Origin of the sequence: Enterococcus ureasiticus (assembly GCF_001730285.1) — a bacterium.
GTDB lineage: Bacteria > Bacillota > Bacilli > Lactobacillales > Enterococcaceae > Enterococcus_L > Enterococcus_L ureasiticus.
On sequence record NZ_MIJZ01000001.1, the window covers coordinates 807,403 to 865,073 of the forward strand.

Annotated in this window: 55 protein-coding genes (2 of these 55 only partly in view); 16 read left to right on the top strand and 39 right to left on the bottom strand. The window is 35.5% G+C overall.

Annotated elements, in window-relative coordinates:
* The 5 genes from nadE to BCR21_RS03845 all read right to left on the bottom strand — a co-directional run.
* Positions 1-482, bottom strand: partial view of an ammonia-dependent NAD(+) synthetase gene (gene nadE, locus BCR21_RS03825; protein WP_069645177.1) — the 5' portion only. Its footprint begins 346 nt before the window's first position; the window shows 482 of its 828 coding nt (coding positions 1-482); the start codon lies at positions 480-482; its stop codon lies off the left edge, out of view.
* Between the two features lie 129 nt (positions 483-611).
* A complete protein-coding gene (locus BCR21_RS03830; RefSeq protein ID WP_069645178.1) occupies positions 612-2,084 on the bottom strand; it encodes a nicotinate phosphoribosyltransferase in 1,473 nt (490 codons plus the stop codon).
* 80 nt (positions 2,085-2,164) lie between these two features.
* On the bottom strand, positions 2,165-2,575 hold the full coding sequence (locus tag BCR21_RS03835; RefSeq protein ID WP_084013235.1) for a GtrA family protein: 411 nt from the start codon (positions 2,573-2,575) through the stop codon (positions 2,165-2,167).
* A gap of 114 nt (positions 2,576-2,689) precedes the next feature.
* A complete protein-coding gene (locus tag BCR21_RS03840; RefSeq protein WP_205684820.1) occupies positions 2,690-3,322 on the bottom strand; it encodes a response regulator in 633 nt (210 codons plus the stop codon).
* On the bottom strand, positions 3,319-4,428 hold the full coding sequence (locus tag BCR21_RS03845) for a sensor histidine kinase (protein ID WP_069645180.1): 1,110 nt from the start codon (positions 4,426-4,428) through the stop codon (positions 3,319-3,321). The genes BCR21_RS03840 and BCR21_RS03845 overlap by 4 nt, the downstream gene beginning before the upstream one ends.
* 121 nt (positions 4,429-4,549) lie before the next feature.
* On the opposite strand from BCR21_RS03845, the gene BCR21_RS03850 reads away from it, so the two are divergent.
* From BCR21_RS03850 to BCR21_RS03860, 3 genes are read left to right on the top strand one after another with little or no spacing between them, the layout of a single operon-like run.
* A complete protein-coding gene (locus BCR21_RS03850) occupies positions 4,550-5,482 on the top strand; it encodes an ABC transporter ATP-binding protein (RefSeq protein WP_069645181.1) in 933 nt (310 codons plus the stop codon).
* 14 nt (positions 5,483-5,496) lie between these two features.
* Entirely contained in the window at positions 5,497-6,645 is a 1,149-nt protein-coding gene (locus BCR21_RS03855) for an ABC transporter permease (RefSeq protein WP_069645182.1), read from the top strand.
* The gene (locus BCR21_RS03860) at positions 6,632-7,819 is read left to right on the top strand and encodes an ABC transporter permease (RefSeq protein WP_069645183.1); all 1,188 of its coding nucleotides are present in this window, start codon (positions 6,632-6,634) and stop codon (positions 7,817-7,819) included. The genes BCR21_RS03855 and BCR21_RS03860 overlap by 14 nt, the downstream gene beginning before the upstream one ends.
* 54 nt (positions 7,820-7,873) lie before the next feature.
* Here the strand turns inward: BCR21_RS03860 and BCR21_RS03865 are convergent, their stop codons facing one another.
* Positions 7,874-8,230, bottom strand: a complete 357-nt coding sequence (locus BCR21_RS03865; protein ID WP_069645184.1) for a DUF1827 family protein — start codon at positions 8,228-8,230, stop codon at positions 7,874-7,876.
* Positions 8,231-8,414: 184 nt separating this feature from the next.
* Here BCR21_RS03865 and BCR21_RS03870 point away from each other — a divergent pair, with 184 nt between their 5' ends.
* Complete coding sequence (locus BCR21_RS03870; protein WP_069645185.1) at positions 8,415-9,173, top strand: MerR family transcriptional regulator; 759 nt, start codon at positions 8,415-8,417, stop codon at positions 9,171-9,173.
* Positions 9,174-9,295: 122 nt separating this feature from the next.
* Here BCR21_RS03870 and BCR21_RS03875 read toward each other — a convergent pair whose 3' ends face one another.
* The 16 genes from BCR21_RS03875 to BCR21_RS03950 all read right to left on the bottom strand — a co-directional run bounded on the left by BCR21_RS03875 (position 9,296) and on the right by BCR21_RS03950 (position 27,209).
* On the bottom strand, positions 9,296-9,931 hold the full coding sequence (locus tag BCR21_RS03875) for a hypothetical protein (protein ID WP_205684821.1): 636 nt from the start codon (positions 9,929-9,931) through the stop codon (positions 9,296-9,298).
* 114 nt (positions 9,932-10,045) lie between these two features.
* Positions 10,046-10,900, bottom strand: coding sequence for an HAD-IIB family hydrolase (locus BCR21_RS03880; RefSeq protein WP_069645186.1), 855 nt, complete (start codon positions 10,898-10,900; stop codon positions 10,046-10,048).
* A 390-nt stretch (positions 10,901-11,290) separates the two neighbouring features.
* On the bottom strand, positions 11,291-12,031 hold the full coding sequence (locus BCR21_RS03885; RefSeq protein WP_069645187.1) for a hypothetical protein: 741 nt from the start codon (positions 12,029-12,031) through the stop codon (positions 11,291-11,293).
* Complete coding sequence (locus tag BCR21_RS03890) at positions 12,031-12,999, bottom strand: DUF5067 domain-containing protein (RefSeq protein WP_069645188.1); 969 nt, start codon at positions 12,997-12,999, stop codon at positions 12,031-12,033. Before BCR21_RS03890 ends, BCR21_RS03885 begins: the two co-directional genes overlap by 1 nt.
* On the bottom strand, positions 12,999-15,563 hold the full coding sequence (locus tag BCR21_RS03895; protein ID WP_069645189.1) for a YfhO family protein: 2,565 nt from the start codon (positions 15,561-15,563) through the stop codon (positions 12,999-13,001). The genes BCR21_RS03890 and BCR21_RS03895 overlap by 1 nt, the downstream gene beginning before the upstream one ends.
* A gap of 36 nt (positions 15,564-15,599) precedes the next feature.
* Entirely contained in the window at positions 15,600-16,271 is a 672-nt protein-coding gene (gene lepB / locus BCR21_RS03900) for a signal peptidase I (RefSeq protein WP_240488059.1), read from the bottom strand.
* A 27-nt stretch (positions 16,272-16,298) separates the two neighbouring features.
* Entirely contained in the window at positions 16,299-17,033 is a 735-nt protein-coding gene (lepB, locus tag BCR21_RS03905; protein WP_069645190.1) for a signal peptidase I, read from the bottom strand.
* A gap of 10 nt (positions 17,034-17,043) precedes the next feature.
* Positions 17,044-17,712: a hypothetical protein gene (locus BCR21_RS03910; protein WP_069645191.1), complete on the bottom strand. Its 669-nt coding sequence runs from the start codon at positions 17,710-17,712 to the stop codon at positions 17,044-17,046.
* Between the two features lie 17 nt (positions 17,713-17,729).
* Positions 17,730-18,779, bottom strand: coding sequence for a WxLIP family cell surface protein (locus BCR21_RS03915; RefSeq protein WP_069645558.1), 1,050 nt, complete (start codon positions 18,777-18,779; stop codon positions 17,730-17,732).
* Positions 18,780-18,896: 117 nt separating this feature from the next.
* On the bottom strand, positions 18,897-19,694 hold the full coding sequence (locus tag BCR21_RS03920) for a WxL domain-containing protein (RefSeq protein ID WP_069645192.1): 798 nt from the start codon (positions 19,692-19,694) through the stop codon (positions 18,897-18,899).
* Positions 19,695-19,724: 30 nt separating this feature from the next.
* Positions 19,725-20,522: a WxL domain-containing protein gene (locus BCR21_RS03925; RefSeq protein ID WP_069645193.1), complete on the bottom strand. Its 798-nt coding sequence runs from the start codon at positions 20,520-20,522 to the stop codon at positions 19,725-19,727.
* Positions 20,519-20,869, bottom strand: coding sequence for an LPXTG cell wall anchor domain-containing protein (locus tag BCR21_RS03930; RefSeq protein ID WP_069645194.1), 351 nt, complete (start codon positions 20,867-20,869; stop codon positions 20,519-20,521). Before BCR21_RS03930 ends, BCR21_RS03925 begins: the two co-directional genes overlap by 4 nt.
* Positions 20,870-20,890: 21 nt before the next feature.
* The gene (locus tag BCR21_RS03935; protein ID WP_069645195.1) at positions 20,891-23,347 is read right to left on the bottom strand and encodes a hypothetical protein; all 2,457 of its coding nucleotides are present in this window, start codon (positions 23,345-23,347) and stop codon (positions 20,891-20,893) included.
* Between the two features lie 47 nt (positions 23,348-23,394).
* The gene (locus BCR21_RS03940) at positions 23,395-24,738 is read right to left on the bottom strand and encodes a pectate lyase-like adhesive domain-containing protein (RefSeq protein WP_069645196.1); all 1,344 of its coding nucleotides are present in this window, start codon (positions 24,736-24,738) and stop codon (positions 23,395-23,397) included.
* 263 nt (positions 24,739-25,001) lie between these two features.
* The gene (locus BCR21_RS03945) at positions 25,002-25,724 is read right to left on the bottom strand and encodes a winged helix-turn-helix domain-containing protein (RefSeq protein WP_069645197.1); all 723 of its coding nucleotides are present in this window, start codon (positions 25,722-25,724) and stop codon (positions 25,002-25,004) included.
* A gap of 360 nt (positions 25,725-26,084) precedes the next feature.
* Positions 26,085-27,209, bottom strand: a complete 1,125-nt coding sequence (locus BCR21_RS03950) for a tyrosine-type recombinase/integrase (protein ID WP_069645559.1) — start codon at positions 27,207-27,209, stop codon at positions 26,085-26,087.
* A gap of 632 nt (positions 27,210-27,841) precedes the next feature.
* On the opposite strand from BCR21_RS03950, the gene BCR21_RS03955 reads away from it, so the two are divergent.
* On the top strand, positions 27,842-28,585 hold the full coding sequence (locus tag BCR21_RS03955; RefSeq protein ID WP_069645198.1) for a TraX family protein: 744 nt from the start codon (positions 27,842-27,844) through the stop codon (positions 28,583-28,585).
* A 68-nt stretch (positions 28,586-28,653) separates the two neighbouring features.
* On the opposite strand, the gene groL is transcribed toward BCR21_RS03955, so the two are convergent.
* A complete protein-coding gene (gene groL, locus BCR21_RS03960) occupies positions 28,654-30,282 on the bottom strand; it encodes a chaperonin GroEL (RefSeq protein ID WP_069645199.1) in 1,629 nt (542 codons plus the stop codon).
* A gap of 63 nt (positions 30,283-30,345) precedes the next feature.
* On the bottom strand, positions 30,346-30,630 hold the full coding sequence (gene groES / locus BCR21_RS03965; protein ID WP_010763256.1) for a co-chaperone GroES: 285 nt from the start codon (positions 30,628-30,630) through the stop codon (positions 30,346-30,348).
* 223 nt (positions 30,631-30,853) lie between these two features.
* Between groES and BCR21_RS03970 the strand changes: the two genes are divergently transcribed.
* On the top strand, positions 30,854-31,036 hold the full coding sequence (locus BCR21_RS03970; protein WP_010765555.1) for a hypothetical protein: 183 nt from the start codon (positions 30,854-30,856) through the stop codon (positions 31,034-31,036).
* An 87-nt stretch (positions 31,037-31,123) separates the two neighbouring features.
* Positions 31,124-31,792 (top strand): CPBP family intramembrane glutamic endopeptidase, encoded by a 669-nt coding sequence (locus BCR21_RS03975; RefSeq protein ID WP_069645560.1) that lies wholly within the window; start codon positions 31,124-31,126, stop codon positions 31,790-31,792.
* A gap of 63 nt (positions 31,793-31,855) precedes the next feature.
* Here BCR21_RS03975 and BCR21_RS03980 read toward each other — a convergent pair whose 3' ends face one another.
* Positions 31,856-32,521 carry a redox-sensing transcriptional repressor Rex gene (locus BCR21_RS03980; protein ID WP_069645200.1) on the bottom strand — a complete coding sequence of 222 codons (666 nt, stop codon included), beginning with the start codon at positions 32,519-32,521 and terminating at the stop codon, positions 31,856-31,858.
* A gap of 215 nt (positions 32,522-32,736) precedes the next feature.
* Here BCR21_RS03980 and BCR21_RS03985 point away from each other — a divergent pair, with 215 nt between their 5' ends.
* From BCR21_RS03985 to BCR21_RS04000, 4 genes are all read left to right on the top strand, one after another.
* Positions 32,737-34,680, top strand: coding sequence for an ABC-F family ATP-binding cassette domain-containing protein (locus BCR21_RS03985; protein ID WP_069645201.1), 1,944 nt, complete (start codon positions 32,737-32,739; stop codon positions 34,678-34,680).
* 17 nt (positions 34,681-34,697) lie between these two features.
* Positions 34,698-35,333, top strand: coding sequence for a GntR family transcriptional regulator (locus BCR21_RS03990; protein ID WP_069645561.1), 636 nt, complete (start codon positions 34,698-34,700; stop codon positions 35,331-35,333).
* Positions 35,334-35,651: 318 nt separating this feature from the next.
* Complete coding sequence (locus BCR21_RS03995; RefSeq protein ID WP_069645202.1) at positions 35,652-36,842, top strand: quaternary amine ABC transporter ATP-binding protein; 1,191 nt, start codon at positions 35,652-35,654, stop codon at positions 36,840-36,842.
* The gene (locus tag BCR21_RS04000; protein WP_069645203.1) at positions 36,835-38,550 is read left to right on the top strand and encodes an ABC transporter permease/substrate binding protein; all 1,716 of its coding nucleotides are present in this window, start codon (positions 36,835-36,837) and stop codon (positions 38,548-38,550) included. Before BCR21_RS03995 ends, BCR21_RS04000 begins: the two co-directional genes overlap by 8 nt.
* 39 nt (positions 38,551-38,589) lie before the next feature.
* On the opposite strand, the gene BCR21_RS04005 is transcribed toward BCR21_RS04000, so the two are convergent.
* From BCR21_RS04005 to BCR21_RS04045, 9 genes are all read right to left on the bottom strand, one after another.
* Entirely contained in the window at positions 38,590-39,222 is a 633-nt protein-coding gene (locus BCR21_RS04005; RefSeq protein ID WP_069645204.1) for a DUF421 domain-containing protein, read from the bottom strand.
* Positions 39,222-39,683 (bottom strand): DUF3290 family protein, encoded by a 462-nt coding sequence (locus BCR21_RS04010; protein WP_069645205.1) that lies wholly within the window; start codon positions 39,681-39,683, stop codon positions 39,222-39,224. The genes BCR21_RS04005 and BCR21_RS04010 overlap by 1 nt, the downstream gene beginning before the upstream one ends.
* A 351-nt stretch (positions 39,684-40,034) precedes the next feature.
* Positions 40,035-41,327, bottom strand: coding sequence for a glucosaminidase domain-containing protein (locus tag BCR21_RS04015; RefSeq protein WP_084013216.1), 1,293 nt, complete (start codon positions 41,325-41,327; stop codon positions 40,035-40,037).
* 448 nt (positions 41,328-41,775) lie between these two features.
* A complete protein-coding gene (locus BCR21_RS04020; RefSeq protein WP_069645206.1) occupies positions 41,776-42,849 on the bottom strand; it encodes an ABC transporter substrate-binding protein in 1,074 nt (357 codons plus the stop codon).
* A complete protein-coding gene (locus BCR21_RS04025; protein WP_069645207.1) occupies positions 42,846-43,682 on the bottom strand; it encodes an ABC transporter permease in 837 nt (278 codons plus the stop codon). The genes BCR21_RS04020 and BCR21_RS04025 overlap by 4 nt, the downstream gene beginning before the upstream one ends.
* Positions 43,679-44,488 carry an ABC transporter permease gene (locus BCR21_RS04030; protein ID WP_069645208.1) on the bottom strand — a complete coding sequence of 270 codons (810 nt, stop codon included), beginning with the start codon at positions 44,486-44,488 and terminating at the stop codon, positions 43,679-43,681. Before BCR21_RS04030 ends, BCR21_RS04025 begins: the two co-directional genes overlap by 4 nt.
* 11 nt (positions 44,489-44,499) lie before the next feature.
* On the bottom strand, positions 44,500-45,585 hold the full coding sequence (locus tag BCR21_RS04035) for an ABC transporter ATP-binding protein (RefSeq protein WP_069645209.1): 1,086 nt from the start codon (positions 45,583-45,585) through the stop codon (positions 44,500-44,502).
* A 278-nt stretch (positions 45,586-45,863) separates the two neighbouring features.
* Entirely contained in the window at positions 45,864-46,406 is a 543-nt protein-coding gene (locus BCR21_RS04040) for a helix-turn-helix domain-containing protein (protein ID WP_069645210.1), read from the bottom strand.
* A 200-nt stretch (positions 46,407-46,606) separates the two neighbouring features.
* A complete protein-coding gene (locus BCR21_RS04045; protein ID WP_084013217.1) occupies positions 46,607-47,125 on the bottom strand; it encodes an FUSC family protein in 519 nt (172 codons plus the stop codon).
* Positions 47,126-47,442: 317 nt separating this feature from the next.
* On the opposite strand from BCR21_RS04045, the gene BCR21_RS04050 reads away from it, so the two are divergent.
* Genes BCR21_RS04050 through BCR21_RS04065 form a run of 4 tightly spaced genes read left to right on the top strand, consistent with a single transcriptional unit; the run spans position 47,443 to position 50,424 of the window.
* Positions 47,443-48,435: an oxidoreductase gene (locus BCR21_RS04050; RefSeq protein ID WP_069645211.1), complete on the top strand. Its 993-nt coding sequence runs from the start codon at positions 47,443-47,445 to the stop codon at positions 48,433-48,435.
* Positions 48,436-48,450: 15 nt separating this feature from the next.
* Positions 48,451-49,221: a phosphopantothenate--cysteine ligase gene (coaB, locus tag BCR21_RS04055; protein ID WP_069645212.1), complete on the top strand. Its 771-nt coding sequence runs from the start codon at positions 48,451-48,453 to the stop codon at positions 49,219-49,221.
* Positions 49,221-49,763 (top strand): phosphopantothenoylcysteine decarboxylase, encoded by a 543-nt coding sequence (gene coaC, locus BCR21_RS04060; RefSeq protein WP_069645213.1) that lies wholly within the window; start codon positions 49,221-49,223, stop codon positions 49,761-49,763. Before coaB ends, coaC begins: the two co-directional genes overlap by 1 nt.
* Before the next feature lie 16 nt (positions 49,764-49,779).
* Positions 49,780-50,424 (top strand): ECF transporter S component, encoded by a 645-nt coding sequence (locus BCR21_RS04065; RefSeq protein WP_069645214.1) that lies wholly within the window; start codon positions 49,780-49,782, stop codon positions 50,422-50,424.
* Between the two features lie 114 nt (positions 50,425-50,538).
* On the opposite strand, the gene BCR21_RS04070 is transcribed toward BCR21_RS04065, so the two are convergent.
* The gene (locus BCR21_RS04070) at positions 50,539-51,744 is read right to left on the bottom strand and encodes an aminoacyltransferase (protein WP_069645215.1); all 1,206 of its coding nucleotides are present in this window, start codon (positions 51,742-51,744) and stop codon (positions 50,539-50,541) included.
* 173 nt (positions 51,745-51,917) lie between these two features.
* The gene (locus BCR21_RS04075) at positions 51,918-52,424 is read right to left on the bottom strand and encodes a QueT transporter family protein (protein WP_069645216.1); all 507 of its coding nucleotides are present in this window, start codon (positions 52,422-52,424) and stop codon (positions 51,918-51,920) included.
* A gap of 227 nt (positions 52,425-52,651) precedes the next feature.
* Between BCR21_RS04075 and BCR21_RS04080 the strand changes: the two genes are divergently transcribed.
* A complete protein-coding gene (locus BCR21_RS04080) occupies positions 52,652-53,611 on the top strand; it encodes a diacylglycerol/lipid kinase family protein (RefSeq protein ID WP_069645217.1) in 960 nt (319 codons plus the stop codon).
* A 51-nt stretch (positions 53,612-53,662) separates the two neighbouring features.
* Here the strand turns inward: BCR21_RS04080 and BCR21_RS04085 are convergent, their stop codons facing one another.
* From BCR21_RS04085 to BCR21_RS04095, 3 genes are all read right to left on the bottom strand, one after another.
* Entirely contained in the window at positions 53,663-54,778 is a 1,116-nt protein-coding gene (locus BCR21_RS04085) for a PLP-dependent transferase (protein ID WP_069645218.1), read from the bottom strand.
* Positions 54,779-54,922: 144 nt separating this feature from the next.
* The gene (recD2, locus tag BCR21_RS04090) at positions 54,923-57,511 is read right to left on the bottom strand and encodes an SF1B family DNA helicase RecD2 (protein WP_069645219.1); all 2,589 of its coding nucleotides are present in this window, start codon (positions 57,509-57,511) and stop codon (positions 54,923-54,925) included.
* A gap of 31 nt (positions 57,512-57,542) precedes the next feature.
* On the bottom strand, positions 57,543-57,671 hold the final stretch of the coding sequence (locus tag BCR21_RS04095) for a histidine phosphatase family protein (RefSeq protein ID WP_069645220.1). Its footprint extends 501 nt past the window's final position; the window shows 129 of its 630 coding nt (coding positions 502-630); its start codon lies beyond the right edge, outside the window — the gene reads right to left on this strand; its stop codon occupies positions 57,543-57,545.

The window sequence follows — 57,671 nt, forward strand, 5'->3', positions numbered from 1 at the left end:
GTACCGATAACAGCGCCTGATTTTTCTCCAGCGATCGCATATTGAACGATCATCCGTTGACGGGCTTTCATATTTCCTTTATTAAAATCATTGATAGAAACCTCAGATTCCTCAAGAGAAATGACACATGCATCAATTGCTGGTTTGATGTTGACACGTAAAGAAACATCCGGTTGAATAAAGTCCAAGGCTTTTTTAGCATCCTCTTCATCAGCCTGTTCACCATAAGGCAAACGGACTGCAACAAACTGATACGCTTCATCTTTCGTTTCTTTACGCATTTCTTCCATTGTTAACTGAGCAAGACGACCAGCTAATGTAGAATCTTGCCCCCCACTGATGCCTAGCACGAAGGTTTTTAGAAAAGGATATTTATATAAATAACTTTTCATAAATTCGATACTTTTTCGGATTTCTTCTTGCGGATCTATTTGTGGTTTTACACCTAGTTCTTCGATAATTGCTTTTTGCAGTGACTCCATAGAAAACCCCTCCTAGATTAAAAGTAGAATAAACCTGTCAATTCTTTAGAAAATCAGCTCTAAAAACTTCTTTGTTTCATTGCCGATTTATCGATTTTCAAAAGCTTGATTTGTATAGCTAGATATTATTTATTTGCCTTCCCTTAATGCTTTTACATCCACACGAACTTTTTCAAGTAAACGCATTTTATGATTCCAGCACTCAGTTGATAAATCGACTGGGTATTTTTGTGGATTAAGATCACGTTTATATTCTTCCCAAAGTGAATCAAGATTTTCTTTTGCGTAGCTTTTGATTTCTTCTAATGTAGGCATTTCATATACTCGTTTTCCTTCAACAAAAATATCTTGTAACACAGCTCTCGCTTCAAAATCTCTGACTGTTTTATTGATAAATGTATGCACCGGATGGAACATATAAATTTCCTCTTGTTTACGAGGATCCTCATCCCATAGTGTCACATAGTCACCCTCAGATTTTTTATCTGATTTACGTGTGATTCGCCATACTTGTTTTTTTCCAGGTGTTGTAACTTTTTCGGCATTGCTGGAAAGTTTGATAGTATCTTTCATCTGACCGTCTTTATCTTCGATCGAAACTAATTTAAACACAGCGCCTAAAGCTGGTTGATCATATGCCGTGATCAATTTTGTCCCAACACCCCAAACGTCAATTTTTGCTTTTTGCATTTTTAAACTTAAAATAGTATTTTCGTCTAAATCATTTGAAGCATAGATTTTAGCGTCTGTGTAACCTGCTTCATCTAATTGCTCACGTACTCGTTTTGAAATGTAGGCCATATCTCCACTATCAAGACGAACACCTAGGAAATTGATTTTATCCCCCATTTCCTTCGCTACACGGATTGCACTTGGCACTCCAGATTTTAAGGTATCATAGGTATCAACCAAAAAGACACAATCTTTATGCGTTTGCGCGTAGGCTGTAAAGGCATCATAATCATTTCCATAGGACTGTACTAATGAATGAGCATGTGTTCCACTGACTGGAATACCGAAAATTTTACCAGCACGAACATTACTTGTCGCATCCGCTCCGCCAATGAAAGCCGCACGTGTACCCCAAACAGCCGCATCCAATTCTTGGGCACGGCGAGTCCCGAATTCCATCAAAGGATCTTCTCCGATCACAGATTTGATACGTGCCGCTTTTGTTGCAATTAGGGTTTGGAAATTGACCATATTCAAAAGAGCAGTTTCGATCAATTGACATTGTGCTAAAGGCCCCTCTACCTGAATCAATGGTTCATTATTAAAAACCAAATCTCCTTCTAGTGCAGAACGAACGGTACACTTAAATTCAAATTCTTTTAGGTAAGTCAAAAAGTCCTCTGGATAATCCTCTACTTCTCTAAGATAAGCAATATCTGTATCTGTAAACGTCAAATTCTCTAAATAATCGACCAATCTTTCCAAGCCTGCAAAAATAGCATAGCCATGATTAAAAGGCATCTCCCGGAAATAACATTCAAAAACTGAATGCAAGTCCGCTCTACCTAATTTCCAATACGTTTGCATCATGTTAATTTGATATAAATCAGTATGTAACGTTAAGCTATCATCATCATAAACTTTCTTCATCTCACTATACCACCCTTTATTTTTCTGAAATTTAATTTCTATTATATCAAAAAACTGTCTTTTTAACTAAAAACTGATTTTTAAGATGCTTTTTTCTTGAAAATAAAAAACTTGCTGAAAAAATAATTCAATACGACCACCGCAACTTGAGTCAGCATTTTCGCCCAAAAATCTGAAATATGCATCCATTCGATCATTAAAATCATCAATGCCATATCAACGACAAATGATAAGATACGATACCAGTAAAACAGTAGCATTTCTCGAATAAAAGAACTGATATCCTCATGGTTACTAACAAAAACAAAATATTTATTTGTAAAAAATGCGAACAACACAGATAAAAACCAGCCGATTGCATTACTTATTTTATAGTCGATTCCTAAGATATCTTTACAGATGAAGAAAATCACTAAATTGACAATCGTTGTTGCCACACCAAAAACTAAATATGAAATCACTTCTTTATATTTATGAAATAACTCTTTCAACATTCACGCTTCCTTTCGTTCCTTTTCCTATTTTATCAAATAAAAGATAGAAATCCTACTGATTTTCTAGTTTCTATTACTTGATCATTTGTTTTAAAATAAGCATTTTTGATTCTATTTCACATAGATATTTTTATAATAGAAAACTGCTAATTGCGTCCGATCCCTTAGTTCTAGTTTTTCTAATAAATTACTGATATAATTTCTGATCGTTCCTTCACTTAAATAGAGTTGATCAGCGATTTCTTTATTATTCAATCCTTCTGCTATCAAAGAAAGAATAGACAGATCTTTTTCATTTACTTTGTGTTCCTCCGAACAGGTTATTTTTTCTGTTTGTAACAAATGAGGTAATCGCTCCATGATGGTATGTCCAAAAACTGATTGGCCATTCTTAACAGCTTTGATAGATGGGACGATTGCTTCTATGTCTTGCTTTAATAAATAACCTTTAACACCAATCCTGAGCGCTTCCATAATATAATCATCATCTGAAAAGGTTGTTAAAAGTAAAATAACAGCTTGCTCATTTTTTGCTAAAATATTGGTAGCTGCTTCAATCCCAGTTGATTCTTTCATCCGAATATCCATCAATAAGATATCCGGCTGTAGTTCTTCATATAATTCCACGGCTTGAATTGCACTATCGCCTATTCCTACTACGCTAATTTCACCACTTGCTTCAATAATCGTTTTAAGTGAAGTAGTCACTAATACATCATCATCCACAATCAATACTCGAATCACTTTTTAACCTCCCTAGATTTTGGCAAAATAGCCAAAACCGAAAAACCAACTTCTTTTCGGTTATAACTCAGTCTACCACCTAATTTTTCTATTCTTTCCTGCATACCTATCAACCCGATTCCGATTTCATTTGGGGCTTTTTCTTTATTCTGAGTTCCGTTGTCTTCTATTGTCAGTTTGTGAAATCCTGGGTGATCCTGAAAATGAATCGTCACTTTATCTGCATTGCTGTGTTTCATTACATTTGCTAGTGATTCTTTAATTAGCATGATACAAGCGAGTTTATATTCTTTACTGATATATTCAGAGAATGCACCTTTTAATTCTACCTCACAAAATGCAAAATTTTTTAAAATATTTTCACACGCCAAAGATAAACTCAGTGACTCATCATGCAAATCATGTACGCTATCTCGGATGCTGTTCATCCCTTGTGTAATGGTTTCTTGTAGTTGATCTAGTGGGATCAGCATTTTTTCATCTTGATTAATTGCTTTAAGTGCTCCAGTTTGGAGCAAAGCACTAGAAAGTAAATGTCCGACATTATCATGAATATCTCGAGCAATTCTATTTCGTTCATTTGAAAGTTCCAAATTAATTTTGATCTCTTGTTTTTTGATCAACTCAGAGTTTTGTGATTCAAAAGTAAAACTATTCTCATACTTTTCTTCATTCAGTACTAAATAGTCATTGTGCAATGCGTCATCTTTTAAAGAAAGAAAAGCTAAATAAGCCGATAGTCCGCACAATAATAGAATGGAAAGTTTTAAGTTATTCGAATAATTACTACTATGTAAAAGAAATATTAAAATCAGACAGCTATTGATAATTGTCATGTTTTTTCCTTCATCCATCCTCCCGTCATAAAAAAGGATTGGGACAAAATAAGCATATTCTGGCCACTTTGTCGCGGCAAGCAATAAAATCAAAATACCTAAAATGGAAAGTTTTGGTTTCTTGATCACCCAAAGAACGATGCTCAAGACAATTGTCACTAAGACAAAAATAACCATTTCACTTTGGTAGGTTTGATTTAAAAGAAGTAGCAAGCACAATCCTAACAAAAAAGCTTTATCAAACAAGTTTCGTATTAAAAATTTATTCATCATCTTCTCCAAATTCTCCACTTATATGACAAATGTCACATCGATATAGGAAAATATTCACTTATATCTAATTATCTTTTGAGCTATAGTTCTATTATAAAGAAAAAAAGGAGAATTTCATATGATAATCGAAATAAATGACTTAGTAAAACGCTACGGAAAGTTAACAGCATTGAATCACTTTAATCTACAAGTAAAAAAAGGCGAAATCTTAGGACTACTTGGTCCTAACGGCTGCGGAAAATCAACCGCGATCAATTGCATGCTTTCACTGTTATCGTATGACAAAGGCGAAATAAAACTCTTTGGCGAAAAAATGTCTCCAACTCGCTATGATATAAAAAAACGAATTGGTGTCGTTCCACAAGAAGTCGCTGTTTTTGATGAATTGACAGTTATTGAGAATATCGATTACTACTGTGGCTTATATATCAACGATAAAGCAACTAGAAAAAAGTATGTTGCAGAAGTCATCGTATTGGTAGGTCTGGAAGATTTTACTAGTTTCCCACCAAAAAAACTTAGCGGTGGACTAAAGCGACGACTTAATATCGCATGTGGCATCGTCCATAAGCCTGAACTTATCTTTTTAGATGAACCTACAGTTGCAGTGGATCCCCAAAGTCGTAATAAGATTTTAGATAGTATTAAAGAACTAAATCGTCAAGGAGCAACGATTGTCTATACGACCCACTATATGGAGGAAGTAGAACAATTATGTAACCATATCGTGATTGTTGAAAAAGGCCAAGTCATAGCAGAAGGTACCAAAGAACAACTAAAAGGCATGATCAAAGTCAATGAAAAAATCGTAATCGAAATACCAGATTTCCCGTCATCTGTTAAAGAAGAACTATTACAACTTCCTGGAATTATCGATATCACATATGACAATGTTTTTGTAACCTTGAATACTGAAAAAAACAAAGCTGTCTTTACCAAAGTTCTGCATATCTTGGAAGAAAATCACGTTTCATTTGGTAATTTTTACACTCAACAACCCACACTTAATGATGTCTTTTTAGAAATAACAGGCAGAGAATTAAGAGATTAGAGAGGAGCCATCGTATGTTTTGGCATTTATATTATTATCGCTTAAAAATTCAATTGAAAGACAAAGTTTTACTATTTTGGTCCTTGGTTTTCCCGTTACTTTTAGGTTTATTTTTTACAGCTGCTTTTAGCAATCTCGATACGATTGATTTGGCTAAGAAGATTCCAGTTGGTATCGTTACGAATGAACAAATTCCAGCACAAGATACTGACTTATTCATGAATACTCTGAACGAAATCAAAAATAATGATCAAAAAATGTTTAGGCCAGTCATACTTTCAAAAGAAAAAGCTGAAAAACAATTACTAAATGAATCAATTGCTGGTTATTATACTCTAACTGAGGATGATATATCACTGACAATCAGTAAACAAACGATCCAACAAAATATTTTGGATACATTTATGAATCAATTTCTTCAAAGTAAAATGACCTTGACTACCTTAGAAAGAGAAAATCCTGCTCTTTTAGCCTCATCTATCACAGAAAAAATAGGTAAAACAACTAATTATATTTCTGTTAATCAAGCTACAGCTTCAAAAGGAAGTCAGAAAAGCTTTTATTTCTTTACTTTAATCGGAATGAGCTGCATGTTCGGTATGTTCTGGGGGATCACTAATGCGAATGATGAGCAAGCGAACCAATCAGCTAATGGCATCCGCCTAAGTATGACACCAAAAAACAAACTATTTATTGTCCTAACAAACTTATCTTCTTCATTTACAATCTTTATTGCGGAAATATTTTTTATCTTAGGTTTCTTCCATTTTATTTACAATGTAGATTTTGGAACTCGCTGGTTACTTATTTTATTAACTTGTGCGTTAACTGCTCTCACAGCACTTTCATTAGGTGTATTATTTGGCAACATCTTAAAAGTACCGTTAAATCAGAAAATTTCACTAGCCGTGACTTTTCAAATGACTTGTAGTTTTCTAGCAGGAATGATGTCTCCTGATATCAAGCTTTTAGTAAATCAACATCTTCCTTGGTTAAACGCAATAAATCCAGTGAACCTTGTCAGTGAGGCTTTATATAAGCTGTATTATTATCAAAATATCGACAGTTTTTACAATAACCTGATTAGTCTAGGGATACTGACAACAATCTTTATCACCGCCAGTGTTATTTATGAAAGGAGAGTGCAGTATGTCAGTCTTTAAAGCTACTTTAGGCATTCTGAAAAAGAATCTAGGAACTCTGATTCTTGCATTGGCAATTAGTCTAGGTATTTCTTTCGCTTATTCTGGTTCTAATTCGACTAAATCCAATGCGACAGAGCTTGAGAAAATGAACGTCGTTATTTTCAATAAGGATCACGGAAACACGGGAAAACAACTAGAGACTTATTTAAAACAAACGATGAATGTTGTCTCATTAAAAGATACGCAAGAAAAGATCGATGACGCTTTATTTTTTGGAAAAGTTGATTATGTACTAACTATTCCTGACTCTTTCTCTCAAACTATCAAACAAAATCAACGACCTAAATTAACAATTCAAGTCAAACCTGATAGCTTTAACCAAGTATATATTGATTCAATTATCAATAATTATTTATCTACGTATCAATTCTACCAAGAAGCATTTCCAGGTAAAACAGAAGCTGAGATCGTTAATTTAACAACTACTAATCTGGCCAAGGTAGGACAGATCAACTTTGATTCATCTTATAATCAATCAAAGAAAAATAAGGCAACTGGCAAAGTTTTTGGTGTATTAGCATACACTATGTTTATGACTATTTTCAGTGCAATCACTTTAGTCAGTTTGGCGTTCAATCGTAAAGAAATCAAACTTAGAAATGGTTGTTCTCCTCTTTCTAAGCGATCGTTTTCACGCCAACAGTTTATTGTACAACTTGGATTTTGTTTAGCACTTTGGGCAGTTTTTGTATGCCTTATTCTTCTGATTACGAAAAGCAATATTGATCGATACAGTGCCTATTTTATTTTGAACACGCTACTTCTATTTATCGTTGCGGTATCTTTTAGTAATCTAATCGGGGGTATCATCAGTAATCCAGATATGGTTTCTGGAATTAATAATGTGTTTATTTTAGGTAGTGCCTTTGTTAGCGGAGTTTTTGTGCCCGTAGAAATTTTACCTGACATCGTAACGAAAGTGGCTTCTTTTACACCAACTTATTGGTATATGAGAAATTGCACGTTGATTGGAAATACGGTTCACTTTAACAATGATTTTTCTACTAAATTTCAATTCAATTCACTTATTTTATTGATTTTTGCTTTCATCTTTTTCTTATTAGCAATGCTAACAAGAACAGAACATGGCGGTTTGAAATTTTCCTTTAGCAAAATAGCTATCAACAAGTAACAAACCCTCTCAAGAGAAAGCCGCAATTCAGCTTTTTCTTGGAGGGTTTTATTTCTATGCTGGATCAACATTCTTTTGAATCACAATAATATCTTTTCTAGGTGCACTAAAAGAATACCCTTTTTGCTGCATGTCATTTTTCACACCGATATGCACTGTTACTTCTTCTCTAGTCGTATTTAACAGTTTTTTGATCACATAATCAACTTCTTTTTTGGCAATCTTCTTTTTAGTATTGATCATAATGATGTCGATTTTATCAAATGCATCAGCGTATACAATTTGGGTACGGTCCAGTGCATATAATTTAAAAAATTTAATCGCTTTTGTCCCAAAAACGAACTTAGTGATATTTGGATAAAAATATTCTAAGTCTAAATTCCTATTGATTGGTGTTTCGATTAATTTCATTCTCTCAGCTCCTTACTTATTTAACATTTATCTTGATAACTTTACATAAAAAATTTTACTCTTTCAGCGACTTTTTGTAAATCAAAAAAATGATTTTTCATCGAAAAATATGTTATTCTAAAAAAAAGACTTGACCTTACCGTTAAGTAAAGGTTTATGCTAGTTACATACAGGAGGGAAACAGATGGAATACACAATCAAAAAAATTGCTGAATTATCCGGAATCAGCACTCGAACATTGCGTTATTATGACGAAATCGATCTTTTAAAACCTGCGCGTATCAATTCTTCTGGTTACCGCATATACGGAACGAAAGAAATCGATAAACTGCAGCAGATTCTTTTTTACCGTTCATTGGATTTGAAACTAGAGGCCATCCAAAAACTACTGAACACACCAGACTATGATCCCAAGCACGCGTTACAGGATCATTATCGACAGTTACTAGAAAAACGTCAGCAGATCGATCATCTAATCCTTACTGTAGAAAAAACATTACGCTATCAAAAAGGAGAAATCACTATGACTGATAAAGAAAAATTTGTAGGATTCAAACAAGAAAAATTACGAGAAAATGAACAAAAATACGGCAAAGAAATACGCGAGAAATATGGAGAAGAAACAGTGGAGGCATCAAACCAACAGTGGCTTAATCTAAGTAAAGAAGATTTTAGTGGAATGGAAACGGCTGAAAAAGAACTGTTTGAAGCATTAAAAATTGTGATGGCCACCAAAGAATATCAATCAAAAGAAGCTGAAACGGTCTTTTTAAAGCATAAAGAATGGCTACAATATACTTCGCCTGTCTATTCAGCCGAAATGCATAGAGGTTTGGGGCAAATGTACATTGGTGATGAACGATTTACCGCTTATTATGATGAACGAGCTGGAAAATCTGCCGCTCAAACACTAAATCAAATTATTCAACATTATGCAAAATAGAAAAACAATTATAAGTTGAGAACGTTTAAGGGTCTGAGAAGTAACTACCAAAGTTACCTCTCAGACCCTTAAAATCTAAATAGTACTAAGAAATCAGCTCTTTTTATTACTTGTTTTGGTTCCTATAAAGTCCCAAAAAAGGCAAGACCAAATAAAATCAGTAAAAAAATCGTTAAAGCTGCCGATTTAAGTCTTCGTTTTCTCTGTCTAGCAATAAAATTAGCATTTTTTAAACGCTCTTGCTTGTAACTAGCAGAGTGCTTGATTTGCGTGATATCATAATAAAAAAACTGCAGTGGCTGTTCCAGTATATTCTCATCTAATCCATCTGTATCACCAACTAATAATGTATACTGTCTGATTTTTGATGGAAAATTTCTACTATTCTTCTTTTTTAACTTCACAAATAACTCTTGATCGCCTATGAAATAATAAGATTGATCATCTTCCTGAATTTCGATCGACTCCATTTTCTGAAATTCATCCGGCAATTGCGTTTTGATCTGTTGGAAATAGGCGTCGAAAACTTCTGCTCGTAAATAACGAAGTAAATAGACAATTAAACCTGCCTCGCCCAAAAACAATAATACTAACAACACTCGAACAAATGATCCAGATAAACCGACACCAACAGCCGTTACCAACATAATAGCAAGCAGAAATAATAAATATCTTTGATAATGCTTCATATACAGCTGCCTGATTCCCGATTGATAATATTCTAAATCATGTTCAACTTTGTCTTTTATTTCGTTCATTGTTACTCTCCTAACTCAAAAAATTTATTGCTTAATTACACCTTTTTATCTTGTTTCAAAAATATTCACTACTTTTAGTCGATCCTAGACAGTTCTTACTAACAATCTAAGTTTTTATTCTTTGATGATTTCTTCAAAAATAAAAGTTCCAACACCACCGTCTAAGCAATCACCGATAATCAGCTGACACTGTTCTTTCACAATTTCTTTAGCATTTCCTACTGCAACTGGAATATCGACAACTTCTAACATCGCTAAATCATTTTCACCATCACCAATACCATAACTACGTGCATCTGGAAATTTTTTCATGAATTCTTTGATAGCATTACCTTTGCTGCTCTTTGGATCAACAATTTCTAAGCATTGCGTAAATGAAGAAAAGACATCCGCCGACTCGCTACTCAATAAGTCACGCAACGTTTCATGTTCTTCATCGCTTGCTTCCATCAATTCTATTTTCATTACTTTTAACTCTGGATGTTCAGTCAAATAAGTAAATGGATCTTCCACATGCTGGCATTGTTCTTTGAAGAAGTCTACTTTGAAATCCATGATCTGTTTGCCTGTTTCGCCCATTGGTTCTAACTTTTTCCTTAAAGCTAAAATATTTGTGTCATAATTTTCAACTGCCTTTAAAATAATTCCTTCATTTGTATGAATATGATAAAAAATATGTCGTGCTTCTAAAATAGCGATGACTCTTTCACATTCAGCCATTGATATACAATGATTATACTGAATGGGCTCACCAACCAATTTATGTCCGCCGCCATTACTAAAAATAACATCGCACTCACTATCTAATTCATCCATCAATTCTGTCAATTGCGCATAACCACGTCCACTGATAAACACAAAATGATCCCCTTGCTTTTGTAAAGCGTAAATCGCATCATAGTTGACTTTTGGCACTTCACCGGCTAGATCTTGAAACGTTCCATCTATATCACAAAACACAATATTCATTTATTAAACTCCCATTCCTTATTGGCTCATTCTCCCTTTGTCTACACGACTACATAAGGATATGCCTTTTTATTTTGACACATTGAGTATAGCATAAATTATCTAGGATATTTTAAAAAGTTGTTCATTATTAGCTCTGATTGGTTCCCTGATAGTTTACATACAAAACAAAGGCCTGTATACATTAGCTGAGAATCAAATCGGCTATTTATACAGGCTCACTCCGTTATTTTCGAATAAAAAAGATCAGTTCTACTCAACATACTTGTTTTTCAGGCATACAGCAATAGCATCAAATAAAAATAGCCGCGTCAATAAACTCAGAATTTCTCTACTAATGTTCGTTGTAACAACAAGCGTTTAATTATTTTTGTTTATATCTACGTAAACTTAATCCGTATAATCAACAATTGACGCATAAATTTCTTTTAATTCCTGCTTGCTGTCAAAGCCTCCCAATAATGATTGTGAAACCTTCTTTTTCTCAACAGCTTCTTGATCATTACTATACACAATAGCTTTTGAGGACGCTGGCCGCTTATCTATTTCCTTGTACTCTTCCTTAAAATGTTGAATCGATTGATCAGTCAGTTTCTTTGGAAGGTCGATGATTTCTGCACTTTTCGCCAATAATTCGTCAAAATTGTCTTTTGGATAAGTTATCTTTTGACCATAAGTCGTCATTGAAAGACTTTGAGATGTCAAACGGACTTCTTTTTTCTCTTTGTTATATGAATATTTTAAATCCACTAGCGCAAAAACTCTTAACTCATCACGATCATTTATAGGATAATACGCTCGCGCTTTTAGTTCATCTCCAGAAGCGTACATTGTAAATTCAGGATCACCTTCTTGCATTCCTTTCGATTTGACGTCCGCTTTAAGCATCTCTTTAACTTCTTTAACAAAGTTTGGAACGTGTACGTTGAATTTATTCTTTAGTAAATCAAATGCTTCTTTTTCAGTAATTTCAGGATAATCAAAAGTCCCAAAAGGTTTTTCTCGTTTTTCATGCCATGTTAGTTGTTGGTGTTCAACTGTGCTTGTCTGTTTTTTTGAAGAACAAGCACTGACGCATAATAGTACACACACGATTATAGCCACAAATGGAAGATAGGATTTTTTTTTCATTATTTCTCTTCCTCTTTCTCTGCTTCATTTAATACAACAATCGGAACGTCCGTTGCGTTTTTAAAGATGTCTTTATCTGGAATCAATAAGATATCACTATCATCCTTTAATTCATACAAACTGACTCCTTCAATAGAACTTCCCCCATCAACTGCTTTGCTTTTTTGCTCGATCAATTTTGGAATATCCAAAATTGAATTATCTTTTGCCAGCTCCCCTTGTACTAGTATTTTTCCGTTTTGAGTTACTTGGATCAGTGTATCCCATTTATCAGCTGTTATTGATTGATTTTTCTTTTTATTTGTTACCGTATATCTCAGTGCTAAGAGCTTCTTATCAGCTGCACCTGTTACATTCATAACACCTGTCAAAGTCAATGAAAGATCATCATTTTGAAAAACAACGTTCTCTTCTTCATCAGCGTCGGTTCCTTTGTCTTTTACTTCTTTAACAGAACGAGCTGACTCGTCGATGATTTCCGCACGTTTTTTATACTCTCCATCTTTTGCTGAATAATAATTTAATTGAACCATGCCGTTAGCTGTTTCAATATAATACAAATGCAGCCAGGATTCTCTTTTATCGAAAGTTGTGTCTAATGTATACTTGTAACCTTTGTATTTTCCAACTTTAAATTCTTTCATAAAAATATCTGATTCCTTTTTGTAATTGTATTGTTTCTTCAATTCGTTACGAATTTTTTTGCCAAAATCAGCTAACTCGATCGATTCTTTTCTTTCAGACATCACAATTAATGTTGAATTACTTTTAGTATCTTTTGCTCCAAATATTGCCTCGTTACTATACGTTACTTTATAGTCCAATGTTTTCTCCCATGTGCTTGGCAATTGAATGGTATACTCGATTCCTTTTCCATCAAATACTTCTTTTTTGTCTGACAGTTTAGCTGAACAACCACTGATAAAAATTAGTAGCAACACAACCAAACCAATATTTTTTTTATGCATCATATTCTCCTTTTTCCTATCCACCAATTGTAAAAAACAAAAGTAATCGTACAACTGATGAACAAACTTAGGCCAATTTTAAACCCTTCAGGCAAAAACACAAATTTGATTTTATGTTTTCCTTCGGGCACAGGTAATGCTAAAAAAGCATCTTTAAACGTTGGTATTTCCACTTTTTTCCCATCTATATAGGCACTCCATCCCTTATCATACGGAATTGTAGTCAATACCACTTGTTCTTTTTCTAACGCCACATCTGCTTGGGCTATTCTACCTTTCGTTTCAAAGGAAACGCCTTGCTTTTGGATCGATTGTACTGATTTTTCAAATACGTCAACATTCATAAACATCGCCGTTGGCTTCACTAAATGAACCACGCCTTCTCCAGTAAAACTCACTTCTACTTGAATTTTTTCAGCTTTTTCGTAGTACCCAAGATTGTAGTATTGCCCATTTTCTTCAAGACCGGAGCGCTGTTCGATTCCATTGACTTTAGTGATTGCTTCAACTTCCATTCCTCTTCCATACAAACTTAAATACGCTTGTGAACGTGCTGGAACATCGATTGAATAGGTTATTTTACGCAATTTATTTGGAACGGTTTTCGAATAGAAAAGAACAGAACCTTTGTCTTCTATTTGAACATTTTCCTCTTTGATCATTTCTGCTTCTGAAAAATAAAAGAGAGGTTCTTTTTGATTGGATAGATACTGAATCAGCTCAGCTTGATTTTTCACTGCATTTTTCTTATAGATTCCTTGATCCGTTAAAATTCCTAGAGGCAAAGCGAGGCGATTTTCATATAATTTGTGTTTGCCTGCGGTTTCTTTAAGAGTGAAACCATATTTCTTAGGATCATTTTCTGAAATGTTGTATTTAATTCCTAACAATGCATCCATCACTAAGGTGTTATTTGCATATTGAATCGTCAAATTGGTGCCATTAGAGCGAAAACCTAATTCATCTAAATACATAGAAGAATGACGATTTCGAATCGATGAAAACATTGATACGCCACTATAACCATAAATAAAACTTTCATTTCTCGAAACACTATTTAAATTTGCTAGACGATACAATGTATCATTATCTTGTCGAGTCGATTCTACTAATTTATGCACATCTTGATAATTTCGATCATAGGCCACACGTTCAGGATACCGCCATTCTCCATTGATTCCAGTAATCATCTGCTGTGTATTCATCATCATTTCACCAAGGAAAACAATGAATAATAACACCCACAAAACCATCTTTTTTTTGTACCATTTAACACTAATAATCCAAATCGTAAGATAAACCAACAGCAAAACTACAGTCATTGCAATAGCTGTTTTATCTAAATAATCATACCGTTTTCGATTGGCTAAAAAAATGATCGCAATATAAAGAAGGATCATCCCCATAACAATATTGACCAATCGATTCGTGTCTTCTTTCGTTACGTTTTCCAATCCGAATCCTGCCAGTAATAAACCTAAAAATGAAAAAAGAAAACTAAAGCGAAATAAAAACATGTTCGGCGAGTGGAATCCATGCCAAAATAAATTAAGTGGTTCGATGTAGACACTTGCGATCAACAATAGAAATAAACTGCCATAGAGTAACTTATTTTTTAGTGGAAATTTTGGACTGACAAAGTAAAAGAGACAAAAAATCAGACCTATTAAGCCAAAATAAAGAAAAGGTGAACTGCCAAACTTGCTTGTGTCATAAACACCAACCATTGTTTTAACAGGAATATCCCAAATATCTGTTCCTGAGGTAAAAAAATGCTTCAACTCTGTTAAACTCTCTCCGTTATTCTTTAAATCCAATAACGTAGGTAAAATGGTAATCATTGACGCACCTCCTGCTAAAAGTGAGGTAATAAAATAGGGCAACAAACTTTTCTTATATTTTGCTGGCTCAGTCAAAAAACGGCAAAAAACATAAAGAAACGAAAAGACTCCGATCATAAAAGCCATATAAAAATTGGATAAAAATAATAAAAGATAACTACTAAATAAAACTGCTGGTTTACTTTTGTCCATCAAACGGTGAATTCCTAAAATTACTAAGGGTAAATAAATCAAGCCATCCAACCACATTTGTTGTGGAGAGTATGCCACTGCAAAACCACTTAAAGCGTAGCTAATACTCAACATCACATTGATCCACTGAGGAACCTTAAATGTTTGATCGCTCATAATCCAAAATGTGCCGCCGATTGTGCCAAATTTAAGCAAAATAATCATGTAAAGCGCATCCGGTACTTGGCTATTATCAAAAAAATAAATCAATGGACTAAAAATCCCATTTAAATAATACGCCATAAAAGACCAATAATTTAGCCCTAAAGATCCATACCAAGTGTAAAAAAAACTTTGTTTTCCATGTAATACATTGTTTAAACTTGCAAAGAAATTAGACGTTTGTGATAAGGCATCACTCGCTAGAATTGTTTTTTCACTACCTGGATAAATACCTAGAAGAAAATAGACGAAACACATTACTCCCATTGGTAAAAGAATACTTAAACAAAAGGCCCAGCCTTTCTGTTTTATCCAATCAATTCTTCTCATATGGTAATTCCTCCTATAATCTTAACGTTTAATTTACTACTTCACTTGCCCAATTTTATTCAATGGAAAGTAACGATATGTCACAACCCCTTCGATTTGTTCTTCGCTGATCAACCCCATTGTTCGGCTATCTTTTGAAGCACTTCGATTGTCGCCCAAAACAAAATAACTTTTTTCTGGTATCTTGTGTATGTCTCGTAACGCTTGAAAAACTTCTTCATTGACCATAACTTTTAACGTACTATCTGGTAAGTCTTCCGATGGAATTGGATTTGCCGTGTTTAATGTCCACTTGCCAGCTTTTTGTGGTCTAAGATACACAGCTTTTGAATCTGTCCATAATTGATCTCCTGGAAGTCCAATGACTCTCTTCACATAACTTGATTCATTAGAAATTTCTGGGTCAAATGTGATCAATTCATACCGTTCGGGTAAGCGGCCTTTTCTCACGATGATACGATCATTATTCTCCAATGTCGGTACCATCGATGATCCAGCTACTCGATGTGTCTTATTTTGCACTAAAAAAACAAAACATAATCCGATGAGCAATAAGAAAAAAATATCCTGTGGTTTTATTATCCTTTTCGTTTTACGTTGGCGCATTTTTTCTAATTGTTCTTTTTTTTCTTTTGAATAATAGCGACGCTTCTTTTTAGTTGAATGTCCTTTTTTTGTTGCTTGTGGATGCGTTTTGTATATAGTCACTAATTGCCCTCCCACTATGTAATTCTTTTAAAATTGAGACATGTGATGAAACGGTATTATTCTTGCTTTCACAATACCTAAAATATCTTTCTGCTCAATCCAGCCAAAGTCACGACTGTCAGCCGCATAATGGCGATTATCTCCTAATACAAAATAACTTTCTTTGGGTAAAGTTATTGAGCCTGTTAATTCTGCTAATGTAAAATCTTCTGTTAATAAACGTTGTTCTTTCTCGGCTTCATTAAGTTCATTTTTTAAAAAACGTTCTACCACTGGTCTTTTATTAATCAACAACTGGTCTTTTTCATACGCAATCTCTTCTCCTGGCAAAGCAATCACTCGTCTGACCATTGGTTGTTTCTTATCTGGTTGTTTAAGATAGACCATATCAAATCGCTTGATTTTGCTGTATTTGCTAACAAACAGACGATCGCCATCATTTAACGTTGTCGTCATTCCATATCCATTGACTTTGGGCAAGCTAAAAAATAACCATTGGAATACAAAAAAAAGCGTCAACAGTAGAAAAAAGCTGACACCGATTTCCTTATAGAATTGGTGTCGTTGCTTTTTTCGTTTTTTCAATGTTCTTTTAATTGTATTTTTTTTATACCTGGCTATTTTTGCATCAGTACGTTTATCTTTCTTTGACTGAACGTTTCTGTTTTTGATTGCTGTATTTGTTGTTGCGTTTTGATTACTTTTTTTTCTCTGTTTTTTTATAGACGCTACTTTCTTAGAAGTTTTATTCGCTTGTTTCATCTTGAGTCTCCTAATTTTTCTGTTTCAGTGCCGACTCGTTGACTTTAAAGTACTTGAAAACTGCTTTTTGCCGTTCATTTATTTTTTTGATATCTTTTAAATAACCATCGATCGTTTCTTGTTTTGTCAGTTGTTCTTGGCTTAAAGTCGACAAGTTCAATCCAACGTTTTTCATTGATACATAATAACGAGTCAATAATTTCGCACCTTCCGATGACAATCCACCTGAAACAGGCCGATTGCCATAGGAGACTAATAAAGAGCTAACTTCTTGAAATTGCGGATAGACTTTTTCTACACTACCGCCTTCTTTGATCGTTACCATTTTCCCCTCTAAATCTTCTGTCAGTAAATACCCTTGAACAACGACTTTTGCATCTTCTGATGTTAAATTAGTCAGCTGATAATAGCGCGCATAAAATGCACTTCCTGCTGAGATAAACATAACAATCAGTAACAGTAAAAAATGGAAGCCGTAGCGTTTTTGTCGTTTTTCTAGCGATTTTCGTGCGTATAGCCATTTTTTTCTTTTTCGTTTATTTTTAGGACGCTTACGCCACTGTTTCTTTTTTAGCTCCTTTTTGATTGAAAAAAAGTAAAAAAGACAAAAAAGCAACAGGAGAAAACAGAGAATCGCAAATGAAAGCAAACCAATAAAAAACCAATCTAATAAACCCACTATTTTGATCTCCTTTCTTACTTACGCTTTTTCTTTCCTCTCTTTTTCGTTTTCTTTTTCTTATTGAGAGTACGAACGATAAAGAAAATAGCTAAGAAAGCAATAAAGACTCCTCCAGCAATCATGGCGATCAATTTCCAATCGATTCCTCTTTCCTGAATCAAGGTAACATCTTGTGCATTGTATTTATCCGCCTCTTCATTTGTGATTTTAAATTCTTTATTCCATGTCCATTCTTGTCCTTCGCTAGTGACAAGAATATGCGCTTTGTAGTCACCAGCCTCCATTTGATCTCCGTTCATTTCTAAAGGAAAATCAATCATTGAATTTGGTGCCATCCGCATATCTGCTCGTTTTATATCATATAAAACAGCTTCTGATCCTTTTTTTGTTACTTCGATTTCAACGGTCATTTTATTGACAAAATCTGCACTTGTATTTGAAAAATTAGTAAAAATACTATTGCGATAATTGGATAAACCAGCGTAAACACTATTCAACTGCAATTCTGGTTTGATTACGGTGTCACTTTCGGACAACACCATGCCGATAACAAAGGCATATTCATTAATAACCCCAGTCGCTTTTTTATTTTCTTCCTCTTCTTTTTTGGTTGGTTTAGATTTTAGATGGATACCTCCGACAATTTTTCCATCATAACTTGCCTCTGGCATACTTATATCTAACTTTAATGGACGTGTTTCTTTCGGTCCTAAAGTTATTTCTTTTGGTCCTTTCACAAGATCTTTAAAATCATACTTTAACGATGCGTCATTTTTTATCGCACTTGGTCCATATTCCAATACTCCATTAGAGTTGGTTTTTGCGCCATTCAAACCGACTTCGATTGTTTGTTCTTCGTCTGCACGATTTGACAACATGACTTGTACTGTTTGTTTTTGGCCAGGTTGCATAAGTAAATTAAAGTATTCAAAATCGCCTTGTTGATTCTCTGGTTTTATCGTTTCATATGTAAACTGTAAGTTCGCATATGCTGGTGTAGAAAAACCAAGAAGTACTGCTATGTATAGACTAAAAAATAGTCCTATGCTGATTCGTTTCTTCATCTGATTATTTTGTCCTTTCATGCTCCATCACTAAACAGTTCACCAGTTTTGCAACTGGCGAACTTGCTTAAAACGTTTTTTGTTTAACCAAGAAAAAGTCATTGACTTGTCATTTGATTATTTTGGTGTTGCATCTAGCGTCCAAGTAATTTTAGCTACATATTTACCATTCATAATTTCTTCAGCTTGGTTTGCTGGAAGTTCTAATTTAACAGACTCTTCTGGTTTTTGAGTAGCATCTTCAGCATCACCAAAGTAAACGGCATAACGTCCGCGTCCTTTTGTTTCTTCTGCGTTTTTGAAAACTAATTCTGAACCTGTTTCGTTGACTGTTGTTGCTCTGTTAAGTCCAGTAGAAGAAGGTTTCAATGATTCATTATCTTTATCTGCTACTAAGTTTGCGTTACCATATGTGATTTGAGCGCCGTTGATATTTCTAACTTTTCCTTTTGCTGTATCATTAAATTGGAAATTTTGAGAAATGACCGCTTTCAATTCATATCCATGATCCTCTACTTGACGATCATCTTTAAATTGTACCCAGTTGGCACGTCCGTCTACTTTATCGGTTGCGCCAACGGTATTCGCATTTGCTGTAGTTGGTTTAGCCCATGATGTTACAGCTCCAGTTGTTGCAGATTGTGAATTAAACACTAATTTAGACATCCCTTGAACCAAAAATGGTCCATCTAACAAAGCAGTACTATCAGTATCGACAGTTGATTGGCTTGTATAGTTTGGTGGTACAACACCTGAAGAGTCATAGGTGCCATATGTTTTACTTGTGAATTCAATTTCTCCTTCTCCAACGCCTGGTGCTGCTGGATCTGCGGCTTTTGTTACTCCTGGAGCGGTTGCTGCTACTGCGATTGCTGCTAGTAACGCTGTACCAGCTAATTTGTGTGTTAATTTCATTTGTATTTCCTCCTAGTTTTTGTGTTTTATCTATGGTAACTCGGCTAATATCCAAGTTAGCACCGTTGAATAGGCACCAGCTTCTTTTTCTGTCTCTTTCGGAACAGAAAGCGTAATCGCTTGATTACTAAAGACTGGTTTTTTAAAGATTGGATCTTCTATTGCTTTACCAGAAGAATCCACTCTTTGTTCTAATGTATTTGGGCGTCCATTCTTATTTTCTTTTGATGCACCAAATATAATGCTCCAAGTTCCAGAACCTTTTTCCGGCTGCGCCTGTGCCAAATTATAGGTGTCTCCAATATTACTCATATGAATAACTTCTTTGGAAACACTGGGTGACAACTTTGCATCTTTTATCGAATTGGTCCATGTTTGATCTAAAGAAATCACAGCACCTTTTAGTTCAGTTCCCGTTTTTGTTGCATGCTTAAATTGTTGCTCTTGTCTAACTTGTAAGGTCCAGCCAGTCGAGTCATCACGGTAATCTGAAACTTGTATAAAATTCCCTCTCACACCAGTATCTCCATGAAACAATTGAGCATTCACTGGAAATACAGCTGCTTTATCGGGAATCATAACTGTACTAAAATTCAATTTAGGTACAAAATCAATTCGTAAATCGCCTTTTGTTTGTGGTGTTTCCCCCGGGTCGACCTGTACTTCTGGATGTTCTGGGTCACGAATCACAGACTCTTCTTCTTTAAACCGTTTGAGATCTATTTCAGCTCCGCCTGTACGTGACTCAACCGCTTGAACTTGATCAATCTGTCCACTAAGAAATAGAACAGCACCAACACATGTAAGTAGAAATGTTGTTTTTTTCATTGGCTTTGTCCGTCCTTTTTGTCAACAGATTTTTTTCTTTTAAATAGATAAACACCAAACACAAGCATGATTATAGCAATCCCACTTACTGATAAACTTTTTAGTATCAATTCTCCAGTTGAAGGAAATTTACCACCAGGCTTTTTTATCGGTTCTTCACTAGAATCACTCGATGGCTCACTCGTTGTTGACGTTGGCTGTGTGCTTTCTTGCGTAAAAACAATTTCTCCATCCGTCTGAACAGCTGCTTCCATCCCATAAACTGAAATAGAGGGTACAGTGAGAATACTGCCTACAAAAACAAGGAAAACCAGAGCAACACTAACTTGTATTTTTTTCTTGATCAATTGATTGTCTCTCCTTTGCTTTTAAGGCGTTGCATTTACTGTAAATTCAATTTTGGCTTGATATTTTCCTAACGTTTTGACAGCGTCTCCCGGAACATCTAGCTTGAAGCCTTTGCCTTTTGAATCCCAGGTTTTACTGACATCATATTCATTGCTCGTTGTATGTTCATCTACCAATAGGTCACGGTTTTCTGTAAGTTTAAATTTTTTTTCTTCATCAGTACCATCGTTATACCGTAAAATATCTGGAATTACTTTTTTAGTACCGTCAGTTTCTGTCAATGTAAAATCTTGCGTTAGCTTTGCCGTAAGTGTCCATTTCTGTTTAACTGCTCTTGTGTCTTTAATGATCAAAGCCTTATCAAGTTTCGCTTCATTTACACGGATGGCTTTATAACTCGCTTCTTCAATACCAAAATCAAGAATACTTGGGCTAGAGGAAAGGAATAATGTCCCTTCAAATTCATAAACAATAGTATTACCGCTACCAGAAAGAGTAAATTCTTCTGTTGGAGTATTCGTCTGTGTATAACCAGCTTCTTTGATAGCAGAAACGGTATCCGTAACTTGCTTGATATTCTTCAAATTAATTGGAGCTCCAATCATTTGAGTCGTATCAACATAGTCTGGATATTTATCTGTCATGTAGGCTCCGTTAATTTTGTATTTAACTCTTAATTCGGCAGCAGTTGGGACAATAGTTACTTTAACTTCGATATCCTTTGTGATATTTTTTGCCGTTGTCAATGTTAACCATAATGATTTTTCTCCTAATACAGATGTATCAGGTAAAAGATGATTTTTACTGTACGTAACTTTTACAGGCTTATCAATTAAATTATCCGTATCAACAGAAATGTTTTTCAAGAAATAATTTTCAGTATCTGTCGGCAATGGTGCCGTATTCAATGGATAGTCTGTTTCGAAATTTGTATTCAGTGGAATTTTGATATCTGATTTTGGTTCAGCATCTGGTAAGCCTTCATATAAGATTTTTGCTTGCGAACCAATGCCATTTACATTTTTAACAACATTAGATTGCAATGGCTTATTTTGAATGTTTAAAAAGTCATTAACATAGCTGTAATAAGCGACTGTTTTAGGTCCACCTTGTTCAAACACCATATACCCATTATCTTCATCTTTTGGATCAGTCGCATTAACATAGCCATAAGGTGAGGTTGTACTAGAATCAAATTTAAATTTGTCATTTGGTTTAGCGACAACTTTAATATCAAATAGACTACTGTTGAATTCATTTGACGTAGAATCTTTTGCTGTTAATATTGCTTTTGATTTGGCAGTGCCCTCAAAGGTAATAGTGAAAAGATCAGTCTTTTTCATTGATGTTCCATATTCATAAATTTCAATTGATTGGATATCATAAAAGTCAGGAACTTGTGTCTCCAATCTGAATTTAGTATTTCTATTTTCTTTTGAATTATCGGCAATTCCCTGAAGAATTGAATAGTTCAATGTTTTATACTTTGGATCTGTGTGTACAGAGCTGTTTCGTTCACCATAAACAATCGGTGTTGCTGGCGCAATTCGTGCTAATGATTCTGTAGAGTATAACACCGCCATTTGTCCCGTATCTGGTTTAGGATCATTGTAATCCCATCCTTGATATGCCATGCTCATCTCATATTTTTCTCTTTCAAACAAATTAGTCAATCGGCCAGTTGGTTGATCGACTTCTTCATCATCACTCGTCATTTCAAAAATAGTATTTTCGATTTTATAGCCTATTTGTGAATCGTTGGTAACGTACATCTTGTTAAAATCTGTTGCGTCAAATGGAAAAGCAACTTTTTTATTGATATTCACGTTACTAAAGTTCCACGATCCTTTTAATTTGAAGTTTTCCTTCGTGTCATTATAATAAAATTCATAATGATAACGAACTTTATCCCCTAACTTAAAATCCTCATAATGGCTATATAATCCTGATCCAACCATTAAGAAATAACTTCCCCAAGGTGTATCAATCGGTGTGTTTACCATGCTATTTCGTTCAGTTGAATCCACTGCAAAGAAACGAAACGAAGGGTATTTACCATCTTTTTTCTGAGCAAAGTCTAGCTCGTCAATCACAAATTTCAAATCTACACTTCGTCCATTGTATAATCCTGCATTTCGGACCCATGCGCCTTTTTCTACATTCGGATTAGCAGGATTAAATTGATAAACTTTCGTTTTACTTCCAGAAAATCCAGGATCTATGATTGGCTCTCCGATAGGTTCATAGGTTACTTGATCTGTTAATTTGAACATGAAACCAAAGTCTCCAGATATTTCTGTGTTTGACCCACTTTTGGCTACCAAATTTATGCCATCAGCCTTTTTTATATCTTGATAGCCTGGTAAAGGCGCTGCAACAATTCTATTTTCACTAGAAACATAAAACTGAAAATAACCAGAAACTAGGGCAATTAGCCCTAGTCCTAGAAAGAGAAAAATCTTGATATGTTTCTTCATTATTTTCCTCCTTTCTTTCAAATTTAAACGTACATTCTACCTGATCCTTAGATACTTCCACCAGCTAATGTAAGTTTCCCGTAATTTTCAAGTTTGAATTCTTGATCACCAGTTAAAGAACCAGTAACAGATAACGTCTTGCTGTTGCAAATTTTACCGAAGTTTACAGCAAATTCTTTACCGCCTCTAAACGTTTCAGTAGCTGGTGCTGCATAGTCTCCGCCTAATTGATTCCAAGTTGAGATACGCCCAACATTTGTTCCATTGATTGTTGTATTTGTTGAGTAGAATAATTTTGAATTTGCACGTCTGTTTGCTACTTCAAAGTTTTTAGGCGCATTTAAATTAATGACCGCACCTTTATATTCGCTTTCGATTACTGATTTTGAACTGTCACCAGTGACAACTAATTCAGCAGCACGATCCACGTTTACCACTGTTCCGTAGTATTGTAATTTCATTGTTGAATAGTTTCCGCCACCACGGCCATTAAATTTCACTTTACTTCTTGAAGCTAAGTTTAATGTTGGAACTTTGTTTACATAGTCAGCGCGTGGGATAAATTGGAAAGCAACACCAGCTGCATCAACATCAAATGTTGCACCTGTACCGACATCTACTTTTTGTACTTTGTCATAGAATACTGGGTAATAGTGATTTACTGTACTTTGCGGCCCAATTTTTACGTTTACGTTTGCATTGTCACCGATAATCGCTTCACCTGTTGCTTTTCCTTTGATCAACGCACCATTAAAATAAAATGCTGAAAATTGACCGTGGTCCTTATTTGCAGCGATTCCGTTGTAAGTAGAACCAGCTTTAAATTCTAAATCGTGAACCCAAGCATTTTCAGCACGAGTTGTAATAGTATTTGTTCCATCAAATGTTAATTTACCTTCACTAAGGTGAACAAAACGAGCGCCTGTGTAAGTTACGTCTTTTGCTAAAACATCCCAACCATAACTTGAAGGACCGTTACCAGCACCACCAGTAAAGAAACGACCGTCGCTGTCAGCACCAACAATATTAGCGTTTGTAATGGTTACAAGATTTGTGCCTTTTGTGTTTTGTTTGCCATAGATCGAGTTGTGTGCTGAATTGATCACTACACCTTGATCCGCTTTACCATTAATCGTTAGATCACGGTTTGGAATATTCGTAATATTTTTCTTAAATTGGATACTTTGGTTCACATTGATCACAGTGATCGTTGGATTTTTCAATGCTGCTTCAAATTCTTCAATCGTTGATACTTCAGCTGTTTCTTCTGTAGCATAAGCAACTACTGAATCACCTGAAAATGGTGTTGGTACCGATAGTACTACTGCTCCTAGCGCTACCGTTGCAGCTAGTGTCAGTAACCCTCTTTTTAATAACTGTGTTTTTTTCAATTCTTTTTCCTCCTATAATGTGTGTGATTGTCGAAACTTTTTTTACTCTGCCTCCTCTCCAGAAAAACAAGCAATTATATACTTCACTCGTTATTTCTAACCAGTTTCGCAAATAACCTTTTTGACTGAAATCAAATGTACCAGCATGTCTTCTCCTCCTAATTTTTATAAAAAATAAAGTGATTTTATATGTTTACTGAGCATGTTTTCCATCAGCCGATTCTCAGTCTTTTCCTCATTAAGTTTTGTAACAGCTTTTAGCACTAAATATTTAACATATATCCGATAGAACGAATTGTTTTGATGTATTTCGGTTTGTCGATATCCATTTCAATTTTTTGTCTTAAATGAAAAACTAAATTAGATACCCGGTACTTTCTATTTCGGTAAGTATCATTCCAAACATTTTTATAGATTTCCTCATATGTCATCGTTTTACGTGCGTGCTTATGTAAATATTCAATTGTAAGGAATTCTAATTTGGTTAAATTGACTTCTATTCCATCTTCTAAACAGACACTTAAATTTTGTGGTACTAGCTTAAATTCAGCAGCATCGTCTATAAAGGTTTGTTTGGGTATTTCTAAAAATTTTTCTCGTTGTTTAAATCGCATAAGTAGATTTCTCATCATCAACAATGATTCATCTATTTCATCACTGCGATCAATAATGCCGTCTGCACCTAATTGCAAATAAACGATTCGGTTCGTTCGATTTAAATTTTCTGATGATCCAAAAATCCAAATTGGCAATGTCGTTTGTTTACGTATCTTCATGATCAATTCACAAATCCAATTGATATTACTCAAAACAGATTCTTCAATAATTAAGGTATCTAATCGTTTTAATTGTTTACTATTACTTTCAAATAATTGTGCTACTTCCTCTTTCCTAATGATGTAAATGTGGCATTGAATTGTTTTAAATATTTCTAGGTATTGCTCATTTATTTCTTCATTAACTGAAATATATCCGATCGTATACACTGGCTATGCCCTCCCCTATTATCATTTTCCTGAATGTCTGGCCAATTTTGGTCTTTCAATTAAAACTTCTATATTATTTGAAGTCTTTAGAGTTTAGAAATTCTTGATTTGCGATTATAATAGTTACACATCTATTTATTAAGGGCTTAATACATAGATGCTGACGGCGAATCTGAGCATAAGATACTTCGTTTTTTCTTGAATGTAGCAGTTACAAGAAAAAGTCATTTTTTTGCCTATTGATCAGCCTTTCGGTGACCTTTTGACCATTTTATGACGGCTTAAAAAACTATAATAGATTTTCTAAAAAAAGCACCTGACAAAACTAAAAATTAGTTTTGTCAGGTGCTTTTTTCACTTTTAAGATGCAACAGATACTGTACCAAGTCTACTATCAATGACTGAAACAGCCTCTTTTCTATTTTCCCAAAGAGAATCCGTATACGTATCTAGAGTCAATTTTATAGAAGCATGTCCAAGCAACTTACTCAGTGTAGCAATATCGATCCCTTGTTCAACACATCTTGTCGCAAAGGTATGGCGTAAAATATGAAAATGAATAGATCTGATACCTGCTTGCTCAATACTTTTTCTGAATCGGTAACTTATAACTCGCGGCTCAGCATAACTATTTTTACAAGAAATCACATAATCTGAAAAAGAGATTTGTTGTTTGTCTAATAGATATTTTTTTAGATTTTTTGCTAAAGGTATTGATCGTTTAGAACTTTTCGTTTTTGGCTCTGCCATAATGACTTCAGTTTTTCTACTATTTATCGTATTAGGAATTCTGTACAGAGTTCTTCTTATATAAATAATATCTTTTTCAAAGTCGATATCACTCCATTTTAATCCACTGATTTCACCGATCCTTAAACCTGTATACAATGCTAAAATCACAGCAGAACAGCTTTGTTCTTTCAAAGCAACTTGTTCTAGTTTTTCTTGATCCTTGATACTTAGTGCTGAAATCTCGTTCTTAGGTTTTGTTGATAATGACAGATTCTTACAAGGATTTGAAAGAATATAGTTTTCCATAAAGGCTTTGTTCATCGCACTTTTTAACACGGTCACAATCGAATGAATCGTTGAAGGAGACAAATTCAAGTTCATTAAATAGTTGACAAATTCTTCAATATCTTGACTTTTCATTAGTATCAGTTGCTTTTTACCTAGAAAGGGGATGATATATTTATCCATACGTAATCGATAGCTTGAATAAGTTGATAGTTTGATTTTTTTTCGCATCAATACGTTCAACCAATGATTTAGCCAGTCTTGGACCGTTCCTTTATATAAGTTGATATTATTATGAGTAAAAGAATAGCGCACTTTTAATTTAGCTAGTCTTTCTTTTACATGAGCATAACGTTTTCCATAGATATAACCATAAATAATTTTGCCATTTTCACTTCTTGCTTTCATATATCGACCTTCCCAACGACCATCCTTCCTTTTATATATATTCTCACCTTTTCTACTCAACATCTGACACCCTTTCCAAAAATAATTGACGGCTTATTTGACGGCTAAAAAATATAAATCTATTTTCAAAATATTTACTGGAATAAACACAATAAAAACATGATAATGTATCACTTTATTCCGCTTATTTTCATTTACAAGCAAAAAAACATCAACCTTTTCTCATTTTTTTATCTTAAATGTTAAAAATATGATAAAATAATGAACTTTTCTTTATAGACTGTGTTCTCATTTTGATATAGAATGAATTAGTAGTTAAAACTAAAACGCGATTATTCAATTGATATATTCATTTTTTTCTTGTAACTGCTACATTCAAGAAAAAATTTTTTTATAAATAGGAATTAAATTCATTATAACAATATATCTTTTATTTTTCACTATTTTATTTATAAATTATATATTTTATTAAATATATATATCAATAAAAAAGTTTTTCTATTTTTCCTTATCTGAATTTTTCCTCATAAATAAACAACACTTTATTCCAATTTCTTAATTTCCTAACTCATTCCCTCTTGCTTCAGCATATAAATAAGCAAACTGTCATTTTTGACAATCTTTGAACATATAGAAAAAATTATATGGTAAAATAATATATCTAAATCTACTATTGAAAAGGAGTATTATTATTGGATACAAAACCTTTTTTCTCAGGTAGTCAGTTGAAATGGATTGCTATCATTGCTATGCTCTTGGATCATACAGCAAAAATTATTTCTTTTCAGCCTGCTTTATCGGTGTCTGTTCCTTATGCAGTTGAATCAAATCAACTTATTGAACTGAGTCAGGTTATCTTCCCTGCTTTTATCATGATTGGAAGACTCGCTTTTCCTATATTCTGTTTTTTATTGGTTGAAGGTTTTATCCATACTTCAAATACCAAAAGATATCTAATTCGTTTGTCTCTCTTTGCATTAATTTCCGAAATACCTTATGATCTAGCTTTTTCACATCAACTAATTGATTTAAAAAGTCAAAATGTCTTTTTTACATTATTAATAGGCTTACTGGTTATTACTGGATTGAAAAAACTGCAGTCTCACTCTATAAAAAATACGATTCTTTCTATTATTATAGTAGGAATGGGAATTTTTCTAGCTGAATGGTTGCAAACGGATTATGGCGGTTGGATCGGTATTTTGCTGATTGTCGTTTTGTATCTATTTAGAGATTTTCTTCTATTGAAATGTATTCTCGGGGCTTTGGTGCTTATACAAAATAGTTGGTTTGGGCTGATTGCTTTTATACCGATCTATTTTTACAATGGGCAACGAGGAAAACAGTGGAAGTATTTTTTTTATTGGTTTTATCCAGTTCATTTGTTGGTGTTAGCGGGGATTCAACAGTATTTGATTATCCCTTATTTTAACTAGTTAATTGAACAAAAAAACAGTCTAACATTTAATAATGTTAGACTGTTTTTTTATTGAGCAAAGCTTGATTACATCATGCCGCCCATTCCCATTGATGGGTCCATTGGAGGCATTGCCGCACCAGCTGGTTCTGGTTTGTCTGCAACAACTGCTTCTGTTGTTAATAACAAGGCAGCCACTGATGCAGCATTTTGTAATGCTGAACGAGTTACTTTTGTTGGGTCAACGATTCCTGCTTCGACCATGTTTACCCATTCGCCATTAGCAGCATTGAACCCAATACCTAAATCGATATTTTTTAATTTATCCACGATTACTGAGCCTTCATAGCCAGCATTTTCAGCAATTTGGCGGATTGGTTCTTCTAAAGCACGAACAACGATTTTCACTCCTGTTGCTACATCGCCTTCAGCATCTAATGCAGCCACTTTCCCGATAACATTTACAAGCGCTGTACCACCACCTGAAACCATGCCTTCTTCAACCGCAGCACGAGTAGCGTTCAAAGCATCTTCGATACGTAATTTTAATTCTTTTAATTCTGTCTCAGTTGCAGCTCCAACCTTAACAACCGCAACGCCGCCTGCTAATTTCGCTAGACGTTCTTGTAATTTTTCACGGTCAAAATCAGAAGTTGTTTCTGCAATTTGATTTTTGATCAATTGAACACGGGCATCGATACCAGCTTTTTCGCCAGCGCCTTCAACGATTGTTGTGTTGTCTTTATCAACAACAACTTTACTTGCATTACCAAGATTTTCGATTGTTGTATCTTTTAATTCAAGACCTAAATCTTCAGTGATCACTGTAGCACCTGTTAACATCGCAATATCTTCAAGCATTGCTTTACGACGATCACCAAAACCTGGTGCTTTAACAGCAACAACATTGAATGTTCCACGAATTTTATTTAAAACAAGAGTTGGTAATGCTTCACCATCAACGTCATCAGCGATGATCAATAATGGACGGCTTTGTTGTAAAATTTGTTCTAACAAAGGCAAGATATCTTGAATATTAGAGATTTTTTTGTCAGTGATCAAGATATATGGATTTTCTAAAACAGCTTCCATTTTATCATTGTCAGTCACCATATATTGAGATAAGTAGCCGCGGTCAAATTGCATTCCTTCAACAACGTCTAATTCAGTTTCGATCCCTTTTGATTCTTCGATTGTGATAACACCGTCGTTACCAACTTTTTCCATTGCATCAGCAATCAATTGTCCAACACGGTCTGAACCAGAAGAAACAGCTGCTACTTGTGCAATTGCTTCTTTTGAATCAACGACAGTTGAAATGTTGTGTAATTCTTCAACTGCAGTTTTTGTTGCTAATTCGATACCACGACGAATTCCTAGAGGGTTCGCACCAGCAGTTACGTTCTTCAAGCCTTCTCGAACGATTGCTTGTGTCAACACTGTAGCAGTTGTTGTACCGTCTCCTGCGATATCATTTGTTTTAGAAGCAACTTCAGATACTAATTTAGCACCCATATTTTCAAAATGATCTTCTAACTCGATTTCTTTTGCAATCGTTACTCCATCATTTGTAATTAATGGTGATCCGAAAGATTTTTCTAAAACAACGTTACGACCTTTAGGGCCTAATGTTACTTTTACTGTGTCCGCTAAAATATCTACCCCACGAAGCATTGCTGCACGTGCATCTTCTGCAAATTTGATTTCTTTTGCCATAATTCCTTCACCTCAAAAATTTTATTTTTTTTATTTTAAATGTTCTTTATGTTTAAAAATGGATTACTCGACAATCGCAATAATGTCTTTGCCAGAAACGATCAAGTAATCATTTCCTTCATATTTAACTTCTGTACCTGAATATTTTTCAAACATTACGGTATCGCCTACTTTTACATCGGCAGGAACTTTTGTACCGTTCTCTAAAACACGGCCTTCACCTACTGCGATAACATTTCCTGTTTGAGGCTTTTCTTTGGCAGCTGATGCTAAGACGATGCCTCCTACTGTTTTTTCTTCTTCTTTCGCGACTTCAATAACGACGCGATCGCTTAATGGTTTTAACACAATAAATCCCTCCATAAAAATTATTTATCATTTTAGCACTCTTGGTTATCGAGTGCTAACTCACACTATTTATAATACTCATTTCCCTGTCGTTTTGCAAGTCTTTTGACTAATTTTATTAAATAATCGAACAAAGAAAATAAGTTCCTTTACAAGGATCGACATATTCCTTCTCTATCCTCCATTTCATGGTAAAATAAGATCAGAAAGGGAGGCGATTGAAATGAAACAACGGATCACGGGAGCTTTGACGATAACAGGACTTTATTTAATTATTGCGAATGTCGGTAACTTCTTTTTTGGAGTAAGCAGACGTTTTGACTGGACAACTACTTTGTGGGAAGCAGCTTTTTTCTTCGTATTTATCTTTCTGTTATTAGGGTATCGCAATAATCATAAAAAATAATAGTCTTCCGAAATAAATGTCCATTATGGTATACTTTTTATATTCTGCACTTGTTGAAAGGAGCTTACTATTTATATGCCTAAAAATATGTCTATTAAAAATATAAGTTTTTCAATGATCCTTATTTATGGGCTCGTGTTTTTTTCTCCCTATATTTTCAGACCATTTTCACCAGATATCGTGATTGCGGGTACAACATTCACTTATATTTTAGGTGCTGCTTTGATGATTTGGCTTTACATTAAAAATAAAAATACAGCTGTTACTATGGTGGAACAAGAAGCAAAACTAACTTCTCCAGTTTTCATCTTCTTACTTGGCGTTAGTGGCATCTTTTTAGCAATGATTATCCAAGCAATTGTTTTTGGTATTGAAACAGCGATCACAGGCGTTCCGCCTAGTTCACAAAATACACAAAATATTATCGCAGTTATTTTAGCGAATCCTTTGTTTATCCTAGCAACAACGATTGGCGGACCAATCATGGAAGAGTTTGTTTTTCGTCGTTCTTTGATTGGTTTGACAGAAAGCTATACTGGTTTTTGGATCGCTGCGATTATTAGTTCTTCTTTATTTTCTGTTATCCATCAAGATGGTCATTTCTTTGTTTATTTTTTCATGGGCTTCTTCTTTGCTCTACTGTATAAAATGACTGGGAAAATTTGGACCTCGATCATCGCTCATTGCGGAATGAATACGCTCGTTGTGATTGCCCAACTTATTATGCATTACGCCAATATTGAACTGCCTAAATAATATTAAAATAAACCCCCTGTGATTGCCCTTCTTGTAAGAAAAGCAATCACAGGGGTTTTTAAATTATTCTTTTTCGTCTTCGATTTCAGTATCGGCTAATTCATTATCATGATGCAAGAAGTAAATCAATGTTTGTAATTCATTCGTCAAATCAACATTTTGAATCAAAACATCTGTTGGTGCTACTAAACGTGCTGCTGTAAAGTTCAAAATACCTTTCACGCCAGCATCTGCCAACTGACTTACAACTTCTTGTGCTTTTCTAGCTGGTAATGTTAGAATCGCTACTTCAATTTGTTGCACACGAATCTGTTCCATCATATCTGTCATTGGATAAACTGGGATACCATCAACGATTCTGCCAACAATATCGTCGTTCACATCAAATGCGCAGCTAACACGAATACTATTACTCTGATGAAATTTATACTTTAGTAAGGCACTTCCTAAATTACCTACACCGATCAATGCTACATTTGTTAGTTCATCATCATTCAATGTTTTTGCAAAGAAATTCATCAGATTCTCTACATCGTAGCCATAACCACGCTTACCTAGTTCGCCAAAATAAGAAAAATCTCGTCGAATTGTTGCGCTATCCACTTGCACTGCATCACTGAGCTCAGTAGAGGAAACTTTATTTTTGCCTGCATCATGCAGAATTCTCAAATAACGATAATATAGGGGAAGGCGTCTTGCCGTTGCTTTTGGAATAATTTGGTCTTTCACAATCGTACCTCCAATACTCTAAATATAGACAAATATCCATCTCTCATAATAGCAGTTGTTCCAGATAAAAAGCAATCTTACCGCTCAGGAAAAGAACTATTTTTCAAACTTTTTAAAATTAGACTGACAAATTTTGAGTCATACTGTAGGATAGGTGCTTTTTTTGACCAATTTATGCTACACTAAAGGCATTGAAATAGAAATGAGGTTACCACATGATTTTACTCCAAGCAAATCAAATCGCCCGTTATTTCGGCGCAGATACTTTGTTTGATAACATACAAATGGAGATCAGTACAAATAGTCGGATCGCTTTAGTCGGCCGCAACGGTGCTGGTAAATCTACTCTTTTAAAAATAATCGCTGGCATAGATGCACCCGACGCTGGTACGATTGCTAAAAATAAAACAGCCAGTTTGGGATACTTAGCCCAAGATACTGGACTTGATTCTGATAAAACTGTTTGGGATGAGATGCTTGAAGCTTTTGTCGAAGTGATCACAATGGAAAAACGAATGCGTGAATTAGAATTGATCATCAGTGAACTGTTGCCTGATGCTCCAAATTATGAATCTGTTATGAAAGAATATGATCGCCTACAACATGAATTTTCAGAAAAAAATGGCTATGGTTATGAGAATGAAATCCGTTCTGTCTTACACGGTTTTGGATTCAAAGAAGAATTTTATTCAAAGAATATCAGTACGTTATCTGGTGGTCAAAAAACACGTTTAGCTTTAGCACGGATGCTGTTGCAAAAACCAGATATTCTGATTCTCGATGAACCAACCAACCATTTAGACATCGACACTCTTTCTTGGCTAGAAAATTACTTACCTGGATACTCTGGTGCCCTTTTGATTGTCTCGCATGACCGATATTTTTTGGATAAAGTCGTAACAGAAGTCTATGAGATCAGCCGCCATAAAATGCGTTACTATAAAGGCAATTACTCAAAATATTTAGAATTAAAAGCTGAGCAACTGACAAGTGAATGGAAGGCTTACGAAAAACAGCAAACTGAAATCAATAAACTAGAAGATTTTGTAGCTCGAAATTTAGTCAGAGCATCCACAACAAAACGAGCACAAAGTCGCAGAAAAACTTTAGAGAAAATGGACCGTTTAGACCGACCTCAAGGAGATGAAAAATCAGCTAATTTTCTTTTTGCAATCGAAAAAATTTCCGGAAATGTCGTACTCCAAGTAGATGATGCCGCGATTGGTTATGAGAACCATATCTTATCAGAGCCTGTTTCATTAGACATTCGTCGTCAAGAAGCCATTGCCTTAGTTGGACCTAATGGAATCGGAAAATCGACTTTATTAAAATCAATTATTGGAACGATTCCTTTCATTAAAGGTGATGCAACATTAGGGACAAACGTTCAAATCGGCTATTATGATCAAGAACAAGCTAACCTCCACGGAACAAAAACTGTTTTAGCTGAGCTTTGGGATGAGCATCCAACTACTCCTGAAAAAGATATTCGCAATATTCTAGGCAGCTTTTTATTTAGTGGAAATGATGTAGAAAAAACGATCCCTCTTTTAAGTGGTGGCGAGAAAGCTCGGGTTGCACTAGCGAAGTTATCAATGGATAGACAAAACTTCCTGATCCTTGATGAACCGACGAACCATTTGGATATCGACAATAAAGAAGTTTTGGAAAACGCCTTGATCGATTATGAAGGAACCCTTCTTTTTGTTTCCCATGACCGTTATTTCATTAACCGAATTGCGACGAAAGTCATTGAACTTTCTGAATCTGGCAGCAAACTTTATTTAGGCGATTACGATTACTATCTTGAGAAGAAAAAAGAAGAAGAAGAATTAGCTGCATTATTAGCTGAACAGTCCTCTGTAAAACAAACAGAAACAGCCAAACCTAAAAATGATTTTTATCAAAATAAAGAACAACAAAAAATCCTGCGTAATTTAAATCGAAAAATAACGCAGATCGAAGAAAATTTAGCAGCATTGGACACGACGATCGCACAATTAGAACAATCTATGAGCGATCCTGCACTCGTTGATGACCATATGAAGCTAATGTCATTAAATGAAGAGTTAGAATCACAGCGCGCACAACAAGAACAATTATTGACAGAATGGGAAAATCTTAGTTTAGAGCTTGAAGAAATAGAAGAAAATAATTGACGAAAGGCAGGTTTGATATGACTTCAAAACGTATGAATGTAACGAAACCTAAGTATCAGCAAATCGCTGTAGATGTAGCAGCTAAAATTGCTGATCAAACATTTACGGTTGGTGATAAAATCCATGCACGCTCTACTTTGGCTAATAAATACAGTGTCTCTCCTGAAACTGCCAGAAAGGCGATCAGCGTATTGGTTGATTTAGAAATCGTCCAAGCAAAACATGGTAGCGGATTTTATGTTCATTCAATGGACAAGGCCAAGCTTTTCGTCGACCAATACCAAGATGTTCAATCGATTCATGATTTAAAAGACGATCTGATAGACAGTGTCAAAAAACAAAAAGAAGAATTAAGCCACTTCTCAGAAATACTGGATAAGCTTGTTGATCAGACTAAGCGTTTTGATTCGTTCAATCCGCTAAATCCAGTAACTTTCACACTGACTGATGATGCAATGCATCTTGAAATGACAATCAGCGAATTGAATTTATGGCAAAGTACGTCTGCTACTTTGATTGCGATCAAACACGGTGATGAACTCCTTGTATCTCCTGGCCCATACGCAAAACTTACTGCAGGTGATACGATTTATTTTGTTGGTCATGAATCAACATTACAGCGAGTTCAGAATTTTTTCTATCCGAATTCATAATACCAGAAGAACAATCGAACGAATATGTTTGACTGTTCTTCTTTTCTATACTCCTAATTTGACAAAGTGACTACACGATGTTAACCTAGAATGGTCACTTTTTTTACAGAAAAGAAAATGATTTTCTTTACATGTAGAGTAAGTTTTAGCGTTACAGTTGAAAAACTTAGCGTTTGTAGCTACTTAGCTTCACGAGCTAGTCTCTCGAGAAAAGGATAAAAACTGAATGAGACAAAAAACGTCTCAGTCTTTTTTACCTATTATCTAGTCGAGGCTAAACAAGCTCGTTCAGCTTTTAAAATAAGGAGGAATTTTGTTTTGCCCAAAGTACAAGTCTCGCATTTAACAAAAATATTCGGTAAAAAATCAAAACAAGCGCTGGATATGATCAAAGAAAACAAAGATAAAACCGAAATCTTGAAAAAGACCGGTGCTACTGTCGGCGTTTACGATGTAAATTTTGAAGTAGAAGAAGGAGAAATTTTTGTGATCATGGGTCTTTCTGGTAGTGGAAAATCTACCTTGATCCGTTTATTGAATCGTTTGATCGAACCAACTTCTGGAAATATTTTTATCGATAATCAAGACATCTCAAAATTGGATAAAGAAGGACTTAGAGAAGTTCGTCGTAACAAAATGAGTATGGTCTTCCAAAATTTTGGTCTCTTCCCTCACCGCACCATCTTAGAGAACACGGAATATGGTTTAGAAGTTCGTGGTGTTCCAAAAGAAGAGCGAACTGCAAAAGCTGAACAAGCGTTAGAAAACTCAAGTTTACTTGCTTTTAAAGATCAGTTTCCTAATCAGTTATCCGGCGGAATGCAGCAACGTGTTGGTTTAGCTAGAGCCTTGGCTAATGATCCAGAAATCTTATTGATGGATGAAGCCTTTTCTGCTCTTGATCCGTTGATTCGCCGAGAAATGCAAGATGAGTTAGTCGATTTGCAAGAAAATGTGAAAAAGACGATCATCTTTATCACCCACGATTTAAATGAAGCGTTACGCATTGGTGATCGAATCGCTTTAATGAAAGATGGCCAAATCATGCAAATCGGTACTGGTGAAGAAATTTTAACGAATCCAGCTAATGATTACGTTCGCACATTCGTTGAAGATGTCGATCGTTCAAAAGTCTTAACTGCACAAAATATTATGGTTCCAGCACTAACAACAAATATTGAAATTGATGGTCCAACAGTTGCTTTAACTCGTATGCGTCAAGAAGAAGTCAGTATGCTTTTAGCTGTTGATAAAAAACGTCAACTAAAAGGTGTGGTCAGAGCCGAGCGCGCATTAGAAGCTCGTAAAGCAGGTAAACCATTAATTGATTATGTAGATACAGATATCACTTCAATTGACAAAGATATGCTAGTCAATGATATCTTCCCGATCATCTATGATTCACCTACACCAGTTGCTGTAACTGACAACAATAAATTGCTTGGTGTTGTGATTCGAGGCAGCGTTCTTGAGGCATTAGCAGAAACAGAGGTGAACATCAATGAATAATTATCAATTACCTGTAGCAAGTTGGGTCGAAACGATCACAGAATGGATGACCAATACATTTTCTGGTGTTTTCAGTTTCTTCCAAACAACTGGTCAAAGCCTGATGGATGGAATCACGTCCCTTTTAGTTGCGGTTCCTCCTGTACTATTTATTATTATTTTAACTGCCATTGCATTTTTTATTTCAAATAAGAAAATTGGTTTAAGTTTATTTACACTGATTGGGTTACTTTTTATTTATAACCAAAATTTATGGACAGATTTAATGAGTACTGTGACGTTAGTGTTACTATCTAGTGTAGTTTCTATCGTTATCGGTGTACCACTTGGGATTTTAATGGCAAAAAGTAATAAAGCGCAAAGTATTATTACGCCTATCCTTGATTTCATGCAAACTATGCCTGGATTCGTTTATTTGATTCCTGCAGTCGCATTTTTCGGAATTGGGATGGTTCCTGGGGTGTTTGCCTCAGTGATCTTTGCATTACCGCCTACCGTTCGTTTTACGAATCTCGGAATTCGCCAAGTACCGAAAGAATTAGTTGAAGCTTCTGACTCATTTGGTAGTACTGGCTGGCAAAAATTATTCAAACTTGAATTACCATTAGCTAAAAACACGATCATGGCTGGTGTCAATCAAACAACTATGCTCGCACTTTCTATGGTAGTTATTGCCTCAATGATCGGTGCCCCTGGTCTTGGTCGCGGCGTTCTTTCTGCCTTACAGCGTGCTCAAGTCGGAAACGGTTTTGTTAACGGTGTAGCATTAGTTATTCTAGCAATCATCATCGATCGTTTTACTCAGAATTTAAATAAGAAAAAAACAACTCCAGCAAAATCGAAATTATCTAAGAAGCAAAAAATCGCTGGGATCGCCGTTGCTGTTGTCGCAATCATCGCTCTGATTGGCGGTTCTACTCTTTTCTCATCTGCTAAAAACGAAGAAAAAAATATTTCTCTTTCTTATGTAGAATGGGATACAGAAGTTGCCTCTACTCATGTAGTGGGTGAAGTCTTAAAAGATATTGGCTACAATGTGTCATTAACACCACTAGATAATGCTATCATGTGGGAATCCATCTCAAAAGGTGAAACAGATGCCATGGTTGCTGCTTGGCTACCTGGGACTCACGGAGAACAATATAAACAATATAAAGACAAAGTCGACGACTTAGGTGAAAATCTAAAAGGTGCTAAACTTGGTATCGTCGTTCCACAATATATGGATGTCGATTCAATTGAAGATTTAAAAGATCAAGCTGGTAAAAAAATCACTGGGATCGAACCTGGTGCAGGTGTCGTTGCTGCTGCTGAGAAAACCCAAAAAGCGTATAGCAACTTAGCCGACTGGTCTGTCGAAACTTCTTCTTCTGGTGCGATGACCGTGGCTCTTGGACAAGCAATCAAAAACAAAGAAGAGATCGTCATCACTGGTTGGTCTCCTCACTGGATGTTTGCTAAGTATGATCTTAAATATTTAGAAGATCCAAAAGGGACAATGGGTAAAGAAGAAACAATTCATACAATGGCCAGAAAAGGATTAGAAAAAGAAAATCCTGAAGCTTATAATGTATTGAAAAACTTCCATTGGACAAAAGAAGACATGGAATCAGTTATGTTAGAAATCAACAATGGAACAGAACCAACACAAGCAGCTAGAGACTGGATCGACAGTCATTCAAAAGAAGTCGCTGAGTGGAAAAAATAAAAAAAGAACTGATCACTGTAATCGTGGTCAGTTCTTTTTTCATGTATAAGGCACAATCCGAAGATTTCCTTGAAAATATTCGGCAACAAAAATCTTTGCAGGGTCCGTATAATTTTGTTTGGCTAATTCTTCCATCAACCATTCTTTCTCTTTATTGATGTCATCCAATGCATCTTCTATCACTAAACCATCTGTAATTAAATACAATCCACGATTAGGATCGCCTTTACGCACAATCGTCAAATCACCATTTTGCTCTAATTGCACACGTTTGACTTCAGTAATTGTATTGACATCATGCAATCTAAGCATCGTCCCAAAATCATGTGCCGATAAGTTTGCTTGTTTAAAATTTTCTGGAATCATTTGTCCCTTATCAATTAAAATAATCGGTTGTCCGTCTACTATTTTTTTAATTTCTGGATTTCTTAACTTGGCGATCCTCAATAAAGTGACCAATGTCCCCCAAATCAATAGCACGATCAAAAATTGCAAAACAGTGATCTGAGAATTGTAAATCACACCCCCAATGATCCCACCTAAAACATAGTTTTGAATTTGATCTGCAGCACTTTTCGGCGCTAGGTTCCCTTTACCTGAAATATTGATAAAAATAATCAAACATAATAAACCAATTGTTAATTTTAAGCCAACATCAAAATATGGAAACATTAATTTTTACCTCCTGTATCAACGGTCTGAAATTCCTTCTGATTTTTCACTTCGATTTCTTGAATAAGATAAGAAGCTTTGTCATCTGACATACGAATCAAATAGAATTTCCCTTCTACTTCAACAACAGGATCAATATTTAAATCCGTTCGGTTCATTTTTAACTTGTTTGGTTCAACATCCATTGATTTAGCAACAGCCTGTAGCGTTCCGATCATTTGCGCATATTGATTGTCGCTAGCTTCGGCATTGTAATAGGTGTTTAATTGTATACCTCCTAATAATAACAAAAGTACAATAATCAAAATACCGATTTCTTTAAATTTGTAATCAAGTCGCTTACGAACCCAAAAGAACCCCATCACGAGTAAAATCAAAAATAACCCGGCCATGATCGCCCATTGTATTTTGTTCACAGTATGCGTTTGCTGGAGCAGATAATCATAGGTATAAAACTGCACTTGCCTTCACTCCTCCTACCATTTCTCCTTAAATCGTACTATAAAACCACCTAAACATACAATAAAAACCTTAAAATAGATTTTTTGGACAAAAAAAATACCGCTCGGCTGGGTGACCGAGCGGAAAGGAGTTCTTTTTACTTGAGGAGTAAAAATGAAAAAGTGTTTGTTTGGGTTTGTTATTGGGTATGTATTAATAATAGCCTGAAGATTTGAAGAAACTATGCCTAAATTATTTAGGTTTTCTATAGAATGATTAAGAAAAAGTAAATAGCTCTTTGGTTACAACAAAAAAAGCCAATAACAATAGCAAACCGTTTAAGCTTGATATTGTTATTGACTTATCTTTTTTTACTTAGGAGTTACATAAGCTAGAGTGTTCGCTGTATCTTTGTCGATCACTCTAAATGAAACCATACCTAAACCGGCAACATTCATCTCTGAGATTAGAATAGAACCATCGTCATAAACATGTTCGACAAACGCTACATGTCCATAAGTTCCATCGGCTCCTGCAACAGTTGGTTGGAAACTAACAGCCGTTCCTGATTTAGGTTTACTAGAAACCTCATAGCCGTTTGCTTTACCAGTTGTTCCCCAGTCCATTCCGTTACCCATTGTTGTTTCAACGTAACCTTCTAATTGAACGATACGGTTATAGACATATTGCGTACAGTTTCCTGCAGCATAAGCTTCTGAACCAGAGTATGTTTCACCAGTGTATTCTTTGAAGTCACTATCTGGATGACTATCTGCAACAATGATTCCACTTGTTGATGTAGATGGTTTTTCTTTGTCGTATTCAGTCAAGTCATATTCTTCGATAAATGCATTCAGTTTTTGATCATAGCTCGTATCTGTCGCATAAACTCCTGTTAATGATTTTGTTGCTTCGCGGTAGCTCACGGCATTTGACTTCCACGTACCTGAATAGATTGTTTTGTTTGAATCTATGCCTTCTTTCATTAACTTAGCGTAATCTTCAAATGATTCTTTGTATCCAGGATACTTTTTAAAGGAAGCATCGATCGTATACCAATTGCCTGTTCCGTCATCTTCTTGTGTAGAGAAATCAACCTTTTCCCCTTTATACTCGCCTTTGATTCCGAAAAGATTGTGATAAGGATTTTGACTTAAATCACTATTGCCAGAACCTGTTTCTAGAATGGCTTGAGCAATCATAACAGAAGCATATAAATCATTTTTTTGACCTACAGCACGCGCTTTTTCCCCGATGCGACGAATAAACGTTTCTGTTGGTTCGTTTTTTACAACCTTAATGTTTTGGTCCAATTGCGCTTCAGTAGGAGCATGATCAGCAGTTGGCTGAACTGGTTGTTCCGGTGCTGGAGCACTTGGTTGTGGTGTTACTGGTACTTCCTCGTGGCTGTTTGCAGGAGGTTGTGCTTCTTCTGACGATTCTGTGCTGGTATTGGTTGATTCAGTTGTACCAGTTTCTGTTTGAGAAGTAGATGAATCTGTTGTTGTTTCTTCTGTTGAAGAACTTTCGGTCGTTTCCGTCGTTCCTTCTTCGATGGTGCCTGACTCAGACTGAGTTAATTCATTAGCATGACCGATCACTGGTATTAAATTAACGCTGAGTAATACACAAATCATTTGTAGTGATAATAGTTTTCTTTTCATTCAGTTTAGTTCCTCTCACTTGTTTTAAAGATTCTGATGTTTTCATCGTTACTTAGAATCTATCACTCATCTTTTTAGGTTGATCCCTACTTTGTAGTAATTTTTAAAGCACTGAATATTGCTTTTAACAGTTTCAGTTTTCAAAGCTTTTTGAGTGTGAGAATAACATGAATCCCTTACTATTAATGGGTTTCTTTGAATGTTTTTCCATATATCCACCTGCCTTTTAACTCTAAAAATCGCGTTTAACCTTCTATAAGTTGAGTTTATTTTACCACAAGTATGAGGGAAAATCTTCCACTTAACTCAAAAGATTGGAAAGTTTCGAAGAAAATTCACGTTTCAGACAAATTATGATCGATTTTTTACAATTTTTTTTACTTTTAGAATAAACCTCTTATTTAATCCGTACAACTGATTGTGATCAAATAAGAGATTTTTAGATTTTCTATTTCCGATACATCTTAAACTCAAGAAACAAGTCATTATAAATACCCAAGTATTTCGCCCCTAAATCTTCATAAACTTCTAAATGCTTAATAACTTCATCACTTGGATAAAACTGTTCATCACTAGAAATTTCCTTAGGCAATAGTTTTTTAGCTGCTTTATTAGGTGTAGAATAACCAATATACTCCGCATTCTGAGCAGCATTCTCAGGTCGCAGCATAAAATTGATAAATTCATAGGATCCTTTGATATTTTTCGCCGTTTTAGGAATCACGATATTATCAAACCACAAATTAGACCCTTCTGTTGGAATCACATAATGCAAATGCTCATTGCCATCTAGCATTTCAGCAGCTTCACCAGAAAACGTTACAGCAGCTGCACTTTCCTCATTGATCATATACATTTTTATTTCATCTGCTACGATAGCTTTAACATTGGTTGTTAGTTTGTTTAATTTGTCTGTCGCTTCACGCAATTCTTGATTGTTTTTGCTATTCAAAGAATAACCTAAACTGTTTAAAGAAAGACCTAAAACTTCACGTGCTCCATCAATCAGCATCACATTATCTTTTAATTCAGGTTTCCATAAATCATCCCAATGCTTGATTTCATCTTCATCGATAAATTTGTCATTGTAGATGATTCCTAATGTTCCCCAAAAATAAGGAATCGAATACTTATTTTGCGGGTCAAAATCTAAATTTAAAAAACGTTCATCAATATTTTCTAAGCCTTTCAGTTTCTTATGGTCGATCGGCAATAGCATTTTTTCTTTCATCATTTTTTGGATCATATATTCAGAGGGAATCGTAATATCATAAGCTGTTCCCCCTTGCTGAATTTTCGTGAACATGGCTTCATTGGAATCAAAGGTTTCATAATTAACTTTATAACCTGACTCTTTTTCAAATTTACGTATCAAATTCGGATCGATGTAATCGCCCCAATTATAAATCGTCAAGGTATCAGCACCAGACATTCCGCTGGCTTTTTCCAATTGTTGAACCCCTAAAAATAGAATCAAAATGATCGCTAAAATGCCGATAAGCAAAGATTGTAGTTTTTTCATTTAAGTTTAGCCACCTCGCTTTGTTCCCGATGCATTTTTTTTACACGTTTAGAGGTATTATCTTGGCTGATAAAATAGTAACCAATCACTAAAATCATAGAGAAAATGAATACTAAAGCACTTAAGGCATTGATTTCTAAACTAATTCCTTGTCTTGCTCTAGAATAGATTTCAACTGAAAGTGTGGAGAATCCGTTTCCAGTAACGAAAAAGGTCACGGCAAAATCATCCAAAGAATACGTAAATGCCATAAAATAGCCTGCAATAATTCCTGGTGCTAAAAACGGCAAAATAATATTCTTGATTACTTGGACATTATTTGCGCCAAGATCACGAGCAGCATCTACCATCGAATCATTCATCTCTTGCAGTTTCGGCAGCACCATCAATACTACGATCGGAATACTAAATGCAATATGAGATAATAACACACTGGCAAATCCCAAACTAATAAATCCAACAGCCGTAAAAAAGATCAAGAAACTAGCACCGATAATTACGTCTGGGGAAACCAATAAAATATTATTAAAACTCATTAATGCCGTTCTCGTTTTTCTTCGTCTCGTATAGTAGATGCCCATTGCACCAAACGTTCCGATGATCGTTGCTAACAATGCAGATAAAAAGGCCAACATAAAAGTATTCAACACAATGATCAACAATCGAGTATCTTCAAAAACAGCCGTATAATTTGCAAGTGTGAAACCAGTAAATTTATTCATCGTATCCGTATCATTGAATGAGTAAAAAATCAGATAAAAAATCGGCGCATATAATAAAGCGAAAACGATGATCAGATACAAATAAGACCATTTAAATTTTTTCTTTGTCATTTCACCCGCCCCTTTTTCTTCTTCTCACCTGTCAACAACATCACGATAAACATCGCAACGATCAATATGACACCAATTGTAGAACCCATGCCCCAGTTTTGTGTTACCATAAAATGTTCTTCGATGGCTGTTCCAAGTGTGATCACTCGATTTCCACCAATCAAACGAGTCAACATGAATAATGAAAGTGATGGAATAAAGACTGCTTGAACTCCACTTTTCACACCATTCAATGACAGAGGAAAGATCACTCGTTGAAAGGTTTCAACACTATTGGCACCCAGATCGCGGCTAGCACTGATTAACGAAGGATTCAACTCTTCCAGCGCATTAAAAATCGGTAAAATCATAAATGGAATTTCGATATAAGTTGCTACAAATAAAAAACTAAAATCCGTAAATAAAATTTGCTGAGGTCCAATACCGAGAAAACTTAAAAACTGATTCACATTACCATGAATACTAAAGATTCCAATAAATGCATAAGCTTTCAGCAAAAGATTTACCCATGTTGGTAAAATCACCAACATCAGCCACAACTGTTTATGCTTCAATTTTGTCAAAAAGTACGCTGTCGGATAACTGATCAACAAGGTAAATAATGTAATCAAAAAAGCATACCAGACCGAGTTCAAGGTCATACTAAGATACGTTCCAGAGGTAAAATACGTTTGATAATTGTCTAAAGTAAAGTGCCCATTCATATCAAAGAAAGACTGGTAAATAATCATCAAAACTGGCGCGATCACAAAGAATAACAGCCACATCATATAAGGAATCGAATAAATCCGACGCATTGTTTTCATTATTACTCCTCCTATTCTTCGTAGCTTTCTAAGCGAGCATCAAAATCTTCCTCTGACTCATTGAAACGCATCACATGAATATCCTCTGGCTCAAAAAAGAGACCGACCTTTGCGCCTTCTGTGGCTTTTCTAGTTGAATGAACCATCCACTCATTATGATCTTCATCATAACAAATAATTTCATAGTGAACCCCTCGAAACAGTTGCGTATCGACTGTCACCACTAATTTCCCTTTATCTGCAGTGGTAATCGTTAAATCTTCTGGACGTAGCATTATTTCAACAGGCTCCGCTTGGCGCATCCCACCATCTACACATTCAAAACGTTTGCCGACAAATTCAACTAGATTATCTTCGATCATCGTCCCATTGACGATATTACTTTCTCCTACAAAATCAGCCACAAAATGATTGATTGGTTCATCATAAATATCGACTGGCGTGCCACTTTGCACGATATGTCCTTTGTTCATGACAAAAATTTCATCACTCATTGCTAAGGCTTCTTCTTGATCATGCGTGACAAAAATAAATGTGATACCTAAACGTTGCTGCAGCTCACGCAATTCATATTGCATATCTGTACGTAATTTTAAATCCAAAGCAGATAACGGTTCGTCCAATAGTAAAACTTTCGGTTCATTGACGATAGCTCGGGCAATTGCCACACGCTGACGCTGACCGCCGGACATTTCACTGATCTCTCGCACTTCATAACCAGGTAATTGCACCATTCTAAGCGCATCTTTGACTTTCTTTTCAATTTCCTTTTTCGGTATTTTTTTGATTTTCAAACCGAATGCAACATTATCAAAGACATTCATATGTGGAAACAAGGCATAATCTTGAAATACTGTATTAACCTGACGTTTATTTGCAGGGATATCATTGATTCTTTGGCCGTCAAAATAAATATCCCCTTCGGTAGCATCTACAAAACCAGCTAAAATTCGTAAAATCGTTGTTTTTCCACAACCGGAAGGTCCTAATAACGTATAAAACTTTCCCTGTTCGATTTCAAAACTGACATTTTTCAGCACTTTTTCATCATCATATTGTTTGACGACATTTTCAAATGTAATAATATTTTTTTTCACTCATTGATGCCTCCTATACGAAAAGTGTAATGGGCTCGTTTAGTCTCGACTGAAAAATAGGAAAAATTTAGTGAGACGCTTTTTGTCTCACTTCATTTTTATCTTTTTTCCGAGAGACTAGCCCGTGAAACTAGATACTATAAAAGTGCGGTGTGTACATTTAACATATTAACAACGTTCCGCTTCGCTACACCTTGTACTTTTCAACATCAGCTCATTTTATTCACTGTGTTTCAAAGCAAAACTGTAATGGGCTCGTTTTCCCTAAAAACAAACTGCTATAAATAAGATTCTGTAGCAACGATCACTACTCTGCTCTTTCCTTTTGAATGATTAATCAGCTGATGAGGTTCTGTAGCTCGATAATACATTGCCTCACCTTTTTTTGCGGAATAGGTCGTTTCACCCAATATCAGCGAAACAGAACCATCGATCACATAAATAAACGTTTCAGATAAAGAAGGTTCGAATGTTTTGTACTGACCGTCTTTGTCAAAGGTCAAAACAATGGGTTCCATTTCTTTTTCATTCGATTCGGGAATCAGCCACTTTAATTCATAACCGTTTTCTTCATCATAATAAAGCGTGCTATCTTGATCTTTGTAAACAATTTTTTGTTCTAAAGTTCGTTCGCTGAAAAATTGTTCTGGTGTGATGCCTAGAACTTCTAAAATATTGAAAAATGTTTCCATTGAAGGCGAGCTTAAATCACGCTCTAACTGAGAAATATACCCTTTCGTCAAATCCGTTCGTTCACCTAACTCTTCTTGAGTCAGGTTCTTTTGTACGCGTAAATTACGCAGCTTCTCACCAATTTCCATCAGTCCACCTCATTTCATTTAAATAAACTATGTAAAAGTTTGCTAATACTAAACTACAAGTTTAATTTTACCTTTTCTAGTATACGAATTTTTCAAAAAATAGCAACAATTTTCAACAACAATTTTCATTTTTTTAGTTTCATCTCATCTTTTAATACTATCACCGATCGAGTTATTTTAACAAAATAAAAAAGCGTCTGTTATTCAGACACTTCCTCATTTTCTACAGGTCCTACAACTCTTTTTCTGCCAAGCTTTAACGGAATCAAATAATTCACCAATAACGCAATGCCCATACCGATAAAGCTGTCTACGACTCTAGCAAATGCATAACCATATGAACGATCAGCAGGAATCATAAATACGATCGTCAAGAGTGTTGCACACGCCCCAACCGTCCCTTCTTGATAGCCTAAATTAGCCAGTAAAGCGATCATCAACGTAATGATCACTGGAATAAAAATCAGCTGCACAAGCTCTGTCCTACCTAACAAATTAAATACAGCAATCACAACAACTGACATCAACGCTCCCATTACATTCCCAATAATACGATGCTTGCCGTATTTCAGCGTATTCTCCATATCTTCTCGCAACGTAAAAACTGTTGTAATCGCTGCAACTACGTATGTTTCACGTTTCAATAAAATACTCACTAAAATACAAAAAAAGACACTTAACCCTGTTTTAAATGTTCGCATACCAATTTTAAATTTCAACAAACTAAATTCCTTTCAAACGTTATCAAACTATAGTATTAGTTAGTTTTAGCTTATTATAATTAAGCTCGTCCTCCCTATTCTAACTTATTTTCCTACTATTAAGAAGGGGTCTTCAAGAAGAATTTACTAAAGATAAAAAGAGAATATGTTATGATAGTAACAATCATACTAAATTCAGTTTTTCTGTCTGAGCGAAACAAGCTAAGGAATACAAGTAACTTATGCGTTGGTGTTTTTCATTGGAGCTAAACATTTTTACTGATATGTGCAGCTTTTCATACTGGCTCAGCTTTTAAATTACAAGGAGGATATTTATGGAAAAATTTTCAGGCTTTCGTGTTAGGAAAATGGATGAACTTGTTACAGCAACAATCGAAAAAATAGAGCGTACTGATTTATCTGAGGGTGATGTACTAATCAAAATAGCTTACTCTTCAGTCAACTATAAAGATTCATTAGCTACCAAACAAAATGGCGGTGTCATTCGTGATTATCCAATGATTCCCGGAATCGATTTAAGTGGGACAGTTTTGTCTTCTAAAGACGATCGCTTTACAGAAGGTCAAAATGTATTAGTTACAGGTTACGGCTTAGGTGTAACACATACAGGAGGTTTTGCTGAAATAGCTCAAGTGCCAGGAGATTGGCTTGTTCCGTTGCCTGATGGGTTAAGCTTAAAAGAAGCTATGGTTTTCGGTACAGCTGGATTCACAGCCGCTTTATCCGTTCACGCACTTGAAAATCATGGATTAGCTCAAAATAAAGAGGCCGCAATTTTGATTACAGGAGCCTCTGGTGGTGTCGGTAGTTTAGCAATCGCTATGCTAAAAAAACAAGGGTATAAAAATATCATTGCGTTAAGTCGGAAAAAATCAGCAATAGATCCTTTGAAAAAAATCGGTGCAACTACGGTCCTTTTAGTGGATGAATTTATGCCAGAAAAAATCAAACCTTTAGCTAAACAAACGATTGATTTCGCAATCGATACAGTTGGCGGTGAAATATCCTCTGTATTATTATCTCAACTTCGTTATGGTGGCAGCATTGCTATTTGTGGAAATGCAGCTGGGATCCAATTAAATACAACAGTTTTACCTTTTATCTTAAGGGGTGCGAATCTGTTAGGTATCGATTCAGTCAATGTTCCCATGAAACAACGTTTAGCTATTTGGCAACGTTTAGCCACTGATTTAAATGTTAGCCGACATGAACTAGTAAATGAAATAGCGTTACAAGAGTTACCACAAATCTTAGAACAGCTGCAAGCTGGCACCCATATCGGTCGTACTATCGTTAAAATAAGATAAAGGAGCACATCATAAATGAATATCTTAATAACAGCAGGTGGAACTTCTGAAAAAATCGATAATGTCCGTTCCATCACGAACCATTCAACGGGTCGTTTGGGAAAAGAAATTGGTGACACTTTCTTAGCTCAAGGACATCATGTAACTTACGTAACTACGCCACAAGCTGTCCGGCCTACTAGTGAATCAAACTTAACACTTATTGAAATCGAAACAACAAAAGACTTAGAATCTGCTTTGCTTGAACAATTTGGGCACCAAACATTTGATGGCATTATTCACAGCATGGCTGTCAGTGACTTTACGACGGAAACAACCTTGTCAGAGGACCTTTTTATCGAAAAACTTGCGGCTAAATTAACAAAAGATGGAGACCTTTCTGATTTAGCAAATTTGACCGAAGAACTTTATCATAGCTTGGATGAAATTGGAAAAACAATCCAGCAAGAAAAAAAAATACCTTCTGGAACAGATCGTCTCTTGCTTTTTTTGAAGAAAAACCCTAAAATAATTGCAATGCTACGGGAGCAACAACCACAAGCTGTTCTTGTTGGCTTCAAATTGCTAGTTGGTGTTTCTACTGAAGAATTAGTACGTGTTGGACAATCGATCTTAGCCAAAAACAGATGCGATTTTGTTTTAGCCAATGATCTTGAAGAAATTCACGGCGACCAACATATAGGAATCTTGATTGACAAACAAGGACATACAGAAACAGCTCAGACCAAAAATGAGATCGCTAAATTGATCGTTAAAAAGGTTGAAGAAAAATGGAGGAACCAATGATGAAAACAATATTATTAGGTATTTCCGGCAGTATTTCTGCTTATAAAGCAGCTGACATAACTAGCCAATTCACAAAATTAGGCTACAATGTCGAAGTAATCATGACGACTAACAGCACAAAATTTATCACACCTTTGACGCTGCAGTCTATGTCAAAAAATCCAGTTCATACAGAGGTCATGGAAGAAATCGCTCCTGATAAGATCAATCATATCGAACTAGCAAAAAAAGCCGATCTTTTTTTAGTGGCCCCGGCTTCAGCTAATATTTTAGCTAAACTAGCTAACGGCATTGCAGATGATATGCTTTCAACTGTTGCTTTAGCTTTAAAAGAAGAAGTACCTAAATTTATTGCACCTGCGATGAATACTTATATGTATCAAAATCCGATCACACAACGAAATTTGGCAACACTGAAAGAAGTTGGGTATCACGAAATCGATCCCCGAGAAGCCTTATTAGCTTGTGGCGACTTTGGTCGTGGTGCTCTTGCAACAGTTGAAGAGATCGTTACCACGATCAATGAAGTATTAACGAAATAATTTTGAGGAGTCATTTATGAAAAACACAAAAACATTTACCTTAACTGCTATGTTTTTAGCAATCTTGATTCTATTATCTGCTGTTCCCTTCTTAGGATTTATTCCAATTGGACCGATCAATGCAACCACGATGCACATTCCCGTGATCATTGCTTCGATCATTTTAGGTCCAAGAATCGGCGCCTTTTTAGGAGGTGTCTTTGGTATCATCAGTATGATCCGCAGCACGATCGTATTATCGCCTTTATCCTTCGTTTTCTCACCTTTTATCCCTGTGATTGGGACAGATCAAGGTAGCTTTAAAGCGGTCATTGTTGCGATGGTTCCAAGAATTTTGATTGGTGTAGTTCCATATTTTGTCTTTATGGGATTGAAAAAACTGACGAAAAACAAGCCTACCTCTCAAACCTTTAGTTTGTTTATTGCAGGTTTTCTAGGGTCAGCAACAAATACGATTCTAGTGATGAATTTGATTTATTTTCTCTTTAAGGATTCTTATGCGCAAAGTATCGGTGCAAGCGGCGCAGCGATTTATACAGCTATTTTAACGGTTATTTTCACTAGTGGTATTGTTGAAGCGATCGTTGCAGCAGTTGCTACGGTTGGCGTGACTTCAGTGTTATTGCGATTAGTCAAAAATAATGCGACACAAAAACTATAAAAAAGAGCGTGGCACAAAACTAAAAATCAGTTTTGTCCCGCGCTCTAAATCTGAATAAACGGCGAGAAAAAAGTAGCTCCTTCGGAAATAAACACTTTTGTCTCGGCCTATTTTTTATTTCTTCTGTTTTTTCAATTTATAAGCATACTCACTTGCTTTGAAAAGCAAGCCGTTGACAGGTAAATCAAATTCTCCAATAAATTCGTTGACTGTTGGATTAAAGTTAGCTTTAAATTTGATCAAGCCATCATTCAGACTACCTTCCAAACCACCCATATTACATGATGTACAACCTCGTTCAAAACATTCATTGATTGCATCAAACCAAGTTAGATAGGCTGGCATATAACGTTTGTAACGATCGTCCATTCCCGCATAAAGGATTTCACTCGTTGAGCCAAACGTAATCGCTAAAGCGCCAGCAACGACAGCCACATCACCAGAATGCGCGATATTTTCTTCTAATTCAGTCATTTCACGCGTTAGAGAAAAATCAAGCTCTTCTAGGTTATGACGTTTTTTCACTTGATTTTCTTTTAGATTGGCTAGATCTTCTTTGTTTTTATCAAAACGCTGTTTGGTTTCTTCAAAGCGTTCTTTCAAATTCACTTGTGCTAACATGATAAATGAAGTTTCAGGATAAATTTTCAATAGCTTTTCAAAATAATCACTATTTCTAAGTGAGATATTTTGACGTTCTGTCGTTAACTCGATGACTTTAGCAAAATCATCCACTAACTCAGTATGACCCATTTTAACCGTGACGCCTTTTTTATGCGCTTGTTTCATCATTTTCTTCGTGCTTTTTGATAATTGTTCTTCACTGAAATCCTCTTTATAAATATTCGCTTGAAAACGAGGTTGGATCGTAGCATCCATTGCCATCGTTAAACCTTGATGTTTTGCACCACTTGCGATGATATTATCGATGATCGGTTGCGCCATTGGATCGATCGTTTGTTCATCGCCTATATGGAAATCTTTATAATGAACAGTCGGGTCCATTTTTACAAACAATGCACGCTTTTTCTTACCGAATTGCTTTAACTCTTTTAAAAAGAACGCTACAAGTTCTGAATTGGTATAATCCATGATTGGGCCACGTGGTGTATAAAGCATTGAAAATTTCATTGGTAATGGTCGGATCAAAACTAGACTAGAGGCAACCAATGTACCATTTTCGTAAACACCGACAATCTCTGATCCCCAGTTGTCTTTCACTTTAGCCCATGAAGATGATTGTAATAAGTTGCATAAGGGATGACTTTCCACAAATTTATCGTGTTCTTTGGCATCGACGCCAATTTTAAATTCAAACATTATATAAAACTCCTCTACATTTTTGCTTCTGTATTACCATATCATAATTTATTCTACAGGAACAGTAAAGTTTTTCATGAAATTGGTTAAAAAACTTTAAGAGACTGAATCAAAACTACATTGGTCTTGACTCAGTCTCTTAAAAATAAATACTTACTACATTTCTTTATTGATCAAAGTCGTTTTTCAAAATGAACGGATTTATTGATCCAATACATCACAGGTGCTGCTACCGCCATTGTTGCAAATTCACTAAGTGCTAATGTTGCGTAATTCCCCCAAAAGGCTGCTCCGCCAGCTGGTGCCAGCATAAAAGCAATAATGCACATTGTTGCAGTGAAAAATAACGTATTTAGTGCTAGGCGTGCGATGACATTAGGCACTCTTTTTTGTAATAAAGCTGTTAAGCCTAGCGAAATAAATGATTGTAGTCCGCCATATAATGCATCCATGGCACCAAAGCCAAAGAAAAAATTATAGACAACGACTCCACCTAAAACGCCCCACATCAATTTCCGATTGAAAACAACTAAATGATTCAAACTTTCAGAAATTCTAAATTGAATAGGTCCTGACGAAACGGGTGCTACTAAAATCGTTAAGCCAAGATATAACGCCATTACAATAGCATTCATGGTAATTGCTTTTACTTTACTGTTTGTTGAAACAGTATTTTGCATAGTCTCCCCTTCTTTCTCCGAGTTTTTTTACAAGGGATGGTTGATGAACCTTGTCGAGGAACGATTTTCCTCAAAAAATGATACGTACGCATTATATCTCATAATTGATCGTTTCACAATGATAAATCTTTCAGTATTCTATTTCTTATTTAGCTTTTTTCAAGCATCCACCATTCTTAATTTTTCACATGTCTGTTATAATAAGACTTTGTACAAGGAGGAAAGAAATGAAGAAACATTTTTATCTCGTCATCAATGAAAATGCTGGGGGCGGCACTGGACGCAAAGCTGCCGCAAAAATCATCAAACAACTACAGACTGCCAACATTGATTATACGACTTTTTATACAGATCATGCTGGACATGAAATAGAAATCGTTCAACGTTTAGCTCAGGATACACTGATTCCTTGGAGCACTGATTTGGAAACCGATTCTTTTCCACTTTTAGTTGTTCTTGGAGGAGACGGCACTTTGCATAGCGTACTCAATGCATTAGAATCATTTGATTCTAAAATTCCCATCGGCTATATCCCATGCGGTTCAGGAAATGATTTTGCACGCGGAGTTGGAATTGCGAGACAGACCGAAAAAGCCTTTTTCCAACTGTTAAAAGCTGAGACACCACAAGAAATCCAAATCATTACGTATGCTGAATCGATAAGAGAAGAAGCTGGACTTGCTGTCAATAATATTGGTATTGGATTAGATGCAGCAATCGTCAATGCGGCCAACACATCGGCATCAAAAAGCACCTTAAACAAATTCAATATGGGGTCTTTATCTTATATTTTTTCTATTTTAAAGGTATTATTCACCCAAAAAGGCTTCCCAATTCTTGTTGAAATCAATGGTAAAAATATTGAATTTGATCGTGCTTTTTTATGTACAGTAACAAAACATCCTTATTTTGGTGGTGGTGTTCCGATTGCTCCAATGGCTGATCCACGCAAACCAGTTCTGGATTTTGTCTTGGTAGAACGGGTCAATATGTTTAAAATTTTCTGGCTGATTTTATTATTGATTCAAAAAAAACATACGCATTCAAAATACTTTCATCATTTTCAATCCAGTAAATTTCGAATTGTATCGACGGTTCCTCAATATGTTCATGCTGATGGTGAAATTTTAGGGAAAAGAAGTACTGATATTTCTTTTAGTACAGAAACTAGATTGTTTTGGTTTTGAGCATATTAAAATAAGAGGAAAAAAACAATTTCTGTTTTTTTCCTCTTATTTTTAATTTAATGATTCAAATGCCTGTTTCAAATCTGCAATCAAATCCCCGCCTGCTTCGATTCCAGTCGATATTCTTAATAAATCCGGCGTTAATCCATAAGACTCTCTTAGCTCTTTTGGAATATCGGCATGTGTTTGGGTCGTTGGGTATGTAATCAAACTTTCAACTCCGCCTAAACTTTCTGCAAAAGTAAAGATCGATAAATTTCGTAGAAAGTCTTTAATCATTTCTTGATCCTTGATTTTAAAACTCAGCATTCCTCCCCGGCCTGGATACATCACTTCTTTGACGTATGCGCTCGTTTTTAAATATGCTACAACTGCTTTTGCATTTTCTTCATGTCTTTCCATCCGTAAAGCTAGAGTTTTCATTCCTCTAATCAATAACCAACAATCATAAGGTGATAAAACAGCTCCTGTGGTGTTTAAACTATAAGCCAGTTGTTCTCCGACTTCTTGTGAACGTGTAACCACAGCACCTGCCAGCAAATCGTTATGTCCGCCTAAATACTTGGTCGCACTATGCAAAACGATATCTGCACCTAAATCCAAAGGACGCTGAATCAATGGTGTATAAAATGTATTATCAACGATCAATTGGGTTTGATACCGTTTTGTAAAAACAGCCACCTGTTCGATGGAAACTTCACTCATCAAAGGATTTGTCGGTGTTTCAATAAAAACAGCTGCCGTTTTATCTGTGATTTCTCTCTCAAAACCAGCTTCATCATCCACATAAATAAAATGATAAAGTCCCTGTTTTTCCAACTCTTTAAAATAACGATAACTACCACCATATAAATCTCTAGACGCCACGATCTGACTGCCCACAGGAAATTGACTGAACACTAATTGAACTGCACTCATTCCTGAACTAGTCGCTAAACCGATCGCGCCATTTTCTAAAACTGCCAGTGCAGATTCTACAACTTCTCTTGTTGGATTTTTGGTTCTAGTGTAATCATAGCCCGTCGACTCACCTAGCGTTGGATGCTCATACGTTGTTGAAAAATAGATAGGGGTATTGATCGATCCTGTTACTGGGTTTTGATGATTACCAATTTGTGCCAAAAAAGTATCTGTTTGAACGTTTCCCGATTGTAAATTCTTTTCCATTAACTTCCCTCATTTCTACCAAAATAATCTACCTTCATTTCTAGCTAAACACATTTCTATGTTGCTTTTCATTATATACACCGAGAGATGCTTAAAGCAAGAAAAAACTGGAACAACGTCTGAACGTTCATCCCAGTTTCTCTGCTATTTCATAAAATCATATGGTGTCGTTTGATTCATTCCGATCATCGGATCAATGGTCTGAGCATTAACTAATTGAGGGGTCAATAATCGCTCCATTTCTACTTCAACTTGTTCGGTTATTTCTTGAACAGGCTCACTAAATAATGAAATTTCTTCTGTTTTAGGTTTAGTTCTCACTGGTACAGGCTCGACCGCTTCCTCAATCACAGCAGCTTTATTCTCTTTAGCCGCCTCATATACGATCGGTTTATTGTCTACTGTATCCGAAAAGGGTGATTCTTTATTTAGTCCTTCTTCATAAGCTTCCAGTTGCATCCTTGTTGTCAAAGTCATATCATCTGCGCTAGTGATTCGTTCTTTCAACATCGTTAGACGACTGGCAGATTCATGTGCAACACACGTATTAAACGCTTGTACTTCACCCAATAAAATCAGGATGTCTTTACTTCTGGTAACCGCTGTATAGAGTAAATTACGTTGTAACATGCGATGATATTGATGAACCATCGGTAAAATAACCATTTTAAACTCGCTACCTTGCGCTTTATGGATCGAACAGCAATAAGAAAGGGTGATTTTGTTCCATTCATTTCGTTTATAGCTCACTTCATTATTATCAAATTGAATCACCAACTCATCGACTTTATCTTCTGAGTCTTTGGCCAAAATGATTCCAACGATCTCGCCCATATCCCCATTGAAAACGTTAAGTTCAGGTGTATTGACTAAATGCAGCACCTTATCCCCGATACGATAGACTGATTCATTCCATTTTACTTCTTTTTTCGTTCCGTCATTAGGATTGAAAATTTCCTGCATCATCTTATTCAACGCATCGATACCAGCAGCTCCTCGATACATTGGAGCTAACAGTTGGATATCTTGGGGCGAAAAGCCTTTTGCTTTGGCTTTCGTCACGATTTGGCGGACATAGGTTTCGATATGATGAACATCACTTGGAAAAAATGAACGATCTTTTTGATTCACAGTGAAATCTTGCGGCAATCTACCTTGTTTGATTTCATGAGCTAAAGGAATAATACTTGAACCATCGCCTTGGCGGTAAATTTCAGTCAATTCTCTTTGAGGTATTTCATTGATTTGCAACAGATCATGCAACACTTGGCCTGGGCCCACTGACGGGAGCTGATCTTTATCCCCAACAAAAATCACTTGCATGTTGGTCGGGATCGCCTTAAATAAAGTATTGGCCAGCCACGTATCGACCATTGACATTTCATCAACGATCAATAAGCCGCCTTCAAGTTCTTTTGCAGTCATACTAGGATTTTTTTCTCTACCTGTTAATCCTAATAAACGATGAATCGTACTAGCCGGAAGTCCAGTTGTTTCATTCATCCGCTTAGCTGCGCGCCCTGTAGGAGCCGCTAATAAAATGGGGAACATTTCCTGCGTGTAATCCTTTATGTCTAAGGAAAGTCCATTCAACTCTGCAAATAACGAAACAATTCCGTTGATAACCGTTGTTTTCCCGGTACCAGGACCACCCGTCAAAATGAAAAGTGGTGCTTTGATCGCTTCTTCGATGGCCGCTTGTTGAGAATCTCCATAAAGAATTCCTAATCGTTTTTCAATGCCTCGAATATTTTTTTCGATCTCTTTTTTATCGTATTTGATTTCTTTTTTTCGTGAAAGTAGACGTTGGATCGAAGTACCGATCCCCCACTCTGAAAAATATAAACTATTTTCAAAAAGCTTGGTGTCTTCTTGCTGAATTTTTCCTTCTTCCACCAAATGAATGATTTGTTCTGCCACTTGATCAAGAGAAATCTCAACTGGACGACTCGCTTCAAGAGTATTGATTGTTTCTCTAAGCAACATTTCTGCTTCTACGTAGGTATTCCCGGAGCGAACAGAATGTTGGAAAATTTCATGCGTGATCGCAGCCCGCACTCGTTTATCCGAATCTGCTCCAATGCCCAATTGCTCTGCAATATTATCTGCTCGTTTAAATCCAATTCCTTCAATATCTTCTACTAATTGATACGGATTCTCATGAATAACATCTAAAGTCTCTTCTTTATAGGTTTGGTAAATCGCAAACGATAGCTGGCTACCAAATCCATAACGATTTAAGCCAACAATTACTTGTTCCATGCCATGATTTAAGCGAATCGTTTCAATGATTGTTTGGCGTTTTTTTTCATTTAATTGAGGAACTTCTTCGAGAACATCAGGCGTTTCAATAATGCGATCGATTGCATCTTCACCCAAAATTTCGACGATTTTCTCAGCTGTTCGTTTCCCTATACCTGGAAATTTTTCACTTGAAAGGTAATTTACGACGCCGCTGGCTGATGTTGGTCGCTCTTGCTGATAGCTATCGACTTGAAATTGTTTGCCATAACGAGGATGATCAACGAAATGTCCAAAAAAGCGATAAATTTCTTCTTCCTGAATTTGGCCAAAACTACCAGTTGTTACAATTTCTTTTTCTAGATAATCTGTATTCGTATCCGTTATTTTCACCAACAAAACTTTATAAAAATTGCTAGGGTTTTGAAAAAAGATTGCCTGAACTTGCCCAACCACATATTCTTTTTCCTCTTCTCCAAACAATGTAACCATCGATTTCACCTCACTTTATCAACAAAATAGTTTATAGTAAAAAAGAATCATCATTCCATAATTTTAAGGTATATGATTGCTCTTCCCCATCCTCTGTCATTTCTAAGATCGACAAACTGTTATTTTTAAGACCGCCCATACTACGTAGCTCACCTAACTC

Bases quoted from the DNA above. Each gene is read 5' to 3' on its own strand.
- BCR21_RS04015 (WP_084013216.1), bottom strand. From the start codon at position 41,327: ATGAAAAGAAAACTATTATCACTACAAATGATTTGTGTATTACTCAGC.
- BCR21_RS03920 (WP_069645192.1), bottom strand. From the start codon at position 19,694: ATGAAATTAACACACAAATTAGCTGGTACAGCGTTACTAGCAGCAATC.
- BCR21_RS04080 (WP_069645217.1), top strand. From the start codon at position 52,652: ATGAAGAAACATTTTTATCTCGTCATCAATGAAAATGCTGGGGGCGGC.
- BCR21_RS03925 (WP_069645193.1), bottom strand. From the start codon at position 20,522: ATGAAAAAAACAACATTTCTACTTACATGTGTTGGTGCTGTTCTATTT.
- BCR21_RS04075 (WP_069645216.1), bottom strand. From the start codon at position 52,424: ATGCAAAATACTGTTTCAACAAACAGTAAAGTAAAAGCAATTACCATG.
- BCR21_RS04030 (WP_069645208.1), bottom strand. From the start codon at position 44,488: ATGAAAACAATGCGTCGGATTTATTCGATTCCTTATATGATGTGGCTG.
- BCR21_RS03865 (WP_069645184.1), bottom strand. From the start codon at position 8,230: ATGAAATTAATCGAAACACCAATCAATAGGAATTTAGACTTAGAATAT.
- BCR21_RS03885 (WP_069645187.1), bottom strand. From the start codon at position 12,031: ATGAAAAAAAAATCCTATCTTCCATTTGTGGCTATAATCGTGTGTGTA.
- BCR21_RS03895 (WP_069645189.1), bottom strand. From the start codon at position 15,563: ATGAGAAGAATTGATTGGATAAAACAGAAAGGCTGGGCCTTTTGTTTA.
- recD2 (WP_069645219.1), bottom strand. From the start codon at position 57,511: ATGGTTACATTGTTTGGAGAAGAGGAAAAAGAATATGTGGTTGGGCAA.
- groL (WP_069645199.1), bottom strand. From the start codon at position 30,282: ATGGCAAAAGAAATCAAATTTGCAGAAGATGCACGTGCAGCAATGCTT.
- BCR21_RS03990 (WP_069645561.1), top strand. From the start codon at position 34,698: ATGACTTCAAAACGTATGAATGTAACGAAACCTAAGTATCAGCAAATC.
- BCR21_RS03855 (WP_069645182.1), top strand. From the start codon at position 5,497: ATGTTTTGGCATTTATATTATTATCGCTTAAAAATTCAATTGAAAGAC.
- BCR21_RS04070 (WP_069645215.1), bottom strand. From the start codon at position 51,744: ATGTTTGAATTTAAAATTGGCGTCGATGCCAAAGAACACGATAAATTT.
- BCR21_RS04000 (WP_069645203.1), top strand. From the start codon at position 36,835: ATGAATAATTATCAATTACCTGTAGCAAGTTGGGTCGAAACGATCACA.
- BCR21_RS03845 (WP_069645180.1), bottom strand. From the start codon at position 4,428: ATGAATAAATTTTTAATACGAAACTTGTTTGATAAAGCTTTTTTGTTA.
- coaB (WP_069645212.1), top strand. From the start codon at position 48,451: ATGAATATCTTAATAACAGCAGGTGGAACTTCTGAAAAAATCGATAAT.
- BCR21_RS04020 (WP_069645206.1), bottom strand. From the start codon at position 42,849: ATGAAAAAACTACAATCTTTGCTTATCGGCATTTTAGCGATCATTTTG.
- BCR21_RS04050 (WP_069645211.1), top strand. From the start codon at position 47,443: ATGGAAAAATTTTCAGGCTTTCGTGTTAGGAAAATGGATGAACTTGTT.
- BCR21_RS03935 (WP_069645195.1), bottom strand. From the start codon at position 23,347: ATGAAGAAACATATCAAGATTTTTCTCTTTCTAGGACTAGGGCTAATT.
- BCR21_RS03875 (WP_205684821.1), bottom strand. From the start codon at position 9,931: ATGAACGAAATAAAAGACAAAGTTGAACATGATTTAGAATATTATCAA.
- BCR21_RS03830 (WP_069645178.1), bottom strand. From the start codon at position 2,084: ATGAAGAAAGTTTATGATGATGATAGCTTAACGTTACATACTGATTTA.
- BCR21_RS03890 (WP_069645188.1), bottom strand. From the start codon at position 12,999: ATGCATAAAAAAAATATTGGTTTGGTTGTGTTGCTACTAATTTTTATC.
- BCR21_RS03860 (WP_069645183.1), top strand. From the start codon at position 6,632: ATGTCAGTCTTTAAAGCTACTTTAGGCATTCTGAAAAAGAATCTAGGA.
- BCR21_RS03970 (WP_010765555.1), top strand. From the start codon at position 30,854: ATGAAACAACGGATCACGGGAGCTTTGACGATAACAGGACTTTATTTA.
- BCR21_RS04085 (WP_069645218.1), bottom strand. From the start codon at position 54,778: ATGGAAAAGAATTTACAATCGGGAAACGTTCAAACAGATACTTTTTTG.
- BCR21_RS03985 (WP_069645201.1), top strand. From the start codon at position 32,737: ATGATTTTACTCCAAGCAAATCAAATCGCCCGTTATTTCGGCGCAGAT.
- BCR21_RS03870 (WP_069645185.1), top strand. From the start codon at position 8,415: ATGGAATACACAATCAAAAAAATTGCTGAATTATCCGGAATCAGCACT.
- BCR21_RS03915 (WP_069645558.1), bottom strand. From the start codon at position 18,779: ATGAAGAAACGAATCAGCATAGGACTATTTTTTAGTCTATACATAGCA.
- BCR21_RS03975 (WP_069645560.1), top strand. From the start codon at position 31,124: ATGTCTATTAAAAATATAAGTTTTTCAATGATCCTTATTTATGGGCTC.
- BCR21_RS04065 (WP_069645214.1), top strand. From the start codon at position 49,780: ATGAAAAACACAAAAACATTTACCTTAACTGCTATGTTTTTAGCAATC.
- BCR21_RS03850 (WP_069645181.1), top strand. From the start codon at position 4,550: ATGATAATCGAAATAAATGACTTAGTAAAACGCTACGGAAAGTTAACA.
- BCR21_RS04025 (WP_069645207.1), bottom strand. From the start codon at position 43,682: ATGACAAAGAAAAAATTTAAATGGTCTTATTTGTATCTGATCATCGTT.
- BCR21_RS03880 (WP_069645186.1), bottom strand. From the start codon at position 10,900: ATGAATATTGTGTTTTGTGATATAGATGGAACGTTTCAAGATCTAGCC.
- lepB (WP_069645190.1), bottom strand. From the start codon at position 17,033: ATGAAACAAGCGAATAAAACTTCTAAGAAAGTAGCGTCTATAAAAAAA.
- BCR21_RS04040 (WP_069645210.1), bottom strand. From the start codon at position 46,406: ATGGAAATTGGTGAGAAGCTGCGTAATTTACGCGTACAAAAGAACCTG.
- coaC (WP_069645213.1), top strand. From the start codon at position 49,221: ATGAAAACAATATTATTAGGTATTTCCGGCAGTATTTCTGCTTATAAA.
- BCR21_RS04005 (WP_069645204.1), bottom strand. From the start codon at position 39,222: ATGTTTCCATATTTTGATGTTGGCTTAAAATTAACAATTGGTTTATTA.